The 57,671-nt window shown below is 53.1% G+C and carries 53 protein-coding genes, 1 pseudogene and 1 CRISPR repeat array; of the genes and pseudogenes, 24 read left to right on the top strand and 30 right to left on the bottom strand.

The window, feature by feature from the left end; genetic code table 11:
- The first annotated feature begins 46 nt into the window (after positions 1 to 46).
- The 21 genes and pseudogenes from BQ5361_RS00765 to BQ5361_RS00670 all read left to right on the top strand — a co-directional run bounded on the left by BQ5361_RS00765 (position 47) and on the right by BQ5361_RS00670 (position 19,109).
- Positions 47 to 448: a DUF3408 domain-containing protein gene (locus BQ5361_RS00765; RefSeq protein ID WP_052131138.1), complete on the top strand. Its 402-nt coding sequence runs from the start codon at positions 47 to 49 to the stop codon at positions 446 to 448.
- A gap of 5 nt (positions 449 to 453) precedes the next feature.
- The gene (locus BQ5361_RS00760; RefSeq protein WP_035474296.1) at positions 454 to 1,014 is read left to right on the top strand and encodes a hypothetical protein; all 561 of its coding nucleotides are present in this window, start codon (positions 454 to 456) and stop codon (positions 1,012 to 1,014) included.
- Between the two features lie 213 nt (positions 1,015 to 1,227).
- Positions 1,228 to 1,467, top strand: a pseudogene (locus tag BQ5361_RS10465) (DUF4134 domain-containing protein); the annotation flags it as partial.
- A 5-nt stretch (positions 1,468 to 1,472) separates the two neighbouring features.
- Positions 1,473 to 1,817 carry a DUF4133 domain-containing protein gene (locus BQ5361_RS00750; protein ID WP_035474295.1) on the top strand — a complete coding sequence of 115 codons (345 nt, stop codon included), beginning with the start codon at positions 1,473 to 1,475 and terminating at the stop codon, positions 1,815 to 1,817.
- Complete coding sequence (locus BQ5361_RS00745) at positions 1,801 to 4,332, top strand: TraG family conjugative transposon ATPase (RefSeq protein WP_052131136.1); 2,532 nt, start codon at positions 1,801 to 1,803, stop codon at positions 4,330 to 4,332. The genes BQ5361_RS00750 and BQ5361_RS00745 overlap by 17 nt, the downstream gene beginning before the upstream one ends.
- 12 nt (positions 4,333 to 4,344) lie before the next feature.
- A complete protein-coding gene (locus BQ5361_RS00740; RefSeq protein ID WP_035474293.1) occupies positions 4,345 to 4,785 on the top strand; it encodes a hypothetical protein in 441 nt (146 codons plus the stop codon).
- A 145-nt stretch (positions 4,786 to 4,930) separates the two neighbouring features.
- Entirely contained in the window at positions 4,931 to 5,560 is a 630-nt protein-coding gene (locus BQ5361_RS00735) for a DUF4141 domain-containing protein (RefSeq protein ID WP_035474309.1), read from the top strand.
- 20 nt (positions 5,561 to 5,580) lie between these two features.
- Positions 5,581 to 6,639, top strand: coding sequence for a conjugative transposon protein TraJ (gene traJ / locus BQ5361_RS00730; protein ID WP_052131139.1), 1,059 nt, complete (start codon positions 5,581 to 5,583; stop codon positions 6,637 to 6,639).
- Positions 6,640 to 6,644: 5 nt separating this feature from the next.
- The gene (traK, locus tag BQ5361_RS00725; protein WP_071424855.1) at positions 6,645 to 7,268 is read left to right on the top strand and encodes a conjugative transposon protein TraK; all 624 of its coding nucleotides are present in this window, start codon (positions 6,645 to 6,647) and stop codon (positions 7,266 to 7,268) included.
- 209 nt (positions 7,269 to 7,477) lie between these two features.
- Complete coding sequence (gene traM / locus BQ5361_RS00720) at positions 7,478 to 8,710, top strand: conjugative transposon protein TraM (protein ID WP_071424854.1); 1,233 nt, start codon at positions 7,478 to 7,480, stop codon at positions 8,708 to 8,710.
- A gap of 4 nt (positions 8,711 to 8,714) precedes the next feature.
- The gene (gene traN / locus BQ5361_RS00715; RefSeq protein ID WP_071424853.1) at positions 8,715 to 9,599 is read left to right on the top strand and encodes a conjugative transposon protein TraN; all 885 of its coding nucleotides are present in this window, start codon (positions 8,715 to 8,717) and stop codon (positions 9,597 to 9,599) included.
- Positions 9,596 to 10,189, top strand: a complete 594-nt coding sequence (locus BQ5361_RS00710) for a conjugal transfer protein TraO (protein WP_083389206.1) — start codon at positions 9,596 to 9,598, stop codon at positions 10,187 to 10,189. Before traN ends, BQ5361_RS00710 begins: the two co-directional genes overlap by 4 nt.
- A 19-nt stretch (positions 10,190 to 10,208) precedes the next feature.
- Complete coding sequence (locus BQ5361_RS00705; RefSeq protein ID WP_035474289.1) at positions 10,209 to 10,676, top strand: TraQ conjugal transfer family protein; 468 nt, start codon at positions 10,209 to 10,211, stop codon at positions 10,674 to 10,676.
- A gap of 34 nt (positions 10,677 to 10,710) precedes the next feature.
- Positions 10,711 to 12,243 (top strand): DUF4906 domain-containing protein, encoded by a 1,533-nt coding sequence (locus BQ5361_RS00700; RefSeq protein WP_083389205.1) that lies wholly within the window; start codon positions 10,711 to 10,713, stop codon positions 12,241 to 12,243.
- A 290-nt stretch (positions 12,244 to 12,533) separates the two neighbouring features.
- Complete coding sequence (locus BQ5361_RS10455; protein WP_143047443.1) at positions 12,534 to 12,983, top strand: hypothetical protein; 450 nt, start codon at positions 12,534 to 12,536, stop codon at positions 12,981 to 12,983.
- A 237-nt stretch (positions 12,984 to 13,220) separates the two neighbouring features.
- The gene (locus tag BQ5361_RS00695; RefSeq protein ID WP_035474545.1) at positions 13,221 to 15,866 is read left to right on the top strand and encodes a hypothetical protein; all 2,646 of its coding nucleotides are present in this window, start codon (positions 13,221 to 13,223) and stop codon (positions 15,864 to 15,866) included.
- A gap of 407 nt (positions 15,867 to 16,273) precedes the next feature.
- Entirely contained in the window at positions 16,274 to 16,480 is a 207-nt protein-coding gene (locus BQ5361_RS00690; RefSeq protein WP_035474678.1) for a helix-turn-helix domain-containing protein, read from the top strand.
- Positions 16,477 to 16,797, top strand: coding sequence for a HipA N-terminal domain-containing protein (locus tag BQ5361_RS00685; protein ID WP_035474680.1), 321 nt, complete (start codon positions 16,477 to 16,479; stop codon positions 16,795 to 16,797). The genes BQ5361_RS00690 and BQ5361_RS00685 overlap by 4 nt, the downstream gene beginning before the upstream one ends.
- Positions 16,798 to 16,802: 5 nt before the next feature.
- Complete coding sequence (locus BQ5361_RS00680; protein WP_071424861.1) at positions 16,803 to 17,813, top strand: type II toxin-antitoxin system HipA family toxin; 1,011 nt, start codon at positions 16,803 to 16,805, stop codon at positions 17,811 to 17,813.
- Between the two features lie 276 nt (positions 17,814 to 18,089).
- Positions 18,090 to 18,359, top strand: a complete 270-nt coding sequence (locus tag BQ5361_RS00675) for a hypothetical protein (protein ID WP_154822325.1) — start codon at positions 18,090 to 18,092, stop codon at positions 18,357 to 18,359.
- 156 nt (positions 18,360 to 18,515) lie between these two features.
- Positions 18,516 to 19,109, top strand: coding sequence for an ATPase (locus BQ5361_RS00670; protein WP_154822328.1), 594 nt, complete (start codon positions 18,516 to 18,518; stop codon positions 19,107 to 19,109).
- Positions 19,110 to 19,187: 78 nt separating this feature from the next.
- On the opposite strand, the gene BQ5361_RS00665 is transcribed toward BQ5361_RS00670, so the two are convergent.
- From BQ5361_RS00665 to ftsY, 20 genes are all read right to left on the bottom strand, one after another.
- The gene (locus tag BQ5361_RS00665; RefSeq protein WP_035474019.1) at positions 19,188 to 19,856 is read right to left on the bottom strand and encodes a hypothetical protein; all 669 of its coding nucleotides are present in this window, start codon (positions 19,854 to 19,856) and stop codon (positions 19,188 to 19,190) included.
- A 32-nt stretch (positions 19,857 to 19,888) separates the two neighbouring features.
- The gene (locus BQ5361_RS00660; RefSeq protein WP_035474021.1) at positions 19,889 to 21,445 is read right to left on the bottom strand and encodes a hypothetical protein; all 1,557 of its coding nucleotides are present in this window, start codon (positions 21,443 to 21,445) and stop codon (positions 19,889 to 19,891) included.
- Positions 21,446 to 21,847: 402 nt separating this feature from the next.
- Positions 21,848 to 22,171, bottom strand: a complete 324-nt coding sequence (locus tag BQ5361_RS00655; protein WP_143047441.1) for a hypothetical protein — start codon at positions 22,169 to 22,171, stop codon at positions 21,848 to 21,850.
- A 220-nt stretch (positions 22,172 to 22,391) separates the two neighbouring features.
- A complete protein-coding gene (locus BQ5361_RS00650; RefSeq protein ID WP_035474025.1) occupies positions 22,392 to 24,584 on the bottom strand; it encodes a ParB/RepB/Spo0J family partition protein in 2,193 nt (730 codons plus the stop codon).
- A 609-nt stretch (positions 24,585 to 25,193) separates the two neighbouring features.
- Positions 25,194 to 25,670: a hypothetical protein gene (locus tag BQ5361_RS00640; protein ID WP_035474030.1), complete on the bottom strand. Its 477-nt coding sequence runs from the start codon at positions 25,668 to 25,670 to the stop codon at positions 25,194 to 25,196.
- A complete protein-coding gene (locus BQ5361_RS00635) occupies positions 25,654 to 26,880 on the bottom strand; it encodes an AAA family ATPase (protein WP_035474032.1) in 1,227 nt (408 codons plus the stop codon). Before BQ5361_RS00635 ends, BQ5361_RS00640 begins: the two co-directional genes overlap by 17 nt.
- Before the next feature lie 95 nt (positions 26,881 to 26,975).
- Positions 26,976 to 27,449 carry a hypothetical protein gene (locus BQ5361_RS10725; protein ID WP_161940409.1) on the bottom strand — a complete coding sequence of 158 codons (474 nt, stop codon included), beginning with the start codon at positions 27,447 to 27,449 and terminating at the stop codon, positions 26,976 to 26,978.
- 114 nt (positions 27,450 to 27,563) lie between these two features.
- A complete protein-coding gene (locus BQ5361_RS00625; protein ID WP_052131108.1) occupies positions 27,564 to 28,214 on the bottom strand; it encodes a hypothetical protein in 651 nt (216 codons plus the stop codon).
- 9 nt (positions 28,215 to 28,223) lie between these two features.
- The gene (locus BQ5361_RS00620; protein WP_035474036.1) at positions 28,224 to 28,475 is read right to left on the bottom strand and encodes a hypothetical protein; all 252 of its coding nucleotides are present in this window, start codon (positions 28,473 to 28,475) and stop codon (positions 28,224 to 28,226) included.
- A gap of 17 nt (positions 28,476 to 28,492) precedes the next feature.
- Positions 28,493 to 28,978, bottom strand: a complete 486-nt coding sequence (locus BQ5361_RS00615) for a hypothetical protein (protein ID WP_035474038.1) — start codon at positions 28,976 to 28,978, stop codon at positions 28,493 to 28,495.
- Positions 28,979 to 29,271: 293 nt separating this feature from the next.
- Positions 29,272 to 29,682, bottom strand: coding sequence for a hypothetical protein (locus BQ5361_RS00610; RefSeq protein ID WP_035474039.1), 411 nt, complete (start codon positions 29,680 to 29,682; stop codon positions 29,272 to 29,274).
- A 4-nt stretch (positions 29,683 to 29,686) separates the two neighbouring features.
- The gene (locus tag BQ5361_RS00605) at positions 29,687 to 29,995 is read right to left on the bottom strand and encodes a helix-turn-helix domain-containing protein (protein WP_035474042.1); all 309 of its coding nucleotides are present in this window, start codon (positions 29,993 to 29,995) and stop codon (positions 29,687 to 29,689) included.
- Positions 29,996 to 30,165: 170 nt separating this feature from the next.
- A complete protein-coding gene (locus tag BQ5361_RS00600) occupies positions 30,166 to 30,423 on the bottom strand; it encodes a helix-turn-helix domain-containing protein (protein WP_083389204.1) in 258 nt (85 codons plus the stop codon).
- 138 nt (positions 30,424 to 30,561) lie between these two features.
- Positions 30,562 to 31,692: a site-specific integrase gene (locus BQ5361_RS00595; protein WP_052131110.1), complete on the bottom strand. Its 1,131-nt coding sequence runs from the start codon at positions 31,690 to 31,692 to the stop codon at positions 30,562 to 30,564.
- Positions 31,693 to 31,770: 78 nt separating this feature from the next.
- Positions 31,771 to 32,652, bottom strand: a complete 882-nt coding sequence (locus BQ5361_RS00590) for a helix-turn-helix domain-containing protein (RefSeq protein ID WP_143047440.1) — start codon at positions 32,650 to 32,652, stop codon at positions 31,771 to 31,773.
- A gap of 450 nt (positions 32,653 to 33,102) precedes the next feature.
- Positions 33,103 to 33,661: a CRISPR direct-repeat array (repeat unit 36 nt; unit sequence GTTGTATTGCATCCTCTTTCTACATCAAACCACAAC).
- 564 nt (positions 33,662 to 34,225) lie between these two features.
- Entirely contained in the window at positions 34,226 to 35,773 is a 1,548-nt protein-coding gene (rny, locus tag BQ5361_RS00580) for a ribonuclease Y (protein ID WP_022063201.1), read from the bottom strand.
- A gap of 390 nt (positions 35,774 to 36,163) precedes the next feature.
- A complete protein-coding gene (locus BQ5361_RS00575) occupies positions 36,164 to 36,451 on the bottom strand; it encodes a cell division protein ZapA (RefSeq protein ID WP_022063200.1) in 288 nt (95 codons plus the stop codon).
- 18 nt (positions 36,452 to 36,469) lie between these two features.
- Positions 36,470 to 36,754: a hypothetical protein gene (locus BQ5361_RS00570; protein WP_022063199.1), complete on the bottom strand. Its 285-nt coding sequence runs from the start codon at positions 36,752 to 36,754 to the stop codon at positions 36,470 to 36,472.
- Between the two features lie 99 nt (positions 36,755 to 36,853).
- Positions 36,854 to 38,161, bottom strand: a complete 1,308-nt coding sequence (gene rimO / locus BQ5361_RS00565) for a 30S ribosomal protein S12 methylthiotransferase RimO (RefSeq protein WP_257527119.1) — start codon at positions 38,159 to 38,161, stop codon at positions 36,854 to 36,856.
- A gap of 106 nt (positions 38,162 to 38,267) precedes the next feature.
- Positions 38,268 to 39,254 carry a signal recognition particle-docking protein FtsY gene (gene ftsY, locus BQ5361_RS00560; RefSeq protein ID WP_022063197.1) on the bottom strand — a complete coding sequence of 329 codons (987 nt, stop codon included), beginning with the start codon at positions 39,252 to 39,254 and terminating at the stop codon, positions 38,268 to 38,270.
- A gap of 215 nt (positions 39,255 to 39,469) precedes the next feature.
- Here ftsY and BQ5361_RS00555 point away from each other — a divergent pair, with 215 nt between their 5' ends.
- The gene (locus BQ5361_RS00555; protein ID WP_035474051.1) at positions 39,470 to 40,162 is read left to right on the top strand and encodes a DUF2461 domain-containing protein; all 693 of its coding nucleotides are present in this window, start codon (positions 39,470 to 39,472) and stop codon (positions 40,160 to 40,162) included.
- Positions 40,163 to 40,627: 465 nt separating this feature from the next.
- On the opposite strand, the gene BQ5361_RS00550 is transcribed toward BQ5361_RS00555, so the two are convergent.
- The 10 genes from BQ5361_RS00550 to BQ5361_RS00505 form a co-directional block, all read right to left on the bottom strand.
- Positions 40,628 to 41,074: a GatB/YqeY domain-containing protein gene (locus BQ5361_RS00550; RefSeq protein ID WP_022063194.1), complete on the bottom strand. Its 447-nt coding sequence runs from the start codon at positions 41,072 to 41,074 to the stop codon at positions 40,628 to 40,630.
- A 108-nt stretch (positions 41,075 to 41,182) separates the two neighbouring features.
- Positions 41,183 to 43,243 carry a SurA N-terminal domain-containing protein gene (locus tag BQ5361_RS00545; protein WP_035474053.1) on the bottom strand — a complete coding sequence of 687 codons (2,061 nt, stop codon included), beginning with the start codon at positions 43,241 to 43,243 and terminating at the stop codon, positions 41,183 to 41,185.
- Positions 43,244 to 43,475: 232 nt separating this feature from the next.
- Positions 43,476 to 44,732, bottom strand: a complete 1,257-nt coding sequence (locus BQ5361_RS00540; protein ID WP_022063192.1) for a hemolysin family protein — start codon at positions 44,730 to 44,732, stop codon at positions 43,476 to 43,478.
- Positions 44,733 to 45,542 carry an LPS export ABC transporter periplasmic protein LptC gene (gene lptC / locus BQ5361_RS00535; RefSeq protein WP_074021952.1) on the bottom strand — a complete coding sequence of 270 codons (810 nt, stop codon included), beginning with the start codon at positions 45,540 to 45,542 and terminating at the stop codon, positions 44,733 to 44,735.
- Between the two features lie 55 nt (positions 45,543 to 45,597).
- Positions 45,598 to 46,944, bottom strand: coding sequence for a hypothetical protein (locus BQ5361_RS00530; protein WP_022063190.1), 1,347 nt, complete (start codon positions 46,942 to 46,944; stop codon positions 45,598 to 45,600).
- A 30-nt stretch (positions 46,945 to 46,974) separates the two neighbouring features.
- Positions 46,975 to 48,288: a BamG family beta-barrel-assembly machinery protein gene (locus tag BQ5361_RS00525; protein WP_071424851.1), complete on the bottom strand. Its 1,314-nt coding sequence runs from the start codon at positions 48,286 to 48,288 to the stop codon at positions 46,975 to 46,977.
- A complete protein-coding gene (locus tag BQ5361_RS00520; RefSeq protein ID WP_257527135.1) occupies positions 48,263 to 49,030 on the bottom strand; it encodes a type III pantothenate kinase in 768 nt (255 codons plus the stop codon). Before BQ5361_RS00520 ends, BQ5361_RS00525 begins: the two co-directional genes overlap by 26 nt.
- A 58-nt stretch (positions 49,031 to 49,088) precedes the next feature.
- Entirely contained in the window at positions 49,089 to 52,469 is a 3,381-nt protein-coding gene (gene mfd, locus BQ5361_RS00515) for a transcription-repair coupling factor (RefSeq protein WP_052131114.1), read from the bottom strand.
- A gap of 249 nt (positions 52,470 to 52,718) precedes the next feature.
- Entirely contained in the window at positions 52,719 to 54,266 is a 1,548-nt protein-coding gene (locus tag BQ5361_RS00510) for an Rne/Rng family ribonuclease (protein ID WP_035474057.1), read from the bottom strand.
- 294 nt (positions 54,267 to 54,560) lie between these two features.
- A complete protein-coding gene (locus BQ5361_RS00505; RefSeq protein WP_022063184.1) occupies positions 54,561 to 54,890 on the bottom strand; it encodes an HU family DNA-binding protein in 330 nt (109 codons plus the stop codon).
- A gap of 459 nt (positions 54,891 to 55,349) precedes the next feature.
- Between BQ5361_RS00505 and porX the strand changes: the two genes are divergently transcribed.
- Complete coding sequence (porX, locus tag BQ5361_RS00495; RefSeq protein ID WP_022063183.1) at positions 55,350 to 56,906, top strand: T9SS response regulator signal transducer PorX; 1,557 nt, start codon at positions 55,350 to 55,352, stop codon at positions 56,904 to 56,906.
- Positions 56,907 to 57,197: 291 nt separating this feature from the next.
- A complete protein-coding gene (tsaE, locus tag BQ5361_RS00490) occupies positions 57,198 to 57,614 on the top strand; it encodes a tRNA (adenosine(37)-N6)-threonylcarbamoyltransferase complex ATPase subunit type 1 TsaE (protein ID WP_022063182.1) in 417 nt (138 codons plus the stop codon).
- Positions 57,615 to 57,671 lie beyond the last annotated feature (57 nt).

The raw sequence follows: 57,671 nt of genomic DNA, 5'->3' as shown, positions 1-57,671 counted from the left end.
TTTTTAACGGGACAGTAATGATGTGCTATTGCAAAATTAGAGTAGTATGGCACGACGACAGAACGAACCTTTCGACGAAGAGGTCTTGCGTATGATCGCCAGCCGCATGAACAGCGTTCCGGCTCTGGAGGATTCCGCCATGGGCGTTGCGGCGGATTCCGAGGCTTCCGATGCCGAGCGACCTGCCCCGGAAAAGCCTCGCCGCCGGCCCGGGAAATCCTCCTATGCCGAAATCTTCCTCTCACCGATGGTCGTACAGCGCCGCACGGCCGTCTATGTCAGCGAACAGGTGCGGGACGCTATTTCGACCATTGTCCGGCATTTGGGACCTTCGGGAGAACTGTCCGTCAGCGGATATGTGGAAAACGTACTGCGACATCATCTGGAGAAGTACCGGGAGGAGATCAATACGTGCTATAAAGCCTCGGCACGGGATAAGCTGTTATAAGAGCCATGAGAGATATTCTTTTCACGTTTCTGGGCCTCGGTACGGCCTATCTCTATTTGGATAAGTTCCTGTTCCGGGGACACCTCGGAAGTCTTTTCGTGGAGGGTTGGCGGCATCTTCTGCACCTGCCCCGACGTCGCAAAGGCTCTTCGTCTGAGGCGTCGCCGCCAGTTACGCTGCCGGCAGCGGACTCTTCCGACGGGCAGCTTATCGAAAGAAAGGTGTACACTTCATGCCAGCGGGTGCCGGAAAGTGACATGGCCGCAAAAACGGTATCAAACGCTTCTGCGGACGATAACTTTGAAGACGGAAACAGCCCCCGGGGAGGTTCGGTCGTCGAAACGTGGAGTGCAGAATCGTTCCGTGGCATCTCACAATGGAACGACGAAGGTTTCGCACTGAATGAGAATCAGGAGAGCCTGTCCGATACCGAGCGGATTCGTCAGGAGGTACAGCAGGCACTAAGTCGGATTCCGAATGAGGAAGATTCGTTTGCCGACGAGTTGGAGCCTACGGACGAGGAGAAATACGGTCCTTCGCCGGACCATGCCGGGAGTTTTTTCTAATGGATTGTTTCACTTAAATCATCAAGATTATGAAGATGTGCTATTACGACTCGGGGTGAATTGAGTGCCCATGACCCCAGTTTACCGGCGGCAGGCCGGTAGTGGTCTGCCGCCCGAATTATTTCACTTTTAAACTATTTCGAAATGAGCACGAAACGAAAAAAAATGACTGTACTTCTGTCCTCCCTTCTGTTTGCCGTGGGGCAGACATGAGCGCAAGGCAACGGTCTTCGGGGTATCTCGGAAGCGACCACCATGGTGACGAGTTATTTTGACCCGCTCACGCTGTTGATTTACGCTGTCGGAGCCGTCATTGGGCTGATTGGAGGCATAAAGGTCTACCAAAAATTCAGCAGCGGAGACCCGGATACCTCGAAAACCGCCGCTTCATGGTTCGGCGCCTGTATTTTTCTGATTGTCAGTGCTACGGTATTGCGCTCATTCTTCCTGTAACGGCTATGGCAGCGTATAATATCAACAAGGGCGTCAATGCCCGTGTGGAGTTTCACGGCCTGCGGGCGCAATACCTTTACCTTTTTGCCGGCGGACTGCTGGGTCTCTTCCTGCTGTTCGTTGCGATGTACCTTGCCGGCCTTTCCGCCGGAGTCTGCATCTTCGTCTGCGGCGCTGCGGGCGCTGCACTCGTCTGGGGTGTCTTCCGTCTTAACTCTCGCTACGGGCAATACGGGATGATGAAACTGCTTGCGGGGCTTCGTCTGCCGCGCCGCATCATTCGCCGCCGCAGAATAGGACGTCTTATACGAATCACTAATCACTTCGACGACCATGCAGGGAACGCTTAAAACCGTATCGCTGGAGAGCTGTTTTCCGCTTCTGGCTGTCGAGCAGGGCTGTATCGTCAGCAAGAACGGCGACCTTACCATCGCTTTCCGGGTGAAACTCCCGGAGGTATTCACGCAGACCGCCGCCGAGTACGAGAGCCTGCACAGCGTATGGTGCAAAGCGCTGGCTATTCTGCCCGACTACACGGTCGTGCACAAGCAGGACTATTTCATCGAGGAGCGATACCGCTCCCGAATCGAGGCGGAAGAGTCGTTTCTGTCCCGTTCGTTCGAACGTCACTTCAACGAACGTCCCTACCTGCACCACAGTTGCTACCTGTTCGTCACGCGCACGACCAAAGAACGCATGAGGCAGCGGAGCGACTTCTCGTCCCTATGCCGAGGTGCGTTAATTCCGCGTGAGGCGCTGGACAGCGATGCCGTGACACGATTTCTGGAGTCAGTGGCGCAGGCCGAGAGCATCCTGAACGAAAGCGGCAGCCTGCACCTTCGCCGACTCTCGGCGGAGGAGATCGTAGGCACGGCCTCGGAGCCGGGGCTGCTGGAGCGTTACTTCTCGTTGGGCGGCACAGCGGGTACGGTGGAGGATCTGCGACTCGATGCCGGCAGCGTGCGTATCGGCGAGCGGACGCTCTCGCTGCATACGCTCTCCGACCTGGACGACATCGCCCAAATGGTCGCTACCGATACGCGCTACGAGCGTCTTTCTACCGACCGGTCGGACTGCCGCCTGTCGTTCGCCTCACCCGTGGGATTGCTGCTGGGATGCAGCCACATATTGAATCAGTATGTCTTCCTGGACGATAATGAAGAGATCCTGCGGACGCTTGAGCGCACTTCGCGCAATATGAACTCTCTGTCGCGTTACTCGCGCTCGAATGCCGTAAACCGGGAGTGGATCGAAGAGTATCTGAACGAAGCACACGCGAACGGTTGGCGGTCGGTGCGCTGCCATGTGAATGTGGTCGCGTGGGCCGAGAGCGAGGCGGAGCTGAAGAGGGTCCGCAACGAAGTCGGCGCCCAGATCGCCCTGATGGGGTGCACGCCGCATCACAATACGGTGGACGTGCCGGTATTGTTTTGGGCCGGGATTCCGGGCAACGAGGGCGACTTTCCGGCCGAAGAGTCCTTCACCACCTTTCTGGAGCCTGCGGTGTGCTTCTTTGCACTGGAGACCTGTGGCCGGGACAGCGCCTCCCCGTTCGGAATACGGCTTGTGGACCGACTGACGGGAGTTCCGGTTTTGGTGGACATCTCGGACGAGCCGATGAAGCGCGGCGTCACTACCAACAGAAATAAATTTGTCCTGGGGCCTTCGGGCAGCGGCAAGAGCTTCTTCACCAATCATATGGTGCGTCAATATTACGAACAGGGAACTCACATCCTGCTGGTGGATACGGGTAATTCGTATCAGGGGCTGTGCGAGCTTATCCGCCGCCGCACGCACGGCGAGGACGGCATCTACCTGACCTATACGGACCAGGAGCCGATATGCTTCAACCCCTTTTACAGCGAGGACGGGGTGTTCGACATCGAGAAGCGGGAATCGATCAAGACACTTATCCTCACGCTGTGGAAACGCGAGGACGAAGCCCCGACGCGGGCCGAGGAGGTGGCGCTCTCGAATGCCGTCAATCTTTTCCTTGCGGAGATGAAACGCAATCCGAACATTGTCCCGTCGTTCAATTCCTTTTACGAGTTCGTCGGACAGGAGTACCGCCGGTGGCTGCGGCAGAAGAACGTCCGGGAGAAAGATTTCGATTTGGAGGGCTTCCTGAACGTGCTGGAGCCATACTACCGGGGCGGCGAATACGATTACCTGCTGAACTCCGACCGGGAGATGGACTTGTTGCATAAACGATTCATTGTCTTTGAATTAGACAATATCCGCGACAACAAAACCTTACTGCCTATCGTGACGCTCATCATCATGGAGACGTTCATTTCCAAGATGCGCCGGCTCAAAGGCGTGCGCAAGATGATCCTTATCGAAGAGTGCTGGAAAGCCCTTGCTTCGGCCAATATGAGCGAATACATCAGGTACTTGTACAAAACCGTCCGCAAGTATTTCGGCGAGGCGGTGGTCGTGACGCAGGAGGTCGATGACATCATCTCCTCGCCGATTGTCAAGGAGACGATCATCAACAACGCCGACTGCAAGATTCTCCTGGACCAACGTAAGTACATGACCAAATTCGACGGCATACAGGCCATGCTGGGACTTTCGGAAAAGGAGAAGGCGCAGATTCTCTCGCTCAACCTTGCCCGGCATCCGGGTCGCAACTACAAGGAGGTATGGATCGGACTGGGCGGCGTGCAGTCGGCCGTCTATGCCGTCGAGGTTTCTAAAAGCGAATATTACGCCTACACGACCGAGGAGCGCGAGAAGACCGAAGTATTCGCCCTGGCCGAACGTATGGGCGGGGACCTGGAAGGTGCCATCCGCCGTATGGCTTCCGAACGCGGAACGGAAACGCCGGAAGTGACTATCCGCACGATTATCGATAACGCATAAACAGAAAAACAGATGAACGCAAAACAGAAATTGGCGGCTGAATTTGTCGAGCTGCTTAAACAACAGAGAAAGGAACATAACGAACGGGGGCGTTTCCTGGGATATGCGGAGCGCCTGGCAGCCCGCATACGCTTATGCGGCATTTGCGGCAGTTGGGTCGGCAACGGCACTACATACTCAATGCTGGTCAGCCCGCAAGAGGATGGCTTGTCTGTTCTGATATGTGATAATTCCCATTGTTACAAAACCGTGTTGCGGGATTTGTCGGCCGTGCTGCGTGACCGACAGATTGTTCTGGTTGGAGAGCTGGGACAGAGCTGCGGAAGAATCATACTGGATGAGAACGATGTGTTGCATTGTGCCGACTATGGGACGTTCCTTCGGGAGGCCACGCTTTTACGCAACGAACTGCACGATATGCAAAACGACGGTCTTTCCGAAAGCGAGGCATAAAGGAATGGAGCGAGAGGTGATTTTGAAGCTGTGCGATTCGGCGATGGAGATACTTGCGGCCCTGCGCCGGGAGTGTGTACGGCCGATGTCTGCCGACTGAAAGCACACAGGAAAACCGAGGTATTCAAACGTAAAAAGAATCGGAATGAAAAGTAAAATATTGTTGACGGGCTTATTGTTGCTTTGCGTATCGGTAACGGCCCGGGCGCAGTGGGTAGTTTCCGACCCTTCGAATTTGGCACAGGGTATTGTCAATTCGTCGAACGAAATTTTCGAAGCCGCGAAAACCACACAGCAGATGTACCGGAACTTTCAGGAGACACAAAAGATATACCTCCAGGGTAAGGAATATTACGACAAACTGCGCGGGGTAACGAATCTGGTGCGGAATGCCCGCCGAGTACAACAGTGTATCCTGCTGGTAGGCGAGATATCGGACATTTACGTGAACAATTATGATAAGATGCTTCGGGACGAGTATCTCACGGTCTCGGAGCTGACGGCTATCGCCCGTGGATACACGTCGCTGTTACAGGAGGGCACGAACTTGCTGCGCGACTTGCAGACGATCATCAACCCGTCGCAAATGTCGATGACGGACAAGGAGAGGCTGGATATCATAGACAAGTGCTATACGTCGCTCTCGCATCTACGCAACAGGGCCTGGCTGTTTACACGCTGCAATATCGCCACCGCCGTACTTCGGGCCCGCGAAAGCAACGATCTGAAACGCAGTCTCGCGCTTTACGGTACGGATGAAGAGAAATATTGGTAATCCTCTGGAGATAAATGTCTATGTTCCTACCGCTCGCATTTGAAAATCTGCACGTCGTACTGCGGACTCTGTTCGATAAGATGCTGCCGCTCTGCTCGGAGATGACTGCCATCGCCTCGGGTATCGCCGGATTAGGGGCGCTGTTGTATATCAGTTACCGGGTATGGCAATCTCTGGCACGTGCGGAACCTATCGACGTTTTCCCGCTGCTGAGGCCGTTCGCGCTGGGGTTGTGCATCCTCTTTTTCGAGCCGCTGGTGCTGGGTACCATCAACGGGATTCTCTCTCCGGTAGTTCAGGGTACGCACAAACTGCTCGTCGGTCAAACATTCGATATGGGGAAATATCAGAAAGACAAACAGGAGCTGATGAAAGCGACGGCCGAGGCGAATTTCGACCAGCTTGCAACGGCTCAGACCGGCGAAGAGACGACCGCGATGCTCGAAGAGATGAATCTGGAACCGGCGGACCTGATGGCCTTGCAGCAGATGTATGAGGAAAGTTCGTCATGGAGTTTGAAGGGCATGATCACCAAAGCGTTTCACTGGCTGCTGGAGCTGCTTTTCGACTGCGCTTCCCTAATCATCGACACCATCCGCACGTTTTTCCTTATCGTACTGGCTATTCTCGGCCCATTGGCTTTTGCGGTCGCCGTGTATGACGGGTTCCACGCTTCGCTTACACAGTGGCTGTCGAAATACATCAGCGTATACTTATGGCTGCCTATTTCCGATTTGTTCGGCGCTATTCTGGCCCGTTTACAGGTACTTTCGATACAGAAAGACATGGAGATGCTGGCCATAGACCCCTCCTATACGTTCAGCGCCGAAAACGGCGCATCGCTGGTCTTCCTGCTCATCGGAATCTGCGGTTATTTCACCATTCCGAGCATTGCCGGATGGATCGTCCATGCGTCGGGTATCGGTAGCTATAACCGTATCGTCACCCATCTGGGAGCTTGGACGCTGACACATGCAGCGGGTATTGCGGGTTCCACCATAGGCAATGTTGCGGGCAGGGCCCGTGAAGGAGTACGCAGGCATATCGACGTGCGGTCAACCAAAATCAATAAAAAGTAGAAATTATGGAGTTCAAATCATTGAAGAACTTTGAAAGCAGCTTCCGGCATATCAGGCTTTTCAGCATGTTATTTTTGGGACTGTGCGCTCTGGTAGCAGTCATCGCCGTATTGGGGTCGTTCAGGTACGCTGAGAAACAACGCGAAAAAATTTATGTACTGGAGCAGGGCAAATCGCTCATGCTCGCGCTTTCACAGGATCTTCAACAGAATCGTCCGGTAGAAGCCCGGGAGCATGTAAGGCGTTTTCATGAGTTGTTTTTCTCGCTTTCTCCGGATAAGGATGCGATAGAAGGCAACATCAACCGGGCTTTGCTGTTGGCCGACAAAAGCGCCTTAAGTTGTTACCGAGACTTGCAGGAGGCAGGATATTACAACCGCCTGATTGCCGGAAATGTCATTCAACGCATTGCCATTGACAGCATGCAGTGCGATTTCGGAAGCTATCCGTATCGCATCAAGACCTTCGCCCGGCAGCAGATAGTTCGTGAAAGTGTCGTAACCGAACGCAGCCTGATTACCAGTTGCTGCCTGGTGGACGTGTCCCGTTCGGACAATAATCCGCAAGGATTCCTTATCGAACGCTTCACAATCGTGGAAAATAAAAACTTGGGAACGTATGACCGTTAAACGCACCTGTCTGAAATTGCAGGAATCTTTCCGAACGATACGAACGAAATTACGCAGCTCTCTTGAAAGGCTTTCCGAACGGCAAAAACGAATCCTTATTCTGACAATGCTTTGTCTGTTGGCCATGCTGGATGTCTGGCTGCTCGTGCGGGGATTTTCAGGCACTGTTCCCGAACGAATCGAATACGTTGAACCTTTGAACATACGGGATGAAAGAGAATAAGCAACAAAAAACTGGAAAGGAAGGCAACGGCGCCTCCGGCAGAAAACAACGACAGAAAATGTTGATTGCCGTATTGATCCTGCTCGTTCCTTTTTCGGCGGGTATGTATTTCATTTTTCGAAGTGCCCGTAGTACGATGCCGCAGGATGCCGCAGGACTCGATGTTTCTATTCCTGACGGACGCGGCGTGAGAATCGAGGCGAGCAAGACCAAAGCGCTGGCACATGTGGAAAGTGAAGAGGAAGAACGCCGCAGAATACAGCGTTTCGACAGCGACTCTTTCTCGTTGCTGGATACAACGGAAGAAGAACCGACACATCGGGCGGATGCTTTAGTTGGGGTGCGGGAAGCCCATGCCGAAGCTACGCGGACGATAAGCGGCTTTTATAGGTTAGAACACAAGGCTTCGGAGAGCGATGCTCAGCTCGAGGCGTTGCAGCGTCAGGTCGAGGAGCTGACCCGCCGCCTCGAAGAACAGCGAACCCTGCCCCCGGAGCCGCCCTCCGCAGAAGCGCTGATGGAGCGCAGCTATGCATTGGCGGCCCGCTACTTCCCTAACGGTACTGCCGACGGCAGAGAACCGGTTGCGACATCAGTACCTGCGACCGTGCGGCCGGCGGAACAGATAACCGTCGTGCGGCCCGTAACGTCGGTAGTTTCCACGCTCGCCGTGCCCGACACGTTGCCGAACGTACCCCGTAACCGGGCATTCCATACCGCAGTGGGACCGGATACGACGACCCCGACCGGTATGATTCGCGCTTGCATCGCCGGGGAACAGCGCATCGCGGCCGGGGAGCGCGTGCGTCTGCGGCTCATAGATGCCGTGCGGGTAGGTGCCGCGACCCTTCCGGCGGGAAGTTTCATATACGGTACGGCCTCGATAAACGGCCAGCGGCTCGCACTGACGGTATCTTCGGTAGAGTGCGGCGGCAGCATCCTGCCCGTAGCGCTGACGGCCTATGATACGGATGGTATAGAGGGAATATTCGTACCGGATGCCGCAGAACGTAAGGCCCTCAAAGATGCGGCGGCGAGCATGTCGGCCGGCATAGGCTCAGGAATCTCGATAACCAGCAATGCCGGGCAGCAGGTGGCGATGGATCTTACGCGCAGCGCCTTGAGCGGAGCCAGTCAGTACCTCTCCTCCAAACTGCGCGAAGTGCGTATAACGCTCAAGGCCGGGCACCGGCTGTTACTCATCAGTTCTAAATCGTAATCGTATGCCGAACAAGAAAATCATATTATTGCTTTGGGGGCTGCTGTGCGGAGGGGCGGTACAGGCGCAGCCCAAGTTCCTGCCTGGTACGGTCATCGCACCCCGCAAGATCGAGGTGTCCTATTCCAAGACCACGCATATTCTGTTCCCGGCGGAGGTGAAGTACGTCGATCTGGGGTCGTCGAACATCATCGCGGGCAAAGCCGCCGGAGCTGAGAATGTCGTGCGCGTGAAAGCCGCCGTCCCGGACTTCGCTGACGAGACGAATTTCTCGGTCATCACGGCCGACGGGTCGTTTTACAGCTTCGATGTCGAATATAAAGACAATCCTGCCACATTGTCGCTGGAGGTCGGCGGTGAGGCTGTGCCCGAAAGCAGGACCGACGACCGGGTGCCAGCCTCCCGGATACGGCTGCGCGAGCTGTCCGGAAACAGCGCCCGCACCGTTATGGAGGATATGAGGACGATCTATCGTCGCAACGAGCGCGACCTGCGGCATATCGGCTGCAAGCGGTATGGCGTGCAGACTCTCGTGAAGGGCATCTATATCGAAGACGACCTGCTGTATCTGCACCTGGAGATGACCAACCGCTCGAACATATCCTACGATGTGGAGTACGTGCGTCTGGCGGTCCGGGACAAGAAGGTTGCCCGGCGGACGGCCATGCAGGAAACGGAGATAGTGCCCGTGAGCCGCTATAACGATTTGAGAACGGTAGCCAGCGGCGTAAGCATAAGGGACGTGCTGGTGATTCCCAAGTTTACCATAGCGCCGGGGAAGGTGCTGGAGGTGGAGATCGCGGAGAAAAACGGCGGCCGCAACCAGCGTTTCCGCATCGAAAACCGTGATATCCTCTCGGCCCGAAGAATCGACAAAAAAAGTGAATGATGATGAAACGATCGCTGTTCATACTCTTGCTGCTGTGCAGTTGTCTGCTGCCTGCGACGCGGGCGGCGGCACAGCGCGGCCTGCCCGGGCAGGTAGGCATACAGGTCGGTGCGGGTGTCGCCGACGGATTTCTGGTGCGGCGCTCCGGAGGCGAATACACCTTCGGTGCGGAGGTGGCCGTGACGCGCAACAATGCCAACCGCACGTTTTGGAAGTTCGCAGCCGGCTATCTGCGCCGCGACTACCGTTATCTGCGGCAGCTCGTGCCGCAGGAACAATATACGGCGCAGGCCGGCTATTTCCTGCCGCTGCTGCATGATCGCCGCTACAACCTCTCTTTGGCGGTGGGCGCCGAGGCGCTCATCGGATACGAAACCGTGAATCGGGGACGCCGAACGCTCGAAGACGGGGCGACGCTCCGCAACCGCAATGCATTCCTCTATGGTGGAGCTATTGCGGCCGAAGTGTCCGTCTATTTCTCCGACCGCACGATCTTCCTGCTGTCGGTGCAGCAGCGGGCGCTCGCGGGATCGACGCTCGCCACGTTCCACACGTTCCTGTCGCTCGGTGTCCGGTTTATCATCAACTAACCGAATTACAAATAATATTATGAAAGGAATAAATGCCATAATGATAGGCTGTATAGCCTGCCTCGCGTTTTTCTGCCTGTCCAAGTGCAGCAATGAACTGGAGGTGCAACGCGAATATGCATACGAAGTATCCACCTGGCCGCTGCCCGCAGAAGTCGCACCGGGCGAAGAGGTGGAGATACGCTTCACCCTGGAGCGCGAGGGCGACTACGCAGGCGCGGAGTACGGATTCAGTTGGGTACAGACCGACGGAAAAGGCACGCTGCGCGATTCGCGCGGGATGTACTACACGGACCGCGAAGAATACGAACTGCGCGTGGTTCCCGACCTGGACGTTTCCGACCCGCTGGCGTGGCGCTTTACGCTCTGGTACCGGCCAACGGGCAGCGACGACCCCTCCCTGCGCTTTATCGTAACCGACAACTTCGGGCAGCAACAGGAAGTGGAGTGCTCTTTCCGACTCGTGGAGTCGGACGATGCCGTATAAAACAAAATCGATAACCCTCAAAAATTGACTTCCGATGAAACTCAAATCAATGATTATTCTTTGCGGCCTCGTCGCTGCGGGATGTGCCGCCTGCTCGCGCGAGATACAGCCCGCCGGGGAGCGGAACATCCCCGAAGGGCAGGTACGGGTAGTTATGCCCGTACAGGCCGGGCAGATGGAGTGCGTAACACGCGCGGCGGATGAAGACACGGTAAACGACCTGAACGTCTATCTTTTCGATGCCTACTCCCGAGAGCTGGTTCTGCACAGCTATCTTACGTCTATGGAGCTGGAATTTAATTGCGTTCCGGGAAACTACGAACTCTATGTCATCGCCAATGCCTATGCCGACCTGGGGGAATTGCAGTATGCGCAAGTTACTGACAGGACGGTAAACTTTATGGTCGGGCTTCGGAGCCTGCCCATGTCGGCGATGCGGGAGCTTCAAATCGAGCAGCAGCCGGGCAATCGGGTGACGCTGCCGCCGCTGGAACTCGAAAGGGATATGGCTCAAGTGACATACAGCATTTCCGCAGCTCCTGCCATGAAAGGTATGGAGATCGTGTCGCTGCAAGTCTGCAACATACCCCGGCGCGGAGCAATTTTCGGCGATACGGCTCCTTCGGCGCAGGAAGACGAATATGTTTCCAGCAACCGGAGTATCGTAATGGACGGACAAGGACGCTATACGGATGAACTGTACATGCCGCAGAACTGTCAGGGAACCGTCGCCTCCGTTACCGACCAGCGGCTGAAGGATGCCGACCATGCACCGCAGTATGCGACGTATTTGATGATTCGGGCCGTGCGGGAAAACAAGGTACTTGAATACCGGGTATATCTCGGGGAGAACAACACGACGGATTTCAACGTCCGCCGCAATACCCGCTATTCGCTCGACATCACCATCGAGGGCGAGAGCGAGGTGGACACCCGCGTGCAGTGCTACACGCTCGACGTGTACGACGATTTGGAGAACTCCGACGCAGCACTCTCCGGCTATTGCATCCCCTCGAAGGCGTGGAATCTGCATTTCGACATTGCCGGGAATACGGCCGGGCGCAAGATAAGCGGCACGGTGACGCTCCGGGAAGGCGTGGCATCCTGTTTCAAGTTCAACACCAATCCTCACGGACAGACCGGGACGATCGCCCTGTGGAATCAAAACGGCCCAAACTCCCTGCCGGTAATCTACGATCCGCCCGTCGTGACCGAGGCGAACGGATGGATAGAGTACGACGTACTGCTGGTCGATGACGGAGGATTCCGCAAGACCTACACCTTCCGGCACATGCTGGCCAACGAGATTCGGGCCGTGCCTTACGGCGACGAAGCGCTCACGGTGACCGGCGCTCCGTACTACCTGCGCCAGGAAGACGGAACCTTACGCATCGCCTGTTACGAAAACGGATGCACCCTGCGGGCCCCGCAGTACAGTGCAGGGATGCGGTTCGCCGGCTGGTATGCCGATGCCGCTTACCGAACGAGGCTCTCGACCGAAGTGCAGTACCTTTGCAAACCTTCGGCGACACTGACCGTCGTATATGCTAAATACGAAAAATTGTAGCCGGGAGAGAGACCCCCGTAGAAACGAACGAAGGCTGGGAAGCAAATTCCCGGCCTTCATTCTTCTGCTGCCGATGTTTCAGGGGGTCGGCTGTGCCGAGTGCCGCAAAATTGCATTAAAGACAGAATTTACGGCAATTTTTACCGGTGCAGGCAGGAAGGTGTCGGAGTTTTTCGTATCTTTATAATTGGAAGATATTTTGGAAGATTTCGCAGCGACGATGCAACGAAACGGCAACGCTTTGCGTCTAACAATAAAAGACGGAACCATTAACCTTAACACATAAACGCATGAAAAAAAGAATATTCTTTACGATTGTCGGATGTATATGTTTACTGAACTTTTCTTGTAGTTCAAGCGAACGAGTACATGATACCTACTATACATATATCAATAACACCTCTTCCGCCATTACGATTGAATGCTATTACGGCGACGCATGGGTTGATGAAGTTGTCAATCCCGACGAGTTGTATAAGACCATCACTATACCATCTGGTGAAAGCAATACGGTACATCTTACGAGTGATACTTTTTGTATGCCTTTCCTCTGGCTGAATAGCCCTGATGTTTATTTGTTGGTTCACAACGGTCAGATAAAAGTTTTCGATGACGGAAGTGCGGATGATAGTTTATTAATGCTGGAAACTTATACACTTACTTCCGAGAGTGAAACCGTCCGCCATTACGAATATGTCTTTACCGACGATTATTTCAAGGACGGAGAGCCGATAGAATAACATTCTTAGACTTTTATACGACAGGCGGAGCGATATTTTGTCGCTCCGCTTTGTTTTTATGATAATTTTCTGTATATTTAACTATCATCGTGTGGGTATGGAAGAGTTCCGGTTTGTGCCTGCCACTCAACACCGGTCGGACTGGGATGATGTAAAATGAAAACTTGCTCCCGGCAATCATCGTCTTCCTTCCTCCTGTAAACTAACCTTGTTTAATTACCCAAAATTCATATCACGATGAAAAGATACAGACTCTTTCTGCCGATATTTCTTTTTCTGTGCTTTGCCTGTACCCAATTCGATGAAGAGGCGATGCTGGACGAGGCACCGACGACGCGGGCTGCCGTAAATGCTGCCGCACTGCGCGAAAGCGCCGGAATCGCCAATACGGACAATCCCTATTCCGTCGATAATATGAAGGCTGCCATGATACAGTATTGCAAGGTCATGAACATCCAGCCCCGGCCAGTCTATGCCACACACGAATACGTCCGTTTCGAGGTTCGGGACAGCCTGGATTACTACATTCTCGAAGACAGTCTGGGGCTGGAGATGTTTACCTATCCGCTGGACCGTATGCTGAACAATGCGGAGCGGAGTTTTTATGCCACCGATATCGTAAACGGGAAAAAGTGGTATTATACGGTCGTTCCGAAGAATTTCCGTTATCCGACAGAGATGCCCAAACAGATCCTTCAGGAGATTTATATGCAGGGAGGAACCGTGCTCTCGGGAGCGAGTGCAGCATCCGGTCCTTCGACCCGGATAATCGGCGGCGGCAGTACGGGTTCCTCCCAAATAGACGACTCCCTTTACGATGCCGTGCTGAATCTGTCTATGAAGAATGCCGGGATAGATACCGATGACGGACCTTCACCCGCTGCCGGGTGGACTCCTTCGGCATGCATTCTTTACGAGGACGACCTGACCCATGAGAAACTGCCGCTCAAGAATGTGACGGTACGTGTCAATACGTTTGTCAATATCGGAACCGGCCAGACGGATGAGCGAGGCTATGTCGCAATACCCGAAGGCTGGGGAGGTAAATTTAGGAATCGGGTAGATTACGAGGTCAAGTTCAAAAACAACAGGTTCAAAATATTGGAACACCATACGGGAGCGGCTATCGCATACGGTCCGGAAAATTCCAAAAGTCAATGGCTATATACAATCACCAGCGATGATAAACGGGTATCGGCTTTCGCTGCGGTATATTGGGCCGCATACCATATATTTTATGTTCAGAACACTATTACGAGGCCGGTTGCAAACGGGAAATATCGAATAGCCGTGTTTTGGGACCAACATCGTGGAAAATATGGTATGCATTATACTTGGTATAGTTTTTTCGGAAGCCTTGCCAATCCTGTACGGATAAGCGGATTGGAAACTGCCGATTCATACCGTAATAGATATGCCATCATAGGAACAACCTTCCATGAGTTGGGACACGCCTCTCATTGGACACGAGGTTTTTTTACCATAGATATGGTAGATAAAGCAGTTACGGAAAGTTATGCTCGTGCAGTCCAATTTTATTTTCTGCGGGAAGTTTATCCGAACAGCGACCCCGTAAGGTATCGTCCAGACTATTCTGAAGAATATACCGGCATTGGGGAAGCTCTTCTTAGCAATGGTTTTACGATGCAAGACCTTGAACACCTTTTCGTCGATTGTCACAATAAAGACTTTGCAGATCTACGCACGAACGCTCTTTCAATGCGGAAAACGTATGATTGGGTCATCAATTACCTGTTTGACCATCCTTATAATGTATGGGATTTCAATCTTGCCACAGAATCTCTACGCACAACGGATGATGAATATACAGCTTATATCGGTATTCCGGTAGAGTTTGCATTACAACGTCTTATGAGGACAAATATTCGTGCACATGTTGTAAAGTGGACTATTACTCCATCTGAGTTTAGAACCCAATCAACAACTCAAACCAGTGCTGTTTTCGTGTTCAACAGGACAGCGACTTATACGGTCAGTGCCGAGATTCAATTACCGGATATGACAAATACCTACACTGTATCACGAAACATTACGGTCAGGCCGCTACCGGCAATATCCGGACCGAACACTCCACGTTTGGGAGTCATGTCCCAATACACGATGGATGATTTCCGGTTTTTCAAAAAGTGGGAGTTGGAATACCAGGACGATAGCGGTAATTGGGTAGATGGGTCGGATAAAGTGAATCTGCAAGGCGGCACAGACCTCAATGCGCCCAAATCGTTAAAACTGTTGTTCCACACTTTCGGAACATTCAGGCTGACTGCGATACTCGATTTCGATGGTATCGAAAAAACCGTTTACAAGAATATAACCGTCCCGGCCGAAGGCAACCCTACCAGTGAATACCAAGCACCGGGTATTTACTTGGTCCAAGCCTATGGAGGTAAGCTAAACGGCGATATCGTCCATCAAATGCATAACAGGACGTTCATCCGAGTGCTGCAGAACTATGTCGCATTGGCTGATTCCTACAATTTCCGGACATTCAGTCACGCCGTTACGCAAAGCCATCCGTATGCCGACATAATGAAACCTATTTACAGAATGACTTACGGAGAATACGACGCTTATAGTCCGCTTCCCGGCAGTCTGCTCGTCGATAACGCCATCGTACCGGGACGTCCGAACTATATAAGCGGACTTCCCAGCGTATTGGCGTTTTACGTATTGTCGGAGCAACAGCCGGGAACAGTACCGCTCTATTCGGTAGCTATGACCGTGAAAACCTCGCTGGGAGCGACGAAATCGAACTGCCGCTATTTGAGTCTGCAGCAACTGAACGGAACGCAGACGGTCGGGAATGAAGTCCGGACCTATAAGACGATGGAGTTATTGGGCTACGTCTATCCGGTACAATAATCCCGCAAAACGTACCAAGAGACTCTGGGAACGAATAAAGGCCGGGATTTGCTTCCCGGCCTTTATTTTATTCTGTTGCAAAGCAAGGCAGTACGGATTACGAATGTTCAGGTTGGGGGCACTGACATCAGTGGGGGCTAACCCGTACTGCCATCAATCATCTACACCCCGAAGTTATACACAAACTTATTAAAAAGCAATAAAATATAAAATAGCGGAAATTCTCGTTTTTCCAATAAAAATGACAAATAAGTTAAGCCGGCAGAGAATGCATGATGTGCATGCCGGTTCTATGGCGGATCTATCGTGCAGTATAGCACAAATCACCATTTATTGTGATTTATGATTATTATTCCAAAGAATTGCATTATATTTGCACTGAAATCACAATATAAAGGGATTTTGTAATGACTATCGGCAATGCAATCAAGGAGCGTCGCAAGATGCTGAAGATTACCCAGCGCACGCTGGCGGAGCTGGCGGGCGTAGGAATCAATACGCTTACGAAGATCGAACGCAACGAAGGAAATCCTTCGCTCGACGTGCTGGAACGGATTCTCGACACGCTGGGGCTGGAACTGCGGGTAGGCATCAAAAACAGCGATAAATTATGAGGCAAGGGATGGTTTATATGAACGGCATTCCGGCCGGAGTGATAACCGAAGTGTCAACAACAGAGTATCTGTTCCGGTATGAAGACGCTTATTATGCGGACGCAGCGATGCCTGCCGTCAGCCTGACGCTGCCCAAGACACAGCAGGAGTATTGGTCGCCTTATCTTTTCCCGTTTTTCAGCAATATGCTCTCTGAAGGACGCAATCGCGCCGTGCAGTCCCGGTTGCTGCATATCGACGAGAACGACCATTTCGGCATTCTGCTGGCAACGGCGCAGACCGATGTCGCCGGAGCCGTAACCGTTAAGCCTTTATGACGACAATGAATCCGATTACGATATGTCCCTCGACATTGAGCGAGGGTTACGACACCTATTCTCCCGTAGCGAGCCGACGTCTGTTCGACGGCCGGACGGTATCGCCCTATTTGGACTATGCGCCCATCGACGACGACAGCCAGCCTGCGACGCAGGAGGAGTTCATGCACAATCAGGAGCGGATTTCGCTCTCCGGCGTGCAGCCGAAATACTCGATGGTCGTCCGGGACGGCAGGCTGCGCCTGACCGAAGAGGGCGAACAGGGTCGTTATATCCTCAAACCGAAGTTGAGCGATTTCCGCAACCGTCTGTACGGTGCGGCGAACGAAAATCTGACGATGCAGATAGCCGCACAGGTGTTCGGTATCGAGACGGCCGAGAACGGATTGTGCTTCTTCCAAGGCGGCGAAGCGGCCTACATCGTAAAACGTTTCGACGTCAAGCCGGACGGTACGAAACGCCGCAAAGAGGATTTCGCGTCGCTGGCAGGACTGACCGCACAGAACGGAGGCCAGAACTACAAATACGATGTGCTGACCTACGAAGAGTGCGGCGACCTAATTCGCAGATACCTGCCTGCGTGGAGGGTCGAGATGCTGAAATTCTTCGATCTGGTCGTGTTCAACTTCCTTGTCTGCAACGGCGATGCACACCTGAAAAACTTTTCGGTATTGGAAACCGAATCGGGTGATTTCCGGCTGGCTCCGGCATACGACCTAATAAACACTAAGCTGCACGTCGATGACCGGATTTTCGCGCTCGACAGAGGATTATTGAGAGGCGATGCTGTCGCCCATACGCCTTTTGGGATGATTGGCGGCGCGACCTTTACGGAGTTCGGGAAACGACTGGGACTTCCCGAGAAGACGGTACGCCGGGAGCTGGACCGATTCTGCGCCTCGTATTCCTTGCTGGACAGGCTGATTCGGAACTCCTACCTGTCCGACGAACTGAAAGAAGTGTACCGCAATATGTACCTCGGACGCCGGGACTCCTATCTGAAGGTCGGATTGTGAGCCAGGGAAAAATAATAGAGCCGCAATAGCTATTGCGGCTCTATTTATTCAGAGCGTAATCGGTTACTTCTCTTCCTCGTCCCGGTCGGCCCGCCGTTCGAGCGTCTGACAAATGGACTTCTTCGCAGGCTTGAGGCCCTCGTATTACAGAATTTCGTTGCCAGTAATACCATAAACGGCTTTCCGTCGTTTTGATAATAAAGAGTTTCTACCCGAACAGGTATGGAAATTGCAGAAGTAAAAATAATTGCATACTTTTGTATATTAAAACATTCTATGGCCAAACAAAAACTTATAACCAAACTGTCTTCCTTTTTCGAGCAACAAACCAAAGATGATGCTCAGATTGAGGACGAATCGACGTTTGCGGCCCTGATTAACCGGACGCCGAATCCGGGAATCGCATTGGCAAAGGAGAACGGAGTAGCCATTACCGTCGTGCAAGACGGCATCATTTACAAAATTCAAGCGGATAATACACGTATCGAGATAGGCAAGGTCGCGCCCGAAGTGAAGGTCCGCAAACGGTGTTATACCGTACAGTAATTCCCGATACTCATGTCCAAGAAACGTCTTCGCATTTTTGCCGGGCCGAACGGTTCGGGGAAATCGACTATATTTTCTGCTGTCGATAAGAAAGTCGGGTGCAAATATTTCGTCAATGCAGACGAGATATATAAAAGTCTCTCCGAAACGGGATGTTTGTCTTTCGATTATTATACGATTCTTCCCCAGGAAGATAGCTTGAAGGAGGCATTCCGGACATCGGGGTTCTACGACAAATCGCGCAGTGGAAAAGATATTATCAGCCGGCTTACGGTCGAAAACAATGTACTGCATGTTCCTCGTGAATCGGTCGATTCTTACTTTGCTGCTTTTATTGCGGATTTTCTGCGTTTCAACATGCTGAATATCGTCCGGCAATTCACGATTGAAACGGTGATGTCGGATGTGCGTAAAATGGATTATATTCGTCTTGCCAAACAGTCCGGTTATCGTATTTACCTGTATTTCGTATCGACACAGGATGTCGAAATCAATATCGGTCGTGTAGCTCAGCGGGTACAGTTGGGAGGGCACGATGTGCCGCGTGAAAAAATCATACGCCGTTATACCAAATCGTTGGAAAACGTTTACGATTGCCTCAAGCTGTGCGACAGGGCCTATTTCTTCGATAATAGTGCTGCGCAGTGGCGGATGCTCGCGGAATACGATGCAGAAAGCGGTTCTTTGTCCGTATTGAAGGAAAGCGTTCCGGAGTGGTTCGATGAATATGTTTTGCGGAAACTTGCATAATCCGGTCGAGCCGAAAAACAATAACAAGGGCAGAAACACATGTTTCTGCCCTTGTTTCATACACAAAATTCAAGAGTTTCATTCCTTCTCTTCCTCGTCCCGGTCGGCCCATCGTTCGAGCGTCTGACGTACGGCTTCCTTATAGTCCTTGTCGGTAATCCGGTAGGTCCAACGGACGGCGTTCGGGCGGTCGGGGAACTCTTCGAGCACCCATGCCGACTGATCGCGCGGTGTGCCGCGTTGCGATTCGGTCATTGGCTCGAAGAAAGAGTATTGAGCGCACGTATCTAATTCCAGCCAACAGATTCCGCTTAATCTTCCTTCCAAGTCAGGATTGAAATACAATTCAACGAATCCCAACGCATCCAGATTTTTCGCCAACACATCGTTGTCGTCAATCCACGGCATTTTCTCCATCGTCTGCCCCCAAGTCCCTTGTTCTCCCGGTGCGATTACGATCTGCTGACCGCTCGCACTCATTTTTGTTGAAATGAAAAAAATCACATTCTCCTGACTGGCATTCTGCATTCGGAAATAAGTGTAATAACAGTCTGGATCTTCTGTTTTCATATATTCCTCCATCGACTTATTCGCATCCACGAACTCCGGCTTTTCTGGTTCCGGCTCCGGCGTGGGCTGTTCTTCCGGCGGAGCTTCCGGTGCCGGACTTTCCGCTTTGTCGGAACAGCCCAGTGGGGCCAAGAACAGGAGCAAGGCTCCTAACGATAAATAGACACGTGCTTTCATAATCAGGTAGGTTTAGGTTGAACTATATTCGTCTATAAAGTACTCTCCAACTCTTTGTAAAGAGTCATCAGCGTCCTTATATTGTTGCTTTGTTCCGGGACAGTGGAAATACTTAACGCTTCTACGGCCTCGACCTTCTTACACGATACAGACCAAGCGGCAAGATCGGAAATATCCGCATTAACCTTGAGATTCACCGCATCGACCGGATATTTCGCGGTAGCAGTGGTGATATTCTCGTCCAATTCACTTTGATTGCAGTTGTCCCACAGGTCTATGAACATCGGAGTCCTGCATTGGTCGTATGGTGATTTCGTCGGGTTGTAATACCACAACTGTATATTCAGGTCGTCAGGCTTGGGATACCACGGAGAGTAAAGGTCGTCGTAAACGTGCAACTTATAAAGAGCATCCAATTCCTTGTAATATTCATCGAGAAAATACCATTTGGTAAACTCGCCCCAACTTTCGGTTATGACACGCGAATAATGGATGTAATCATTATTCTTCGCATTGATTTTAAGCCACTGTACCGCTTTCCCCATTTCGCGAAGGACCGTTGCCATAATATCCAGTGGGGTTTTGTCCTGACAGTAGACCAAGACTTTCATAACAGTAGCATCATACGGATCCGGCAGGAATCTATCATCACTGCCTGAAGGTACCGCTTCATCCAGACAGCAGATTTGCACCGTACCGCCTGTCACGCTGTAACCGTTCTTGTTCATGTATTTCGCTGCCAAATGAGCCGTAGCATAATCGTAGCTCACGCTTTTAGTCGACGAGATAATGCAATTCCAGCGAGGCATAGTATTCGGGTCTATTACTTGTCCCGTACTGGCAAGGCTGGAACTGTTGCTGAGAATACTCCATTTGATGTCCTGCCATTGGATCGAGGCGGTACCGGGCAGAGCCGCGTATGTTTTCGTCGCCGTGAAGTTACCGTCCGTATCGGTCCGAACGGTTTCCTGTATCATTTGCATGGAGGAGGAGTAACCGAATATAACGACCCGTAAGCCCTCTATTGGATAATATTCTCCGGTCAATTCATCCCGGTATTCGACTCGTCCCGACGGTTTCCAGTTAGTCGCTACCCGTGTCGTCGTATTCATAGCCGCTTCTACCGTAAGAGCTTCGTCGGGGGTCAGTCCCGATTGCGGGTCGCCCGGTGCAAAGAACTCGGCCAGCACTTCGTATTCCACGTCGTCGGGAAGTTGCGCGTCACCTTCCAATACCGTGTACACAGGCTCCGGCCGTCCCTCCTGCACAGTCACGGGCGTAATCTCGATACCGGGAGCCGGTAAGGACGAATAAATCAGACCCTCCTTGCGGATTTCCTCTAACAGACGGTCCACATTAGGGAAGAACACCCGCACATAACGGCTCGTCGGCTCGATGCGCTCGGCCACATCGCTGCCCAGCACTTCGCCCACCAGGGCGCGGGTCTGCTCGAAAGTCATCGGCTTGAACGCATCCATAGTCGTTTCCGTGTTTTGAGGCAGCGCCTCGTTCTTCATTTCGGCCTCTTTCGTACAACTGCCGAGGAGTATGGCACACAACAGGACCATACCGATAGTAGTCTTTTTCATGTCAGTGTAATTTTAAGATTAATGATGTGGCGGAGCGCTCTCCGCCGTTGGCTTCCGATATTGATAATCTTGTGGTATTGCACGCTGCACATCCATCAGATTACCATGATACCGGGCCTGTCATAACCTCGAAATTCCACACATCGAAAGAATCCGTTCCGATAATCCGCCGTATCGTCACGATGCGGTTTATCCTATTTCAAATGTATGTAAATTATTTCACAAAACAAAGAACGAATCAAAGAATTATGCTCGTAAAAAGAAAAAATATCAGATAGTGGATAAAAATACGGCTTATTTGCTTTTTGATGCGATAATACGAAATCGCATTTGAAAGAATTATCGCTATTGTGTCGATGTTTTCTTATTTCATAACAGAGGCACGAATAATCGCTGAAGGTTTTACTGCACCTGCAATATCATGTTTTCGATCAACCGTTCGGCATTAACCGGCATTTGCGTATCTTCGTCCAGCAACGGGTCGTTACGGCAATCGATGTTGTAGCGAGCGATGGGTTTCTTCCTGTAATTCCATCGCCCTTCGAACAGGGTAATCTCGAAGATGCCCACATGGGCATAGTATTCGTAAAAAGCGGTGCATGTCCCTGTCTGATTGAGGGTCATGAGCGCCCGAATGATTTTCAGCAGCTCCTGCGTGGGTACGGCCAATGCCGCAGGGTCGTCGTGGCGGAGCGTGAAGTCGGGCCACAAGGGATGATAAGACATAATATTAGGCAGATAAATGAGCAACCGGCCGGACTTGGGATTTCCGCCCGGAACAGAGGAACGTATCACCCATGGCAAAGCATATCGGCCATAAACGGGAATTTCCGCTCCTCCGCTAAAAAATCGAGGTACAATGCGCTTGAGAGCCGATTTCCGCAAACCGTTTTTGAGAAAAGACCGCTCTCTGCTCTGGCAGAGAGCGGTCCGTCCAGCCTGCCGATTATGCGGCCTGCTTCGTATCGTCGGATTTCGACAGCAGGTCCGGCAGAGCATAAGGTGCCGAAGCCGGCTCCCCGGTTTCAGGTCCCTGTTCCGATTCCGGTTCGTCTTCCATCCATTGTGGACTCTGTTCTTCCGCAGGCTCCTCGATCTCCGGCTCCGGCGTCTGCGGATAATCTGCCGGCTGTTCTTCGCTTCGCCCGGCTTCGGTCGTTTGCTGCGCGGATTCCTCTGTGTCGCTTTCCGCTGTCGCAGCGGGCAGAGCCTTCAGTGTGCGGTCAGCCTCTGCAACCGTGTCGATGACTTCTACCGCCTGCACTTCTTCTACGCCATCTATGATTTCTCCGGTTGTTGGATCTACCGTAATGCCGTCCTGTGACACGGTTGTTGTGGGTAATGCGCGGGCGGCAGCCTGCTTGCGCAGTTGAAGCAATTCCGCTTCCTTTTGGATAGCCTCGATACGCTGTTGCAGACTTGCATGACGTTTGTCGTAGATGCTACGATGTTTCTCTTGAATCGCCTTGCTCTGTTCCGGCCAGTGCAGGTCGGTAAATTCGGAAAGCAGTTGTACATCGGGGGTTTCATCCGTTACGCCGTTTTCGCGGATCTTTTCAAAGTAGGACATGATAACCATACGTGTGAGGGCGGTCTGCTGCTCGGGAGTGATGCTTTCGGCATACTCCAACCGCTGCTGCTGCGAAGGATAGCGTCCCAGTTCGAGTGGCGATTCGGAAGTTCCGGAAATGTCGGCGAGCAACGCATAGGTAAAGAACAGTCGCTCCCGGTCGGTCAGAGGCGTCTGCGGAAAGTCCTCTTTTTTGCACCGCAGGAGCTGTTTCAAATCACTCGTAGTATGTTCGTAACAGATCTCCCTGTTGCGGTTGTCCTTTGCTTCCAGCTTGGCGGTCGGAGCTTGCAATTCAGTGCCGACTTCGGTTGCGGTATCGTTATTTTCCGCAGGTTTGTCGGCGATTATACGGTAGAAAATTTTGATCGACGAGTAGCCGATGACGGCATATTTCCAGATTCGACCTTCGGCCACTCTGCACTTTAAGTATTCGACTGTTTCGTTGTACTCCTGCAATTCCTGTTCATAGTTTTGGTTGTACCACTCCTGCTCGTTTACGAAATCATCGTCGTCTTCGTAGTCCTCTCTGTCGAGCACAAGTCGTTCGGGCATTTGAGGTTCCTGTTCCATTTTCCATTCGGGAATATCGAGTTCCGTCAATTCGTATCCTTTTACCGACAGTGCTTCGACGACTTTCGGGTTACTCTCACTGTTGATCGCCAGTTGCAGGTAAGGGTCTGCCTGTGCCGATTCGATACATCGGTCGAGCACATAGGCCGCATTTTTGGCCTCCAGACACTCCTTGTTCTGGCACGCTCCGCAATCCTCGGCGCAATCCCTGAAAAGGGTCTGGTTGAGCGTATTATACTGGCACGTTTCGCAGTCGGACTTGTCGAACGAATACCTTTCGAGTTTGCACGCATAGCGTTCGTAAAGTCTTTTTGCAAGGTCTTTGGCTTTGATTCCTATCCACGAACCCCACTCCTTGCCGGCAAAATGTTCCGTATAAACTTCCGTCTGTACCTGCTCGTCGTATTTCGCCAATTCGAAAGCCACCTCCAGCGAAATGTCGTTGCGACGCAACAGATCGGCGAACGGTTCTATGAGGCAGGTCAGGTTGAGCCGTTTGCGGATATAGGTTTCCGATTTGGAAAAAGTCTCCGCGATACGGGCGATGCTCCAGTCTTTTTCCTCGGCGTAACGACGGAAAATCGCCGCCTCTTCGAACGGGGAGAAGTCGGCACGCTGCATATTCTCCGTCACGGCACAAATCTCAGCTTCCTCGTCGGTCATGGACTGTATGTAGGCCGGAATACAGGGCTTGCCGGCAGCCAGCGACGCCCGGTACCGACGTTCCCCATATACGATTTCGTATCGGTCGTTGTCTATGGGACGCACTTTGATAGGTGTCTGAACACCATAACGGAGAATACTGTCTGTCAGCTCGGCCAGCGGCGCCTCGGCAATCTCCCCGCGGGGATTCAGCTTGCTGGGGACGATCTTTTCCAAGTCGAGATTCAGAAGCATAGCCTGGAACGGCACCAGAGAAGTCGAAGCGGCAACGGCTGCATCGGCGGTTTGTTTGTTCGAAGCGGTCTTAACCGTCTTCTTAACTTGTTTTTTCATGGTTTTAATTTGATTTAAGGTAAATTGAATGAATATTAATGCTTATGTAAAACAGTAGCGACGGCCGGATGGTCGTCGCTGCTGAACAGATATTTCGTATTACGGTTTCAAATCCGGGGAGTGCGGTGTCGGTCCGTATCTGTTGTTGTACGCTGCATCGCATAGCAGCAAGGTTTCGATGGTGTACGTGTTTTCCATAATAACTTGAGTTTAATAAATTCAATATTCCGGCCCTGAGGCCGAAGTCCCTTAATACACAGGCTGCAAAGTGTCGTGTTCCGACCGTACAAGGTTTTCGGAGAAAAGACCGCAGGCCCTCGGGCCGAGGATGGTTTTTTCCGAAAACCGGAGGGCTTGACCTTGTTCGGTCGAAAGAACACGGAATACCTTTGCCTGTGTGTTAAGGGACTTCGGCTGAAAGCGTACTCTTACGCTCTGTTCCGAAGCTTGGCATACATGGTCGAAAAATAAGCATGAATTGACTCGTCATTACCGAATCAACGTAAAGAGCACAATTATCATTCTATCGAACGTTACTGGTCGATAGATGATAATAGCCCCGACCAAAGTATTTTGGTCGGGGCAGCACAATCGTTTTTTCGCCGATAATTAAATGCTGTCCGGTTGATTCGGTTTAAGTCTTTTAAGGTTGCATCGGTATTTATCAGCAAATCTTTCACGCGCCCTCTCAAAGGGTGTATTACCGTTATTGGCAGGAAATCTGGTCGCAACGATCCTTGCATATTTTCTGGTCAGCGAGGGGTGCTTGAACACGGTATGTCGTATGGTAGCTTCGAGCTGGTCGATGGCGTGTTCCACATCGGAATGTTTCAGTTCGACAAAATGACCGATCCACATCTTCGTATCAGCTGGATTTTTGGATAAGACCAGTTTATCGCATTTATCGCCATCACAGATAATGCATCCATCTACTTGAAATACGACCGTTTCGCGTTCAGGATTCACAGTTGCCGTGTAACGTACGCCTTTTTCAGACGTAGATATGCTCTTACGTACTTTCAGTTCCTGTTCCGGTGCGTGGACGGCAAGCAACTCGGTACAAATATCATTATTCTGCTTGACCATAAATCACGTCGTTCAACAGGGATAATTTGTCTTCTACGATATCCGAGGCATGGTCGAGTTCCATTCCGCCGATCATTTGCACCTCTTCGTCCAGAATATTCGACAGCGTACCTTCGTCCGTTATGTAAAACGCACGAATGTCGCTGAAAGGGATGATCGCATTTTTAGGTACGACTTTGTATGTGGCATCAGCATCGATTTTCTCTGCCCGGGCCGCTTTCAGCAATACGTTGAAAGCCGTGATGATATAAGGGCTGTGTGTCGTGATGACAACGGAACTCGGCTTTCCGGTTTGGCGGGTAGCTGCATTTATTCTTTCCACAATGAAGTTTATCAGGGCCTGCTGCGATTCGGGAAAAAGGTTTTGTTCGGGTTCCTCGATGAACAAACGGGTATTCTGATAGGTGTAGATATTGGCAAGCTTATTCAGTAAAAAATCGGCGTCCTGTGATTCTTTTACAGGCATCTGAGAAAGTTTGCGGAACAAAGCCGCTACATCATTTTTACTTAAATCCACACCTCTGACAAATATCGGACCGGTAAAATAGTGCGTCATTGCAACGATAGGCAATACGGACTGCACACCGCTGGAAACATAGAATGGAGAAATCTTCCTCCGCTTGTCTTTTAAATGGATCACATCTCCCTGATTAGGGTCGTAATAATAATCCATATTTCCAATGATATTCAATTCAACTGGATGTTCCTCCGTGTAATTTTCCCGAGCTTCATCCCATTCGAACAGATGGTTGAATAAAACATCGAGTTCATAGGATTTGTAGACGCGATCCACATTCTTTAACGCCGTTGCTAAATTTCGCTCCGAAGGAATGAAACTCAATTTCGTGTTATGACGAATATTTTCGAGGTCAGGTTGACGACCGATTTTTACATTCTTGTTACCCTGCAATTCGATTGTAACAGCTTCTCCGGAATAAGAAATCAGGCTTTGGGGTGTAAAGTAATGGTTCGGAAAACGATGGAACTGTCTTAATTCTTTTAGGAATCGGTGATAATGCGTATAGTTATATATCAGTTGCTTATCATCACCTGTCATAATCTTCTTCTCCAGCCATTGACAGAAGCACAGTATTTTCATAAAGGTACTTTTGCCCGTGCTCTGTTTGCCGATGATGACATTGAAACGGCCTAAATCTATTTGTCCGGTATCGGCCAGGGGGCCGACATTTTTGATTTCAATAGATGCCATATTGCGTTTTGTTTGTGAACAAAAATACAAAATATATGATTGTCAACAAATTTATTGCCACATATCTTATCTTGTGGAGAATGTGTACCCTCCCATTACAGCGGGCATTTTATAAAGCGCATATGACACTTCTCGTAAGAAGGGATTTCTCCATCGTTGAACAGAGCGGCAAATTCATCGGGCGCATATTGGGCAATCAGCGATGTATCGTCGGCATGTTTTTCGAAGGCCGCGATTATGTCGTCATCGGACGCATTGCGCGGCAGTAAGGCTTCGCTCCATACGAATACGCTTCTTTCGGGAACCGTCTTCGCTGCCGCATATAAATCATATACTCTTTCGAGGTCTTCGATGCAAAATGCCTGCAGGTCCCGTTGTTCTGTTTCGCCCGACAACGAGGTCATGATTTTGCATTTATTTTGCATGATATCACAAAGGATAACCGGCGAACATACCGCAGAATGTTCCGGTAACAAGTGCACTACCTGCGGCAATACGATATTCCAATCCCGTATTGCAGCGAGTCTTCTTATCAGACTTGCCTTGTAGCTGTTTAGTGTCGTAAACATATTCGTCTTCGTAATTTAATGTGATTCGCTTTACCGAGTATCTTTAACTCCGGCATTTATTCATGTGTCGGGTATTGACAGAGCAGGCTCCCGGTTAAAGGGAGCCTGCTGGCTTTACGATTGTTCGGTAGCTTCTTTCAGGCTGTTCAATATGCCGTTGAGCCATGCGGGATGTTCGAACGCGAAATCGCTGTCCTCCCACAACGTAATAGATTCTCCGTCCTCGTCCGAGAGCTGCAACGACAGTTCACCGCCGTCGAAGCAGATCGCTTCGACCGGACTTTCATGAGTGTACCTGTGGTTGTCCCACCAAACCACTTGTACTTCTTCGGTCGCAGAAGTCAACTCGATTCGGGAGAGTCCGGATTGCAGAAAGATGTTTTTGATAGCGGTGAGTATGCTGTTTCGCAGACTCCGTATATCGGTTTCGAAATCGCAGCTTTCGGGGATGGCATGTTCCTTATCGTTTGGGCAGTTGTTTTCCGCCGGTTTCCTGTTATCGACAACAGGCATGCCGGTGTCCTCATTGAAAATCATGATGGTCGGACTGGCTCCCGGCAGGGGCTCGATCTTTTGCGAGGTTTCATATATGGATTCAAATATCCCGAACTCTATATATTCCTCGTCCTGATGATTATCGACATCGCTGTCCTTAAACGCCTTGACGATTGCGACAGCCTCTTCGTAAGAGTTTGCCGTCACATCGAAATGACTGCGTTCCCATGTTTCTACTTTGGTATCCTGATAAAATGAATAGCGTGGCATAAATGTCTATTATGATATTTCATGTCTTAGTTGTTCGTATTCCGGATCGAAATCCTGATATTCTATCAGGTAGTTGGTCGTCCGGCCCTGTGTCTGTTTGCAGCGGATCAAACGCTCCAGCTCTTTTTCGGACAGATTCTCGGCTTGGGCCAATTCCTTCAGAAACTTGCCGAGCGAAGCCGCTTGGGTAAATACCGCGACCAGTCGCAGCGAGGCTGTCGATAACCATGCATCGCCCTTATACAGAATAAAGCCTTTCATTGTTCTGTATTTGTCGGTTAAAAATGATAGTCGATAACACCGCCGATGTAAAGCAGCGTGCCGGGTTCATATTCACATACCTGCCGCAGGAACTCGTAGGATTGTTCGGCGTAGGCTTGCACTCCCTCTTCGTCCATGTAGAACCAGTAGGCGGTATCGAGCGGGTTTTTCAGGAACTTTTCGAGTCGATAGACCGGGCCGATCCACTCTTGTACGCTGTCGGGGGTAATGATTTCCGCCCTGCACCGGATGTCGTTGACGAAAGCCTCTCTCCATTGTTCAGCCCCGCCATTGTAGCGTATGGTATCTTCGGAAATAAGTTCGAACATACCTTCGGGCAGAACGCTGTTTACCAAGTTCTCGATATGGAATTTGCGTTGCTTGTCGTCAATCTCTGCACAATAGTCGAAGAAACTATCGCCGCCTTGCATGAGCGTGGTCTCGTTCAGGCAGCAATCTTCGGCTACCCGTGTTTTGGTAATTTGAAAAATCTTGCCGTGCATAATCTTGAATTTTAGAATGTAACTCGGTTGATGCAGCACTCCGTGAACGATACGGACATGTTATTGACATCGGCCTTGCGGAAATCGTCTGATTCCATCAGTGATAAGTGTTCTATTGTTTTGCGTGTTTATACTGTTCCCTCTACACACCGGTCATGGATGTGTTGCAGGGCTTAACCGACTAAGAACGAGGGCACGCCAGGCCCCCGGTGCAAAATATTACGGCACAAATCGCCCGACGCATGGAGGGTACGATTCGTGCCGTAATATTTTGAGAGGAAAAGGCCGCGTGCCTATCTTTGGTCGGTTAAGCCCTGCAACATATCCGGACCAGTGTTCATCGCTCCCGTCGTTTGTTTTTCCGGTTGCGGATTGCGGACGTATCGGGGAATGTCACGCAGAGGAGTCATGGCCCGCTTGCGGTGTAACCGAGCCGCCAGCATCGCTATATCATAGGCACTGTACAATCGTCCGCCGCCGATTCCGAGAAACCGGAGCTGACAGCGTTTGCGGGCATCGTCCACCTGACGGCCGGAGAGCTGCAGCACGCCGCTTATCTCCGCCATCGTAAGCGAAGTATCTAAATTGTGTTTCAGACAGATGTGTGAAAGCAGAACAAGCGCATAGGTTTGCTGGAAACGAGTCTGCAGCATTTCACGCAAAGTTTCTTCCTCAATAAGCATGTACTTCTTTTCTTTTGCCATAGCTTCAATGATTTTTGTAATTGGATTTGGTTTTCAGATAAGCTGAAATCTCAGATGACAGATAGTATCTGCGGCGACCGTTCTTGAATCCCTGCAGGTCGCCTGACTGCTGAAGCCGTCTGAGCTGTCTGATGCTGATGTGGAGTATCTGACATACATCTAAGTAGTCCAGAACAGTATCGTCGGCCTCTTTAACGTGCTTGTCCGGGGATTTTACTTCCGGATGCAACGCCTGAATTTCGGCAAGGAGCGCCGATAGTTGCTCCAGTATGCGGTCGCACTTTTGTTCGAGGGCCGCCAGTCGCTGTTCCATTTCCGTCATTTTCGATTGCAGTTTTGTTGCTGCGAAAATGCGTTGTTGCCGGCAAAGGATTTTTTAAGCTATCGATGGCTTAAAGAACTTTTTCCGTGACGAAAAAATACCGGACGGCAGAATCTGCCGTCCGGTACCCCTCGTCGGGTTTCCTTACGTTTACGGAGCCTTTAACGCCGTGTGCCTTTATATAAAGCGCGTTCGGCTTCTTTGCGAAGTTCTTCGTTGGTTTTGACTTTGCCCGAGGCAATCCATTCGAGCAGCTCGTCTTCGAAGAAATAGACGGTGCGACCCTGTTTATAGTTGGGAATTTCGCCGCGACACGCCAGGGCATATACCGTCTGTTTGGCCTTGCCGAGAAGCCGGCAGGCATCGTCGATCAGAATCGGCCGACGCCCCGGAGCAGGCGGCTGCACGGAAGCGAGCATTACACGGATTTCCTGCAATTCATCGATAATTCATGTGATGGCGGCAGGCAACGTGTCATAGGTAACTCTCAGGCTTTTCATCTCTTCATTGCTTTCCATAGATTTATACTTTTAATACATTAATATATAAGGTACGGATTATTCGTCGAACATCTCCGGGTCGATATAGATACTGATACGTCCGACGGTTTCGAGCTTCGTTTCCTCAAGCAGATCCAGATAAATTTCCGTCGAGCGAATACTCTTGTGCAGCATCATTTTGCTGAGGGTGTAAATATTCGTGCCGCTGGCTAATTGCAGAACGGCGTAGGTGTGGCGAAAACAGTGGAACGTGATGCGTTTGGTAATGCCCGCATCCTCAAGCCATCGTTTGAGCGGACGGTCGGTCATCGAGCGTGTAAAACCCTTGAATACCGTACCTGTACTGCGCGGTCCGCAGAGCTGTAACGCCGTATCGCTCAAAGGAAGCAATCCCTCTTCGTCGGTTTTGACTGTGCGTATGCGCATGTTATAACCGTTGCCTTCCAGGTTGGGTACGATATCCTCCCATTTCAAAGCCAACACGTCACTCAGTCGCAGGCCCGTTTCACAGGAGAAAAGGCTTGCCCGTTTCAAGACGTGGATCTCGCAGGGCGTTTGCGAGAGCGTTCGCAGTTCGGACGGCGTTAGAAATTCCCGACGTGTAGGTTTGCGTGCAATATATTCCATTTGTATTGCCAGATCTTCTTCAATCATATGATCCCGGTAGGCATTATGCAGCAGACTGAGGAATTTCAGATAGTAATTGACAATCGAGCTGTGTGCCAGCGGGCGTGTAGGGTCCCGGAATTGGTGCGCCGAGAGCAGGTAGCTTCTGAATTTCCGGCAGAGTTCGATATCGACCTCCGCACAGATACAGGAGTTTTTGACGAAAAACCGGAAATGGTTGTAGCAGCCTTTCCACAGGCTGCTGTTGTGTTCGCCTACTATCTGCCTGAAGTATTCCAGAAAATCCCGGTTGCCGCGTGTGGTATCGAGAAAGCCGTATTGTTTGTTTATGATGGCCGGCAAGCGTGTGGAAGCGATCAAACGCGCTTTGCGGTACATTTCGTCATTATGCGACTTTTCGTGTTGCGAACGCGGGCGGGCATAGACGTAGATACCCAGCGTTTCGGTACGGGTCTTCTTCATCGTATCGGGGATTCTGATCGCCGGGTAATAGTCGAGGTATAATGAACGTCGTCCGTGTGAAATCGGACGGCTGCGAAGGGTGACTTTAGGACATTTCATAATGATGCGATTTGAGGATGCAAGTTATAAATGCACAGTGAGATAAACAAAAATTAGTGTTTTTCAAATAATTGTAAATCAATGCTTTTTACCCTGCGTAGCTTGTCGGAAAGCCGCTTCGGAAAAAATAACCTTGCGACGGCCGTCGATAACCGTCTTTTGCGTGTCGATACCGTAATGTGCAAGGCGATACGTCACCGTACTGGGAGGGACACTGTATTTCTTGGCCGCATCATCTATGGTGATATAACCTGCCGGAACGATTTGAGTCTGTTTTTCCTGAATGACAGCCTCTATCTGAGGAATGGAGTACAACGAGTAACGGCCGTCTTTGATGCGCGAAATCCGATGGCACTGTACGAATCGGTACAAATAGGCCGTATCCCAGTTATAACGTGCGCATAGCTCTTGGGCCGCAGCCCATTTAGCGGCTGTGGGTGGAGCAGGAACGGCGGCTTTGGAAGAGGTTTCGGCAGGTTGTTCGGGATGTTTCTTCCGCGTTGAACGACGCGGTTTCTGCTGTATGGCCGGAGCCGTGCGCGTGGAGATAGTGGCACAGGCCTCGCTCCAACTGACATACGAAAGACGTCCGGTAACGTGGTAGATGGTGATAATGCCTTTAGCCGCGAGATTGTAGATCGTTTGACGGCATATACCCAGCCGCCGGGCTGTTTCCCGCACGGAAATCATATCCGAATCTACAGGAGGAATCGCAGGCTCTTCCGCTCGTTCCCGTTTGTTGCGTTTGTCGAGGATTTGGGGTTTGTTGCGCTGATAGTAGTCGTGCTGGTAGCATTTACGACTGCAATATTCGCTGGTGGAAGTGGCGGCAGAGAATTTCTGACCGCAGGAACGGCAAACGCGGGTAGTGTGTAATTGCCGACTGTTGGGGTGAGGGCCCGGAAAATTTTTCCTTGCTGCTTTTCCGGTACCGGGAGCGATGGATTTAGTCCGCTTCATAGACCTGATGATAAATTAATGTTTCGTTCTGCTGAAAACTATTGTTCAGCAGGCCGATTGGTCTATGGTGGACTGATATGTACTTATATGGACTGACGTTTACTGAAATTTACCTGTTGATGGGAATTATCCGACGAGGCGTTGTTGATTTTTCAAGTGTCGAGAACAGTCGATTTAAGTCCATATCAATCTACCTTAGTCCAATCTACATTATCGTCAACAGGACTTTATTCTGGCTGGACATTTTTCAAGGTTTTCTTCGCAAATGTGTAGCAAATTTTGCCATTTCGGGTTTTCAGGAAAACGGTAGGCAAGATTTGTTATTTTGCTAAATCCCTGTTACAGAGGAATCTGTTTCTCTCTCAAGCAAAGACCATATTTTAATTTTTGACTGCGATTTTTATAATTACAAAACACAACCACCAGAGCATCCGCATTGAAAACCGAGACGTTGTATTGCATCCTCTTTCTACATCAAACCACAACAGACGTCTCGCCGTAACCTTATTATAAAAGTTGTATTGCATCCTCTTTCTACATCAAACCACAACCAACTCCTATGTCTTTTATACCTGACATGGTTGTATTGCATCCTCTTTCTACATCAAACCACAACATTGGGACAAGTTTGTCTCCGGTGGTCCGGGTTGTATTGCATCCTCTTTCTACATCAAACCACAACATCGGTCAAGCTATCAATTATCGTCAGCAGGTTGTATTGCATCCTCTTTCTACATCAAACCACAACTACACCGGCGTAGAAACATCTCCATTACCGTTGTATTGCATCCTCTTTCTACATCAAACCACAACCTCGCCGATTATCTCGGTGTTTCGTCTCCGTTGTATTGCATCCTCTTTCTACATCAAACCACAACGACTCTATTCGCTCCACCTGCAGCTCGGTGTTGTATTGCATCCTCTTTCTACATCAAACCACAACCGGATATTTCCATACTCTCATCACGGGTCGGTTGTATTGCATCCTCTTTCTACATCAAACCACAACCTCGGACGCCAGACACTTTGATTTTCGGGCACTTAACAGCCAGTAGACATGACACGAAACGAGGCGGCGTACACCGGGGAAGTCGGTTCGATGCAGTTTTCACATTTTCTACAAATATACGGAAAATTATATTCACTGAAATACGACGGTGCATGTCGGTCCAAAGGGCCGGTGCACGGTTACGAAGCGATTCGTCTGAAGCAAATATATAAAAATAGATTCATTGAACGTCGAGAGCATGCAAAGCATCCCTCGGGCGGCAGCTCAACTCGGCAATCGTACTGCGACTCGCCGGAAGCAAATATCCAGAATATCCGACAACTCCCGCAAGTAGCCGTCACGCACGTCCCGATTCTCTAAAAGCACAAGAAAAACGCCGCCCGAACGATACCCGGTCGGCGCTCCCTGCATTCACCCAAAATGCGGACAGTATCACGGAATACCCTCTCCACGAATCACATCGCAACAGCGACCTGCCCCGATGCACCCCGCATACGAAAAGGGCACGGAAAAAACTTTCCGCACCCCATTTTCGATGACAGCCCACCGGGCTTGCCGCAATGACTATTTCGCGTAACTTACCGAACGCGTTTCGCGTATCACGGTTATCTTCACCTGACCCGGATAGGTCATCTCGTCCTGTATCTTCTTGGCTATATCATGCGACAGCGCATCGGCCTCCTGGTCGGAAATCTTCTCACTCCCCACGATGACACGCAATTCGCGGCCGGCCTGTATCGCATAGGTCTTCATCACACCCGGATAGGCCATGGCGATATCCTCCATCTCCTTCAGTCGCTTGATATAGGACTCCACCACCTCCCGGCGAGCACCGGGACGTGCACCCGAAATGGCATCGCATACCTGCACAATCGGAGCTATCAGCGAAGTCATCTCCATCTCGTCATGGTGCGAACCGATGGCGTTGCATACTTCGGGTTTCTCCTTGTATTTCTCCGCCAGCTTCATACCGATGATAGCGTGCGGCAGTTCCGGTTCGTCATCGGGCACCTTGCCAATGTCGTGCAGCAGACCGGCCCGCCGGGCGAGCTTCGGATTGAGACCGAGTTCGGCGGCCATGATACCGCAAAGGTTGGCCGTTTCGCGGGAGTGCTGCAAAAGGTTCTGTCCGTATGACGAGCGGTATTTCATCTTGCCTATCAAGCGAATGAGTTCCGGATGCAAGCCATGGATGCCGAGGTCGATGGTGGTCCGTTTGCCCACCTCGACTATCTCTTCCTCTATCTGTTTCTGAACTTTGGCCACGACCTCTTCGATGCGGGCCGGATGAATACGACCGTCGGTAACGAGCTGGTGCAGCGCGAGCCGCGCTATCTCCCTGCGTACCGGGTCGAAACCGGAAAGAATAATCGCTTCCGGGGTATCGTCCACGATGATTTCGATTCCGGTTGCCGCTTCGAGAGCCCGGATATTGCGTCCCTCGCGCCCGATGATACGCCCTTTCACCTCGTCGCTCTCGATGTTGAACACCGTCACCGAATTCTCAATCGCCGTCTCGGTCGCCACCCGCTGGATGGTCTGCACGACAATCCGTTTCGCCTCCTTGTTGGCGCTCATCTTCGCCTCCTCGACGGTCTCGTTGATATAGGCCATGGCAGCTGTCTTCGCTTCGGAGCGCATATTCTCCATCAGGATATTCTTAGCCTCCTCACTGCTCATGCCGCTTATCTGCTCCAACCGGACATTCTGTTCCTTTATCATCCGGTCGGCCTCCTCCTTCCGCCGTTCCAGCACGGCAATGTGGCTCTCCATCTGCTCTTTGAGCTTGTCGTTCTCGCGCATCCGGCGTTCGAGTTCCTGCTGCTGCTGCCCCAGACTGCTCTCCTGCTGCTTGATACCCTGTTCGCGCTGATTGAGCTTCTGGTTGCGCTCATTCACCGCACGGTCGTGGTCGCTCTTGAGCTGAATGAACTTCTCCTTGGCCTGAAGTATCTTCTCCTTCTTGATGACCTCTCCTTCGGCCTCCGCCTCTTTGAGAATAGCCTCCCGTTTCTTTTTCAGGCTCTTCTTGAATATGACGTTCGTTACCAGAATGTAGACGCCTATGGCAGCCACCGCACTGATAACGCAGGCAAGTATTGTTGCTAACATGATTATATATATTTAAATAGGTTGAGTAATAAATAATTATTATGTCAAATCAACTTTCCGTCCGCATATGGACACAAAAAAAACCCGCACAGAATCCAAGTTTCGTTTGACGAAGCTCCTGTATCGTCATGTATGGGGCCTCCGATAAAAATCGCAAACGTCCAACGGCACCGTACCGCCCGCGAGCGGCAGAGGATGCACCTCCGAAGAGGTTAAGGCCTGTTTTTGAAAACTCGAGTTAAACCCCAAATAGTTTAAATGTTAAGTTTCGCAAAGCTAAATGGAATCCATGCGGGATAATTCCTTCTATGTAAAGAACCTGTCTGTATCGTGTAAGGCCCGCGTACCCCGCGTACCTGCATTATTACATGCAAATACGGTACCACACGGCTACCTGAGCCTGTTGAGATGTTCGTCCAGTCTGCGGTTCAACGCATCGAGCTCATCTATGTCCCGTCCGAGGCTGCGGCTCGCTTCGAGCTCCACGACCTTGACGGCAAGCTGTAACGCCACTACTGCGAGGTAATCCTCCCGGTCGGCCATATACTGCGACTCGACCGCGGCTGTCAGGCGATTGACCTCTTTCTCCGCCCGCCTGAATATCTCTTCCTTTTCGCGTTCTATGCCGAGTGCGTAGCTCTTGCCGGCTACATTCAACCTGATATTGAATTTCTGCATAAAACGTGCTCCTTGTCCCTACCTGTTCATCAGCGCAATGCAACGGTCAATCTCCCGCATAAGCCGATTGATACGCGCCTGCGCACGCTTGCTGTCCGTTCCGCCCGTCAGGCCCTCCTTCAGTTCGAGGACACCGATGCGCCTTTCAAGCTCCGCCACGGTCTGTTTCAGTTCCCTGTTCTCCGCCGCCAGACGTTCCCTGCGAAGTGCGAGCTCCCTGTTTTCGGCAAAGAGCCTGTCATTCTCCTCCATCAGGCGCCCCACCTTACCGGCAAGGGACTCTACAACGGCATTTCTGGCCATTTCTACAACATTTGGCGATAATCCGGCAACAACCGTTACGGTTTACAGCACTTCAAAGTTAAACAAATCTTCGCAATCTCCAAAATCATTTTGCAGCCCTCACGCGAGTCTGCCGTAAAGGTCGTACTCCTCGCATGCCGTGACGACCACCACCCGGAACTCTCCGGGGAGGAGCCGGCCTTCGGCAACCGGTATCAGTATCTCCTGGTCTACCTCCGGCGAATCGTATTCCGAACGGGCCACATAGTAATCGCCTTCCCGGCGGTCCACCACCACCCGGAGCTTCCTGCCTATCCTTGCAACGTTCGCCTCGTGCGAAATGTTGCGCTGCAGCTCCATGATACGCTCCACCCGGGCCTGCTTAACCTCTTCAGGCACATCGTCGGCCATCTCCGCCGAAGGCGTTCCCTCCTCGGCCGAATAGGGAAACACGCCGAGACGTTCGAACCGCTGGCGCTCCACGAAATCCGTGAGCTCCGCAAAATCTTCCTCGCTCTCACCCGGAAATCCCACGAGCAGCGTCGTCCGGATAGCAATACCGGGCACCTCCCGCCGCAGCCGGGCGATGAGCTCCTCTGTACCCCGTTTCGTGATGCCGCGCCGCATGGCCGAAAGCTGCCGGTCTGCGATATGCTGGAGCGGTATATCAATGTAACGGCATATCTTCGGCTCCTCCCGCATGGCGGCAAGCACATCGTCGGGGAAACCGGTCGGATAGGTATAGTGAAGTCTTACCCACTCTACGCCGGGTATGGCGGCCAAACGACGCAATAAACGGCCCAGACGGCGTTCTCCGTAAAGGTCCACACCGTAGTAGGTGGTATCCTGCGCCACCACTATCAGCTCCTTTACCCCGCGGCGCACCAATCTCCCGGCCTCTTCAAGCACCTGCTCCTCCGGAACGGATACATGGGGTCCGCGGATAAGAGGAATGGCACAATAGGCACACCGCCAATTGCACCCTTCCGAAATTTTCAGGTAGGCGTAGTGTCCTGGCGTCGTCAGCATCCGTTCCGTCGCAGGCGCGCCCCCTTCGCTGCCGGTCAAGGCCCGCACTACGCCGGAAAAGTCGCGTGCTCCGAAATAGGCGTCCACTTCGGGAATCTCGCGCCGCAGCTCCTCGGCATACCGCTCGCTCAGGCAGCCTATCACGAAGAGCCGGTCAATCGCTCCCTCCTCCTTGGCCCTCACGAAACCGAGAATGGTATTGATGGACTCCTCCTTGGCATCGCCTATGAACCCGCATGTATTGACCACCACCGTCCGTGCCTCCGTCCCGTTGGAATCGAACACCACGTCATATCCCGCTGCAGCCAACTGCGCCATAACATGCTCGGAGTCCACCACGTTTTTGGAACAGCCGAGCGTAACGACATTTATCTTTTTTCCCTTTACTTTTCCCATCATCCAATCCTGATTCCGGATATCCGAAACGTTCCTCCGCGGCTACCGTCGGCCAACCACGGCCCGCCCTTTCGGCCGACAGGCGGAACGACAAATCTCCTTCTCTCCTCTATTCGCCGAACAGGGCGTTCACGAACTCCTGCCGGTCGAAAATCTTCAACTGGTCGATACCCTCCCCGATACCGATGTAGCGCACCGGAATCCTGAACTGGTCGCTGATGCCGATGATGACACCCCCCTTGGCCGTACCGTCGAGCTTCGTGACGGCGAGGGAGGTGACCTGCGTAGCATCGGTGAACTGCCGCGCCTGCTCGAAGGCATTCTGCCCCGTACTGCCGTCCAGCACGAGCATCACCTCGTGCGGAGCATCGGGGATAACCTTGGCCATCACGTTGCGTATCTTCGTCAGTTCATTCATCAGACCGACCTTGTTGTGCAGCCGGCCGGCCGTATCTATCAATACGACATCCGCCCCGTTGGCAACGGCCGACTTGAGCGTATCGAAAGCCACGGAAGCGGGGTCCGCCCCCATCTCCTGTTTTATCATCGTCGCCCCCGCCCGGTCGGCCCATACCTGAAGCTGGTCGATGGCGGCCGCCCGGAACGTATCCGCCGCACCGATATAGACCTTCTTGCCCGCACGCACGAGCTGGGCTGCCAGCTTGCCTATCGTAGTGGTCTTGCCGACACCGTTCACCCCTACCACCATCACGACATAGGGAGCACCCTCCTTCACGTCCAGTCCGAAGCTGTCGCGGCGGCTGTCACTCTGCTGCAGCAGAGCACTTATCTCCTCGCGAAGAATGGACTTGAGCTCTCCGGAATTCATATATTTGTCGCGCGCCACGCGGGCCTCGATGTTGCGGATTATCTTCACGGTGGTATCTACCCCCACATCGGAGGTGATGAGCACCTCCTCCAAGTCGTCGAGCATCGCCTCGTCCACCTGAGACCTGCCGGCCACGGCACGGGCGAGCTTGCCGAAAATTCCCTCTTTGGTCTTTTTCAGTCCCTCGTTTAGCTCCTGCTGCCGGGAAACCTGCTCCTCGGGCCCGGCCTCCTCCTTTTTCTTCTTGAATATGTTGAACAGTGCCATACTACCGGTTATTTATGTTATCCATCCGCAAAGGTACGAAGAAAGCAACGAAGTTTCAATTTTTTTGACGTACCGTACTCTTCCTGCGGCAAGAAGCCGAGAACGCCCCCGACCGTTTCCCTGAACGGGAATTTTTTGGCATCTTTGTGTCGGGCAGTTTCGGCTCTGCAGGGAATCGTTTTTCTCCGGAGAAAAAACGGGACGGCCTACGACATATGAAAAGAATTCTGGATTTCCTGCGCGAACTGCAGGAACACAACGACCGGGAGTGGTTCGAAACACACAGGACGGAATACCTCCGGGTAAAAGCCGCGACGGAAGAGTTCGCCGCACGGCTGATAGCGGGTATCGCCTCGTTCGACAGCACGGTCGGCGACCTCACTCCGAAAGAGTGTACTTACAGAATCTACCGCGACATCCGGTTCAGTTCCGACAAACGGCCCTACAAATCGCACATCGGCATCTTCATATCCCCGGGCGGCAAGAAATCGGGACATTCCGGCTACTATCTTCACATCGAACCGGAACATCCGGAGCGCTCCGACGGCACGCCGTCGGGCGGTCCCATGCTCGTCACGGGACTCTACATGCCCGAACCGGCCGTCCTCAAAAGCGTCCGGGAAGAGATTCTGTTCAACGGCGAAGAGTTCGTCCGCAATATCGGACAGGCACAGGACTTCTCGCTCAACCGGGAGAATGCACTCAAACGGGTACCGGCCGGTTTTCCGACAGACTCCCCCTATGCCGAGTACCTCCGGCTGAAAGATTTCTGTCTGGAGAGGCCAGTCAGCGAAGCCTTCCTGCTCTCCCCCGCCCTGCTCGCAAGGGTGACAGCGAGTTTCGCCACCACCGCGCCCTTCAACCGACAGCTCAACCGGGCGGTGGATTTCGCACTCGACGAAATGTAACCACCCGACCGGAAAACGGTTCCGCCGGAAAGGAATGCGACCGCACGGATGCGGCCAATGTATATCAGGCATCCAAAAATGACAGTCCGGGCCCAAAATACTTTCCCACCCACAACCTCCATATAACGAAAAGGCCGTGTCGGCTCGAACAAAGGATACAGTTCAATCCGATACGGCCTCTTCCAGTCTATGGAAACACGAAGCTGCAAAACATCAAGACACGGAATGAAAGGCGCTTGCTGCCGTAAATAACCGAATGCGCCTCCGCAAATAATAACGCAGCCATTCGCAATGATATCACATCCGCCCTTTCCGGCATCCGCAGCACCCGGTACCGTTCGCCCCGTTTTACAGCCGTTCTTTCTCTCTCCACACAAGGTCGTCCCCGACGACCGCCCTACGGCTGCCGCCACCCGGAACATCTCCGCCGAAAAGACGGTAACCGATACCGCCCGCAGCCAGGCCTCAGTTCAGCAGCCTCCTGACAGCCTCGGATATCGCCCTGCCATCCGCCAGGCCGGCCAGCTTCTTGGTCGCCACTCCCATCACTTTCCCCATGTCGGCAGGCGATACGGCTCCCGTCTGGGCAATGATATCGCGGAGCGCCGCCTCCAACTCCGCGGCGGATAACTGTTTCGGAAGATACTCCTCGATAATGCCCGCTTCGGCAAGCTCGTTTGCTGCAAGCTCGGCACGTCCGGCTGAGGTATAGAGCTCCGCAGACTCCCGCCGCTGCTTCACGAGTTTCTGCATGAGCTTCACCACATCGGCATCCGTCAGTTCGTGGGCCGTCCCCGAGGTCTTCTCCAGCAGGATAGCCGCCTTCACGGCCCGAAGTGCAGCGAGCCGCTCCGGCTGTTTCGCAAGCATCGCCTGCTTGATATCGTCATTAACGCGCTGTTCCAATGTCATATCTAAACTCCTTTCCCTATTAAACCGAAGGCCGCCCCGTTAGCGGGCGGCCTTGCAATGATTAACCTGTCTCGTTATCGTGTCATGCTATCCTGTAAAGCCTGTCCCTCAGAAGAAGCGCACCCGCATATCGGTCACATCGCTCTCTTCCGTCAACGCCTGCATCGTACGTTCGCCGACATAATTCAGCGCATTGGTATTGAGACGTACCCGTTCGCTCTCGTCGGTTGCCTCGCCGGAGGTCTGCACATCGGTCACGACGAACCGATATACGCCGCTTACCCCCTCTACCGGCAGCGAAAGTTCTCCGGCCGGAACCGCCGAAACCGCTCCGATAAGCTGCGGCTCAACCCCCACCTCGGGAATATAGAATGCGCTCCATTTGACACCGCTCACGGACTCGACCTCCACATCCGCCGCCCGTGCAGCCTCTTCGAGCGTACCGCCTGCCATCTCTTTCTCTATGATACGGGCCTTCTCCCTGTTGAGAAGCGTCTTGGTTATCTGAGCGGACACCTGTGCGAGCGGAGCATATCCCTCTTCCTTCACATCCACGAGAGCCGCTACATAATAGTCGCCGTCTATGTCCATAATCTGCGAGATATCGCCCGCCTTTCCGTTGAAAGCCCAGCGTACTATCTCCTTCGAGTTCTCCAGCCCGCTGATGGTACGGTCCGTATTGCGGATGCGCACCGTTCTTTTCGAGAGTGCGGCATCGTTCACGGCCTGGTTGAAGCCCTCCATCGTACCGCCCGCCGCGGTAACGAAACCGCTGGCTTTCTGGTATGCGGTCTGGATAGTCGCGGCACTCGGGTCCACCTTATATGTCACGGTAGCTATCTGGGCCTTCCGCACCGGACGGCTCTTGTAGGTGAGCTGTACCACCTGCAGTCCGGCAGGGCTCTCCACGACGTACACGTCCCCTACGTTGGCCGCAAGGGCGGCATCGGTAAACTCGGCGGGTACCTGTGCGGGCGTGAACCTGCCGAGGTCGCCCGAATTCTGGAACACCGACCTGTCGAACGAATTGTCAAGGGCCAGAGCAGCGAAATCGGCCCCGGAACGGATGGCGGCAACGAGGCTGTCGGCCAGTTTCTCCTGCCCTTTCTGAAGCAGGATATGTTTGGCTCCGAGGGTGTCGGGCATCATGCGTACATCGGCTACCCGCGAAACCGTATATTCGTCGCCGTTCAGGGTGGGACCGCTCATCGTCTCGCCGCCGTTTCCGAAAGCGAGCGCAGCCAACTCGGCAGAGAGTTCGTCCTCTCCGTAATAATTGGCATCGGGCTTGGTCTGGGAATTGAGCGTAGCGTACTGCATCGGGGCGTCGCTGCCCGCGAACTCCGCGGCAATGTCGTCCACCATGCGTTTCGCCTCCGCATAATCCTCATCGGAAGGCATCACGTCGAACACCACATACTCTATATTGCGCGAAGCACCCTGTTTGAAAGCCTCCTTGTGGTCGTCATAATACTTTTTGATATCGGTCTGGGTAACGTTCACCAACGAATCGGGTACGGTATAGTAATCCTTGCCGATGACGTCGGCCGCATAGGTATGGTTGGAAACCCTCACTCCGTGAGCCACCTCCAGCGCGTTGGCATAGAAACCGCCCTCGACCAGAGCAAGGTACTTGCTCATTACCCGTTCCTGCTGCATCTGATTGCGCAGAAAAGCCCAGATGGCATACGAACCATCGCTTCCGGTCACGCTGCTCATGAAGGATTTCATGAACTGCGGGTCGAACAGCCCCGTCGAAGGATTGACAAAGGTAGAGGTTACGACCGGCGACAGATAAACACCGTCGAGCATGTCCAACTGTTCCGCCTCCGAAACCGTCATCCCCATCCTGTCGAATCCAGGTTTGAGCGAATTATCCATGATAAGCTGCTCCCATGCGAGGTTATAGACCATCTCCTGCTCCTGAGCGGAGAAAGCGTCGCGGCCCCACATCATCTTGTATATGGAACCCATGTAATCGGCCTCGTTCAGGAAATCGACATAACCGATGTTCTTGCCGTTGATTTCGCCCACACGCATCTTGCGGGAATTCATCAGGCTGCTGCCGGAGGTGAATACGTCGCCGATAAGGAATGCGAGAAGCGCCACGAAAATCACGATGGTCACTATCACGCCTCCTTTGGTTCTTAAAGTGTTAAGACTTGCCATACTCTATGTTGTTTATTCAATTATCCTTCGCTGCGTCCGGAAACGTACCGGAGCCGTTTCGCCCCGTCGTCCCGCGCCCTCCTCCGTTCCGGAAGTCCCGTACCGGACCCGCGGCACACATATCCAGACTAAAACGGCTTCAAAGATAATAATTTTCCCCGTACAACACCCTGTCCGAAAACGAAATTTTCCGGACAGCGGCCCAAAAGGGCGCCGCAGGCAGGGCACCGCCCTACAAAAGCCTGACCTTCACGAGTTCGATACGGGAAGAGGAAGATTTGAGTATCCGAATCAATTTGTTGCCGATGCTGACCTCCGCTCCGGTCGGAGGAATCCCGTTCTCATTGGAAATGATATACCCCGCAAGCGTTTCGTACTCGTCGGACTCCTCTATTCCGAGGCCGTATTTCTCATTGAGATATTTTACCTCCAGACGACTGGAAAAGACATATTCGTTCTCGGCCACCTGTCTCTCCACCATGTCGGACGTATCGTGTTCGTCGTCTATTTCGCCGAATATCTCCTCAAGCACATCCTCCAAAGAGATGATGCCCGCCGTTCCTCCGAACTCGTCGATAACGACCGCCACCGATATCTTGTTCTTGGTGAACTCTTCGAGCAGCCGCTCCGCAGGCATGGTCTCCGGCACGTAACGAACGCCTATCATAATATCCCGGATACTGGCGGGATTCCGGAAAAGACTCTTGATATTCACATAACCGACTATGTTGTCTATCGAACCGTCCCATACGAAGATACGGGAATATTGACTCTCGATGAACCGGCCGTATATCTCGCCGATGGAACTCTCCACATCGACCGCTTCCACATCCACGCGCGGCACCATGCAGTCCCGGACAAGGATATCCGAAAAATCGAGGGCATTTTGAAAGATTCTGATTTCGTTCTCCTGTTCCGACTGCGTCTCGGTATTCTCCTCCAGCAGATTCTCCAGGTCCACCTTTTCGAAACTTTTGATGCCGTCGCTGTCCTTGACTCGGATACCGAACAGGCGCAGCAGACCGAACGACAGCCAGGTAGCGAACTTCGCAATCGGATAGAGCACGATATAAAAGAAATAGAGCGGCACGGAGAAAGCCCTGAGGTAGGCATTGGGCCGCAACTTGACGATAGCCTTCGGAGTGAACTCCCCGACGAAGATGATGATGACGGTGGATATCAGCGATTCGAGCAGTACCGACCAGGTTCCCGTACCGAGCCGCAGCCCCCACATATCGGCCAGTGCATGAATGATAACCGTCATGTTGAGCGAATAGAGCACCAACACGATGTTGTTCCCCACCAGCATGGTGGTGATATACTGACCGGGGTTGTTGATGAACACGTCGGCTATCCTGCCGAACAGACCGTCCTGTTTGCGGTCTATCTCGAGTTTGAGCTTGTTGGAACTGGTGAACGCTATCTCCATGCCGGAGAAGAACGCCGACAACAGCAACGAGACCACCGCTATGACAATTACCGAGCCCATTTACTCCGCACGTTCGTCCTCCTCCCCGGATTCGGGCCGGAAGACATTCTCCGTACCGGGGTCGCCCTCTTCGAGAGCGGGTACCGGACGCAGTGTTCCTCCTCCCTGGGTCGGATTCCACCCCGGAGACAACACCTGCCGCCGGCTCGGAACATAACCGTTCCCGCCGCTCCTGCCGCCGGAGGGAACCGTCTGTTCTCCGGCAGAGGCGTCCGACGGGCCGCCTGCCGCACCGTCATACTCTTCATTGGGGGCAGTCTCCACGGCTATCGTCCCCTCATAATCACGGAACATCCATGATTTCAAGTCCTTGTCCGACTCGAAACCCTCCCCGTAATGCTCTCCGTCCTTATCGACGACCTTCACCCGTACATTCGAATAGACCCTGTCGGTCTTGGCATCCCAGAACAACTGCTCCGTATAGAGCGTATTGCCGGAACCCGAAGCGACCACATGCCCGCTCGCCATCCACAGGTCGCGCTTCTCGTAATTGATGGCCTCGTCGGCACGGAGCGTAGACTCGACCACCTCCGTGGAATCCTGAAAGGTCTGCACGAAAACCCCATCGGGATATTTCGTATAGGGTTCGGCCGCCAGGCCGTACTGCTGCATCAGCGGCGTGGTAAAATGGTAGGACTTCAGACCGTTTTTGCTCACGGTCATGCTGAGGTCCTCACTCTGCATGGTAATCAGGGTTTCCGGATTGACATTTCCGCGCGCCTTCTCCTTTTTGCACGACAATGACAAGAGAGCACTTCCCGCAATGAGAAATACCGTCCCACACCTTGCAAACGTACTCCAAAAGCCCATAATCAATTATGCGGCGTCCCGTAATACGGGACGCCGCAATTCGTTTTCACCCTTTTTACTCAACCATCTTGACCGTGGTACGTCCCGTAATCCAACCGCACTTCACGTCGTATGCCGCCCCCGCAGTCGTCAGGCCGCGGAAGAAGAGCTCGTCGTTCGACGGGAACGAACGGCGGAACATACTCATGGTCTGGTCTATCTGCTGCTGCTCCGGCGAACCGTTCTCGAACAGCGAACGGGCGGAAGCGAGTATGTCGTAAGCCAGCCAATAAACGGTCTGACGGTCGAATCCCTCACAGGCGGTCGCACCTTCAGCATACGCCTGTGCGAGCATGATGGCAGCATAACCGTTCGACGGGTCGAGCTGACGGGCCTGACTGGCATAATTGGCAGCCACGGAAGCATTCTTGAGCACCAATTCGGTCGCCGCTATCTCCACCGCGAGCGTCGCTTTGTTCAGCGGGTCGGTCTCCTTGTCGAAAGCGGCTTTCAGGAAGCTCACCGCCTTTGCGTTGTCCCCCACCTTCACGAAGGCCGAAGCAACGAGTTTGGCAGTCGCAGCCGTCGGGTCGGCATTATAGTACATTTCGCCCACTTCGGTCAGGAATGCCGTATGGCACTCGCTGCGCATAAGCAGCGTAAAGGCTTTGCCCAACGTGGTAACGTCTGTCGGATTGGCCTCTACACGGGCCTTGAAAATCTGTTCGATGTTGTCGCAGCCGGCGGCATCGCTCGATACGAAGAGCGTATCGAACGTCTCCTTGGCGCTGTCGGCCTCCGGAGCGGTCACCTTGTCCAGCAGGGAAGCGAGCCACTCGTACTGCTCCAGATAATAATCCGTCTCGACCAGGTCGTTCTTGTAGTCCGTGGTCAGTTCATTGAAATAGATATTGATGAAGTCCACGTCCGGGTCGTCGGCATTGGCCTCTATCGCCTCCACGAAGACCTCGCGCACGCCGTCGCGGTCCATCGGCATGAAACTGAGATAATCCTTTGCCTTCTGAACGAGTATGTAGGGACGGCCGTACTTGGCGTTGTCGCCGAAATACTGGATGCGCATGTCGTACAGCGTCAGCAGCGAATCGACATACACCTGACGCTGCTTCACATCCATGCTGCGCTGTATCTTATTCTTATAGATATTGATGGCATACACATAGATATTCTGTGCGCCGCGGGGAGAATTCTCAAGCAGTTCGGGCAGATAGGAGAGTGCCTTGTCGTAATTCTGGACATTGTAGGCATCCCGGTAATAGTTGAAGGTCTTGGCGTTTTCGAAGCGCTGCTCCTGCGTCGCATCCTCGCCCCATTCCGGTCCAAGCTGCACGTTCTGGGCAAAAGCCTGACTGCCGCCCAGCACTGCGGCGGCAACGATAAATAGCTTTAATTTCAACGAATTCATAATGTTCCCGTTTTTTTATTTAAATCCGATTTAGTCGTATTTGTACTTCACGAACCAATAGTCGTCGCCGAACAGGCTGAGCCCTACCGAGACCTTGAAATAGTTCTCCCGCACCAGGCCTGCCACCGCGCGTCCGCGCGTACCGAACTCGAACCCTACATTGACATTGTTCACGCCGCGGGTACCCAACGGAATTCCGACGCCGAACGTCACCGCCGCCTCGTCTATGTTGTGCCCCCCGATAACCATATAATATTGGTCATACCGTGCCCCCAGCCGGTACGACCACCTGTTCATCACCTTGCGCACGTCGCCGGGATTGGGGATGAACTGTATTCCGGCCGCCACGGTGTGGGTATTGCGATAACGCACCCCGAACTTGTCGTCGGCGCCGTTCACGCTCCAACTGCCGTAACTGTAATCGAGGCCTGCGCTGAATTTCGGCGCCTGATAATAGAGACCTCCCTGGAAGATATCCGGAAGACGGAAATCGGAACGGTACTGCCTGTCCACCACCTTGTCGTAACCGACCGCCGAAAAATAGGGACCGTGCATCACGACCTCCGAAACCCGGCTGTTGAGTCTCCCGCCCATGCTGTACGAAATACCCAGGTTGAGCGTCCGGTTGTTCTTTTTCCACAACCGGGCCTGCAGGCCGAAATCGGCAAAGACCCGGCTCACGTGTTCCTGATTGTCGGAACTCATGCCCAGATAATATCCGCTGCCCGTAACGGGCACGACGGTCTGCTGGAAATTCCGGGTGATATTACCCTGATAATATATCATTTCCGCTCCGAGGGAGAGCCAGTCGGTAACGGCATAGCCCAAACCCGCCCGGTAACTGTTGATACCGCCGGAACCCGAATAAAGGTAGTGGACGTACCCTATCTCCTCCCAGACATCGGAACCCTCTTCCGACTGGGTGATACGGTACCCCACACTGCTGAACGGCGAGATGCCCACCGTGAAACCGAGGCCCTCGGCAATGGGAAGCTGCAAAGCTATTTCGCTTACATTAAATGTATTGTAACTGCTCTTCGTATCCTGCGACCGCAGATAATAGTTCTGTCCGTAAAGACCGACCTGAAAGAGCGCCGTCTGCCTGTTGATAGCGCTGTACGAAGCGGGGTTGAGGGAGTTTATCGCTATCGGCGACCTGAATCCGAGTCCTACGCCGCCCATGGCACGCGAAAACGAAGGGCCCTGCGCCATGATGTCGCCTATGCCGTAATAGGAATACGGTGAGAAAGTATTGATGCTGCTGCTCTGCGCGGATACCGCCAACGGCAGGCACGACAACAGGAACGACAATACAGCTTTATAGACTCTGTTTTCTATCCGCATTATAATCCAAGATGGTATTCAGACCGGCAAGAACCAGTTCGTGGTTCGCAAATATCGTATTTTTAAATCTTTTTTCAAAGAGAGGGGCATCTCCCCCCGTAAAAATAGTAGTCAATCCGGCAAATTCCCCGGCATAACGCTCCATTCTTCCCCTTATCTCCAGTTCGATACCTCCCGCCACGCCCGACACCATGGCCCCGACCGTGGAAGAGGGTACTTCCCGCTCCTCATAACCGACACATGCTTCGGCCTCCAGCAGCGGCAGCCGGTCCGTATAGTCGGCGAGCGACCTGAACCGCATACCCAGCCCCGGCGATATGCTGCCGCCGAGGTAACGCCCTTCCGCCGTTACGATGTCGCAGGTAATGGCCGACCCGAAATCCACTATCATCAGGTTGCGCCCCGGCAACATCCCCACTCCGCCGACAGCCGCAGCAAGTCTGTCGCAGCCCAGCGTATGCGGCGTACCGTATCCGTTTTCCAAAGGGACGGGAACGGTATTGGCGAACTTCAGAAAATAACCGCTCCGGCAGCGCAGCATCTCTTCCGGCTCCGGATTTTCGTCGCGGGTGGAAGAGAGGATGGCGCGGTCGAATCCGGCGTACCTGCTGAAGATTTCGTCAAACCTCCCGATTTCACGGCACCCGAAAGTCCACCGTTCCACTATCTCTCCCCCGCTGAAAACAGCCACCTTCATGCGACTGTTGCCTATATCAACAATCAGGTTCATACTCTCACGCATGCGAACGTTTTTGTGCCTCCCGCCCCTGCAGGAGTTCTTTCCGCACGAAGCGCGCCCTTCAGCCGACGTTTTTCCCGGAGGTATCCCCTTCGGCCAACGCCCCGGCGTGCATCCGGTCGAGTATCTCCCAGGCCTGGCCCATGCCTTTTACCTCTCTAACTGTCAACATCAGCCTATTATTGTTCTGTTTCAGCACAAATTTCGCATTATTTTTCGACACGTATTTCAGTATTCCCATGAACAGCGCACTCTTATAATACGGAGATGCGCTGTCGGAGATGAAGCGCAGCAGCATGAGCCCGTTCTTCACCTTCACCCACTCGAAGCCGAGAGCGACGGCTCGCCAACGCAACCGGACCACATCCATCAGGCTGCGGGCGGCATCGGGCAACGCACCGAAACGGTCGGTGAGCCGCTCCTCGAAACGGCGCATCTGCTGCTCGTCGTTCATACTGTCCAGTTCGCGGTACAGGCGCAGCTTTTCGGCACTCTGGCCGATGTAGTCGTCCGGGAGCAAAGCCTCTATGTCGGTCTCTATCTGCGCATCGGTGAGGTACTGTACCGTTCTTTCTCGCTCCCGACCGCCCTCCAGCAATCCGCCGGCTTCCGCAACGCCTTCGGCCCGAAGCTCGGCGACCGCTTCGGCCAATATCTTCTGATAGGTTTCGAACCCCATATCGGCGATAAAACCGCTCTGTTCGGCTCCGAGCAGATTGCCTGCTCCGCGTATATCGAGGTCCTGCATGGCGATGTTGAATCCGGCCCCGAGGTCCGAAAACTCCTCCACGGCCCGTATCCTGCGCCGGGCATCGGAAGTAAGCAGCTCGTCGGGAGGAGTCAGGAGATAGCAGTACCCCTTCTTGTCGGAACGCCCCACGCGGCCGCGCAGTTGGTGCAAATCGCTGAGGCCGAAATTCTGGGCGTCGTTGATGATGATGGTATTGGCGTTGGGAATATCGACGCCGTTCTCTATGATGGTCGTGGCCACCAGCACGTCGAACTCGCCGTAAATGAAGTCCATGACGAGTTTTTCGAGCTGCTGCGCGGGCATCTGTCCGTGGCCGGTCACCACCCTCGCTTTGGGACAAAGACGGCGGATGAGGTCGGCAATCTGCTCGATATTGTCCACCCGGTTGTGGACGAAGAAGACCTGTCCGTGGCGTGCCAGCTCCGCCTCGACCGCTTCGCGGATAATCTCCTCGTCGAAAAGGTGCGACTCCGTGACGATAGGCCGGCGGTTGGGCGGTGGGGTGGCGATTACGGAGAGGTCGCGTGCACCCATCAGCGAAAACTGCAGCGTCCGCGGAATGGGCGTCGCCGTGAGCGTCAGCGTATCCACATGTACGCTCATCTGGCGCAACTTCTCCTTGCTCGACACGCCGAACTTCTGCTCCTCGTCGATGATGAGCAGTCCGAGGTCGTGGAACCGGATATCCTTGCCGAGTATCTTGTGCGTCCCGATAAGGATGTCTATCTTGCCTGCCGCCAGCTCCTCGCGTATCTGTTTCACTTCCCTGGCGCTCTTCACGCGGCTCAGGTTCTCCACCCGCACAGGCAGACCCCGCAGCCGCTCCGAAAAGGTACGGTAGTGCTGCAGGGACAGAATGGTCGTGGGTACCAGAACGGCCACCTGCTTGGAATCGGCCACCGCCTTGAAGGCAGCCCGGACGGCCACCTCCGTCTTGCCGAACCCCACGTCGCCGCACACGAGCCTGTCCATCGGCTGTGCCTGCTCCATGTCGTGCTTCACGAGCTCGACGGCCTGCTGCTGGTCGGGAGTCTCCTCGTAAGGGAACGACGCCTCCAGCTCATGCTGCAGATAACCGTCGGGCGAAAAGGCAAAACCGCCGCTCTCCTTGCGCTCGGCATACAGCTTGATGAGTTCGCGGGCAATATCCTTGACGGCGCTCTTCGTGGCGTTCTTCATGCGCTGCCACGCTCCCGAACCGAGCTTATAGACGCGCGGCGGCGTATCGCTGTCCTTATCCTTGTAGCGCGAAATGCGGTGCAGCGCATGGACATTGACCAGCAGCACATCGCCGTCCCGGTATTCGAGCTTCACGGCCTCGTGCACCTTGCCGTTCTCCACCGTCCGCACCAGACCGCCGAAACGCCCCACGCCGTGGTCGATATGCACCACGTAGTCGCCCGGCTTCAACTCGTTCAGCTCCGCCACGGTGAGCGCCTGACTGCGGTCTATCTCACCCCGAAGCGAATAACGCTGATAGCGTTCGAACAACTGGTGGTCGGTATAGAGACAAAGCCGGAGCCCGTTGTCCACGAAACCTTCGTGCAGGGTGACGGGAAGTGCCGCGAACTTCACCCTCGGGAATCCTTCCGATGCGAAGATGTTCCCCAAGCGCTCTATCTGCGCCTTGTTATCGGAAAGGATGCAGACTTTGTAACCCGCTTCGCTTCGGTCATGTATATCTTTGGCAAGCAGCTCATAACGTTTATTGAAAGCGGGCTGCGGCAGGGTATCGAAAACGACCGTACGGGAGGCGGACAGCTCCTTCGGGCCGTCCCCCCGCAGCAGCAGCGTCCTGTCCTCCAGCGCCGACGACAACTGCCGGGCACTCGTCACACGTGCATCCACCCGTTCGGGCGCATCGGCCTCGGCCAGCATCTTTTTACGGATGTCGTCCACCCGGCGCAGCGTATGGCTCAGGTCGTCGGCCCACCACACGGCTTCGCCGGCAAACTCCGGAAGCGACACGCTGTGGCCGGCGCTTACGCTCCCCTTCATGTCCGGCACTATCTCCACCTGTTCGAGCTTCTCCGTGGAGAGCTGCGAAGCGATGTCGAAACGGCGGATAGACTCCACCTCGTCGCCGAAAAAGTCGATACGGCAGGGCCTGTTCTCGGCAAACGAAAAGATATCGATGATACCGCCGCGCAGGGAGTACTGCCCCGGTTCATAGACGAAATCCACCTTCGTGAAGCCATACTCCTCCAGCACATCGGCCAGGAAACTCATCTCCATCCGCTCGCCGCAACCGACCGTCACCGTCCGCCGGCCGAGCTCTCCCGCATCGGCCACCTTCTCGGCCAAAGCCTCCGGATAGGTACAGACAACCAGATGCCTTTTCCCTTCGAAACCGCGGAGGGCATTCAGCGCCGCCGTGCGCTGGACGACACCCGACGCATCCTCCTGCCCGAACTGTACGGAACGCTTGTAACCGGTCGGAAAGAACATCACCCCCTCTTCGCCCAGCAGGGAGTAGAAGTCGTTCATCAGGTAGGCTGCCGCATCCCTATCCCCGCAGACGAAGATGTGCACGCCACCCCGCCGCTCCACGACCGCAGCGGCATACAGCGCATAGGCAGAACCCGACACGCCTTTCAGTACCGCCACCTCTCCGGACGCCGCCGCAGCGGCCAGTTCCTTTCCGGCCGGAGAGGCCGCCGCGCGCTCCAATATCTCCTTCATCGTTTCCATACACGCAATCTCAATACCGATTCTCCACCGGAAGCGGGTTGCCCGGGACAGACACGCCCGCCAACCCCTGCCGTCCGCAAATACATCAGCCTGTCGGTCCGAAACGGTTCCGCCTCTCTGCCAGGCCCCTATCCGACACGGGCCGGTACCCCAACGGTACCGGCTGCTGCAACCGGGAACGGAAACCCGGCCACACTCCCCGTTCATAACGGTTCCGGCAGCCGGGTTTCATCCGATAGTGCTCCGATGCTATAACAATACCCTGTCCTTCCGGTCCAGGAATTTATATTCCACGATGCCCAGCGACTGGTCGATGCCTATCTTCAGCCGGAAACCGTATTTGCTCATCCAACGGCGCCTGACGCTCGGAAAACCGCTCTTCAGGTAAGCCGCCACATAAGGGCTCACGAGCAGCCGGAGCTGTTTTATCTTTTTCTCTCCCGCATAATACGAAATCATATTCTCCAGCTCGCGCTCGATGCTGACCGTCGAGGTCACCTTGCCCGTACCGCCGCACATGGGGCAGACCTCTTCCAGATGCTCGATGGCCTCGGGCCGTACCCGCTGGCGGGTTATCTGCATCAATCCGAACTTGGAGAGCGGCAGCACCGTATGTTTCGCCTTGTCGCCGGCCATGAACTCCTGCATGGTCTTATAGAGTTTCTGACGGTTCTCCGCCTTGTGCAGGTCGATGAAATCGATGATGATGAGACCTCCCATGTCGCGCAGCCGGAGCTGGCGGGCTATCTCTTCGGCCGCCATGAGATTCACGTCCATTGCGGTGCTCTCCTGGTCGTCGGCCACCTTGGCACGGTTGCCGCTGTTCACGTCTATGACGTTCATCGCCTCCGTATGCTCGATGATGAGATACGCCCCACGCTTGAGCGAAACGTATTTGGAAAAGAGCGACTTTATCTGGCGCGAAATATCGTAATGGTCGAAAACGGGAATCTTGCCCTTGTACAGCTTCACTATCTTCTCCTGTTCCGGCGCGATGACCTTGATATACTCCCTCACTTCGTCGTACATCTCCTTGTCATCCACTACGATGGCACTGAACGAACCGTTCAGCGAATCGCGCAGGATGGTATTGGCCCGATTCATCTCGCCGAGCAGCAGCGACGGAGGTTCGAGCGTCTTGATATTCCGAAGCACCTCCTCCCATTTATCGATAAGGGAAGTTATATCCTGACCTATATCCGTTTCGTTCTTGCCCTGCGCGGCGGTACGTATTATCACACCGTAATTCTTGGGCAGTATCGACAGGGCTATCTTCTTGAGCCGCTTGCGCTCTTCCGCCGAGCGAATCTTCTGGGAGATGGAAATCTTGTTCGAGAAAGGAATGAGCACCACGTTCCTCCCTGCAAGGGAGATGTCCGACGTAAGCCGGGGTCCTTTCGTGGAGATGGCTTCTTTGGCTATCTGCACCACGATGGACTGTCCCGTGGCGAGCAGGTTGGCTATCTTGCCGGTCTTGCCGATGGGTTGTTCGAGTTTGAACGTGTCGAACTGCACGTTTTTCTTCTTCGCTCCGGTGAGCTGTCCCACGAGCTTTTGCAGGGAGGCGAACTGCGGACCGAGGTCGAGATAGTGTATGAAAGCGTCCTTTTCGTGACCTATGTTCACGAATGCCGCATTCAGACCAGGCATTATTTTGCGAACCCGACCCAGATAGATATCGCCTACCGCGAATCCGGTCTTTACACTCTCCTTACCAAGCTCGACCAGCCGTTTGTCCTCCGCGAGGGCTATGGTTATCTCACTTTTGGATACATTGATAATCAGTTCCCTGTTCATCTGTTACTTCATTATGGGAAACCGCAAACCGGAAAGCCGCATGCGCCGGACCCGCAGGTCTCCTGCGCATGCCTTTCCGCCAAGAATCAATAAATAAAGCCAAAGAACCTTGCGTCTTCAGCTTTATCTATTCTTACGAAAACATAAATTCAGCTACCTATTTTTTCTTTTTATGCCTGTTTTTTCTCAGACGTTTTTTCCTCTTGTGGGTAGCCATTTTATGCCCCTTGCGTTTTTTACCACTTGGCATAGTTTCTCAATTTTAATATTTGTGGTTAGATAGAAATTAATTGCCTATTTTTTCTTTTTCGGCTGCTCCTTCATCGTGTCGTTCTTAATCTGCGCCACGAAACTCTTGGAAGGCTTGAATGCAGGAATGCAGTGAGCGGGAATATCGATGGAGGTACCCTCGGTAATATTCCTCGCCACCTTCGGAGCACGGTCTTTGATGATGAAGCTGCCGAACCCCCTCAGGAATACGCCCCTGTCCTTGCCTTTCTTGTCCTTGTTTTCTATGAGCGCGTTCTTCACGCTCTCCATAAACGCTTCAACAATCTGCTGAACCTGCGCCTTCTCTACTCCGGTCTGTTTCGAGATTTCATTAACTATATCGGCCTTCGTCATGTTTGTAAGTATTTAAATATTCGTTATCCTGCAGTACCATTGAGGACTGCAAATATACTTATTTATTAATTAATAATATCAACCGTATACCAATTTTTTTCTTCGCCGTATCCTGCAAAGCGCTTCTGACAATCAACATTATCGCTCCGCGCAATGGATTCCGGAGGGATTGGACGATAACAAATCCGGTCAGTTTTCCTGCCGCAGCGCGAATAGAGAACGCGGCCGGAAGCCATTTTATTATCCGACAACCACTCACGCGCAGGGACCGCAACATCTTTGTTCCATCCAACAATTTATATGCCATTTTCATTTCAGCGTACTCCGAACCTGCAAAAAATCAAAAAAATATCCCTTACGACACAATAATAAAGCGCCGGAAGCCTTTCATATTAACAGGGAATTGAAGTAACTTTGCGGAGAGTGCCGGCGAGCCGAGCCGCGTGAAAACAAAACGCCATGAACGAAGTAAGGATACTATGGGTAGACGACGAGGTCGATTTGCTCAAATCGCACGTCCTTTTCCTGCGGGGAAAAGGGTACGATGTAGACACATGCAACAACGGAGCCGACGCGATAGAGATGGTGCGAACCACCCCCTACGACCTTATCATTCTGGACGAAATGATGCCCGGCATGACCGGACTCGAAACCCTGCCGCTCATCAAGGAACAGCGCCCCACCACCCCGGTGATAATGGTTACCAAGAGCGAAGAGGAGAGCATCATGGACAAGGCGATAGGCTCCAAGATAGCCGATTACATCATCAAGCCCGTCAATCCCAACCAGGTACTCCTCTCGATAAAGAAAAACGTACATTCCCAACAGCTCGTCACCGAGCGGAACACCGCCGACTACCGTGCCGAATTCGGGCGCATCTCCTCCTCGCTGGCCGACGCCCGCGACTTCGGAGAATGGTGTGCCATCTACAAAAAACTGGTAAACTGGGAGATTGAACTGACAGATTCCACGGACGACAGCATCCGCGAAATCCTTTCGTATCAGGAGAACGAGGCGGACAACGAATTCGGCAAATTCGTGAAGCGCAACTATCTGGACTGGATAAACCGCCGCGACTCCTCCACGCCCGTCATGTCGCATACGCTGCTGCGCACGCGCGTGTTTCCCATCGTCGAGGAACACGAAAAGACGACGCTGCTGGTCATAGACAACTTCCGCTACGACCAGTGGCGGAGCATCAACTCGCTCCTGCACGGCTACTACGACGTCGAATCCGAGGACTTCTATTGCAGCATACTTCCCACCGCCACGCAATATGCCCGGAATGCGCTGTTCGCAGGACTCATGCCTCTCGCCATAGACAAGATTATGCCGGACCGGTGGCTGAACGACAACGAGGAAGGCGGCAAGAACAAATACGAAGAGGAGTTCCTGATGCGCCAGCTGCAATCCTCCGGCAAACGCTGGCGGACGACGTTCGACAAACTGATACGGCCCGAAGCGGGACGAAGGCTCATCGAGAATATCCAGCACGTCTACGACGCCGACTTCTCGGTCATCGTCTACAATTTCCTCGATATCCTTTCACACGCCCGCACCGAAACGGAAATCATCCGCGAACTGACCGAGGACGAAGCGGCATTCCGCTCCCTGACGCGCTCCTGGTTCGAACATTCCGACCTCTATACCATCCTCAAGATGCTCTCCGAGCGCCGCCATACCGTCATCATCACCTCCGACCACGGCACCATCCGCGTGGATAATCCCATCAAGATAATCGGCGACCGCGAAACGTCGCCTAACCTGCGCTACAAGACAGGGCGCAACCTCAACTACAACCCGAAGGAGGTTTTCGAAATCACACGCCCCGAGGAGGCACAGCTTCCCCAAAGCAACCTGACATCCACCTATGTCTTCGCCACCGGGCACGATTTCTTCTCCTACCCGAACAATGCGAACAAATACATCCGCTACTACAAGAACACGTTCCAGCACGGCGGCATCTCGATGGAGGAGATGATGGTGCCATTCATCGTCCTCCGCCCCAAAGGCTGACCTCCGCTACCGGACGGACCCGTATCCGCCAGCCCGTACCGTGGCCGGTACGGACCGACGTCTTTTCCCCCTCCGACTCTTGATTTCCTGCCGGACACAACCGGCAGGAAACGAACAGGCCCTGTCCGCTCAGAACTTTTCCTCTCCGGCGACAGTTGCATACCATTCCGACAGGTACGCAGCCGCTTCCGACCGGCCGTCTGCCGTAATCCGCCGACATCCCGCGGCAAACCGGGGACGGATGCACGTACGAACGGATTATCTCCTATCTTTGCAGACAAAGACACGAATATGGAACAACTTGCAATCGATTCGCTCGGCGAACTGCCGAAGGCCGCCGAAGCGGTCATAACCGCCAGCGGCGGCCGCGGCGTAGTCGCCTTCTTCGGCGCGATGGGTGCAGGGAAAACCACCCTGATACGCGAAATATGCACGCAGCTCGGCGTTGCCGACAACGTCACCAGCCCGACGTTCGCCCTCGTGAATCACTACCGTTCCGGCAGGGGGGACAACATCTTTCACTTCGATTTCTATCGTATCGAAAAGTTGGACGAGGCCTACGACCTGGGCTACGACGAATATTTCGACAGCGGAGCACTCTGCCTGGTCGAGTGGCCGGAAAAAATCGAACCGCTCCTGCCGTCCGACACACTGCGTGTGTACATCGAAACAACCGGTCCCGACAGCCGCAAGATAACAATCGGCTGACGGCCGGGCAGACAGACCCGCTCTCCCGCCGTCGGCCGATACCGATACCGAGGACAT

The sequence above is a fragment of the Tidjanibacter massiliensis genome (genome assembly GCF_900104605.1).
Lineage (GTDB): Bacteria > Bacteroidota > Bacteroidia > Bacteroidales > Rikenellaceae > Tidjanibacter > Tidjanibacter inops.
Note: the sequence above shows the minus strand (reverse complement) of the source record. Positions and strands in the feature narration are given on the sequence as shown.

Excerpts from the sequence above, each read along its gene's own strand:
- BQ5361_RS00765 (WP_052131138.1), top strand. The coding sequence starts at position 47 with ATGGCACGACGACAGAACGAACCTTTCGACGAAGAGGTCTTGCGTATG.
- BQ5361_RS00760 (WP_035474296.1), top strand. The coding sequence starts at position 454 with ATGAGAGATATTCTTTTCACGTTTCTGGGCCTCGGTACGGCCTATCTC.
- BQ5361_RS00750 (WP_035474295.1), top strand. The coding sequence starts at position 1,473 with ATGGCAGCGTATAATATCAACAAGGGCGTCAATGCCCGTGTGGAGTTT.
- BQ5361_RS00745 (WP_052131136.1), top strand. The coding sequence starts at position 1,801 with ATGCAGGGAACGCTTAAAACCGTATCGCTGGAGAGCTGTTTTCCGCTT.
- BQ5361_RS00740 (WP_035474293.1), top strand. The coding sequence starts at position 4,345 with ATGAACGCAAAACAGAAATTGGCGGCTGAATTTGTCGAGCTGCTTAAA.
- BQ5361_RS00735 (WP_035474309.1), top strand. The coding sequence starts at position 4,931 with ATGAAAAGTAAAATATTGTTGACGGGCTTATTGTTGCTTTGCGTATCG.
- traJ (WP_052131139.1), top strand. The coding sequence starts at position 5,581 with ATGTTCCTACCGCTCGCATTTGAAAATCTGCACGTCGTACTGCGGACT.
- traK (WP_071424855.1), top strand. The coding sequence starts at position 6,645 with ATGGAGTTCAAATCATTGAAGAACTTTGAAAGCAGCTTCCGGCATATC.
- traM (WP_071424854.1), top strand. The coding sequence starts at position 7,478 with ATGAAAGAGAATAAGCAACAAAAAACTGGAAAGGAAGGCAACGGCGCC.
- traN (WP_071424853.1), top strand. The coding sequence starts at position 8,715 with ATGCCGAACAAGAAAATCATATTATTGCTTTGGGGGCTGCTGTGCGGA.
- BQ5361_RS00710 (WP_083389206.1), top strand. The coding sequence starts at position 9,596 with ATGATGATGAAACGATCGCTGTTCATACTCTTGCTGCTGTGCAGTTGT.
- BQ5361_RS00705 (WP_035474289.1), top strand. The coding sequence starts at position 10,209 with ATGAAAGGAATAAATGCCATAATGATAGGCTGTATAGCCTGCCTCGCG.
- BQ5361_RS00700 (WP_083389205.1), top strand. The coding sequence starts at position 10,711 with ATGAAACTCAAATCAATGATTATTCTTTGCGGCCTCGTCGCTGCGGGA.
- BQ5361_RS10455 (WP_143047443.1), top strand. The coding sequence starts at position 12,534 with ATGAAAAAAAGAATATTCTTTACGATTGTCGGATGTATATGTTTACTG.
- BQ5361_RS00695 (WP_035474545.1), top strand. The coding sequence starts at position 13,221 with ATGAAAAGATACAGACTCTTTCTGCCGATATTTCTTTTTCTGTGCTTT.
- BQ5361_RS00690 (WP_035474678.1), top strand. The coding sequence starts at position 16,274 with ATGACTATCGGCAATGCAATCAAGGAGCGTCGCAAGATGCTGAAGATT.
- BQ5361_RS00685 (WP_035474680.1), top strand. The coding sequence starts at position 16,477 with ATGAGGCAAGGGATGGTTTATATGAACGGCATTCCGGCCGGAGTGATA.
- BQ5361_RS00680 (WP_071424861.1), top strand. The coding sequence starts at position 16,803 with ATGAATCCGATTACGATATGTCCCTCGACATTGAGCGAGGGTTACGAC.
- BQ5361_RS00675 (WP_154822325.1), top strand. The coding sequence starts at position 18,090 with ATGGCCAAACAAAAACTTATAACCAAACTGTCTTCCTTTTTCGAGCAA.
- BQ5361_RS00665 (WP_035474019.1), bottom strand. The coding sequence starts at position 19,856 with ATGAAAGCACGTGTCTATTTATCGTTAGGAGCCTTGCTCCTGTTCTTG.
- BQ5361_RS00660 (WP_035474021.1), bottom strand. The coding sequence starts at position 21,445 with ATGAAAAAGACTACTATCGGTATGGTCCTGTTGTGTGCCATACTCCTC.
- BQ5361_RS00655 (WP_143047441.1), bottom strand. The coding sequence starts at position 22,171 with ATGTCTTATCATCCCTTGTGGCCCGACTTCACGCTCCGCCACGACGAC.
- BQ5361_RS00650 (WP_035474025.1), bottom strand. The coding sequence starts at position 24,584 with ATGAAAAAACAAGTTAAGAAGACGGTTAAGACCGCTTCGAACAAACAA.
- BQ5361_RS00640 (WP_035474030.1), bottom strand. The coding sequence starts at position 25,670 with ATGGTCAAGCAGAATAATGATATTTGTACCGAGTTGCTTGCCGTCCAC.
- BQ5361_RS00635 (WP_035474032.1), bottom strand. The coding sequence starts at position 26,880 with ATGGCATCTATTGAAATCAAAAATGTCGGCCCCCTGGCCGATACCGGA.
- BQ5361_RS10725 (WP_161940409.1), bottom strand. The coding sequence starts at position 27,449 with ATGTTTACGACACTAAACAGCTACAAGGCAAGTCTGATAAGAAGACTC.
- BQ5361_RS00625 (WP_052131108.1), bottom strand. The coding sequence starts at position 28,214 with ATGCCACGCTATTCATTTTATCAGGATACCAAAGTAGAAACATGGGAA.
- BQ5361_RS00620 (WP_035474036.1), bottom strand. The coding sequence starts at position 28,475 with ATGAAAGGCTTTATTCTGTATAAGGGCGATGCATGGTTATCGACAGCC.
- BQ5361_RS00615 (WP_035474038.1), bottom strand. The coding sequence starts at position 28,978 with ATGCACGGCAAGATTTTTCAAATTACCAAAACACGGGTAGCCGAAGAT.
- BQ5361_RS00610 (WP_035474039.1), bottom strand. The coding sequence starts at position 29,682 with ATGGCAAAAGAAAAGAAGTACATGCTTATTGAGGAAGAAACTTTGCGT.
- BQ5361_RS00605 (WP_035474042.1), bottom strand. The coding sequence starts at position 29,995 with ATGGAACAGCGACTGGCGGCCCTCGAACAAAAGTGCGACCGCATACTG.
- BQ5361_RS00600 (WP_083389204.1), bottom strand. The coding sequence starts at position 30,423 with ATGCTCGCTTCCGTGCAGCCGCCTGCTCCGGGGCGTCGGCCGATTCTG.
- BQ5361_RS00595 (WP_052131110.1), bottom strand. The coding sequence starts at position 31,692 with ATGAAATGTCCTAAAGTCACCCTTCGCAGCCGTCCGATTTCACACGGA.
- BQ5361_RS00590 (WP_143047440.1), bottom strand. The coding sequence starts at position 32,652 with ATGAAGCGGACTAAATCCATCGCTCCCGGTACCGGAAAAGCAGCAAGG.
- rny (WP_022063201.1), bottom strand. The coding sequence starts at position 35,773 with ATGTTAGCAACAATACTTGCCTGCGTTATCAGTGCGGTGGCTGCCATA.
- BQ5361_RS00575 (WP_022063200.1), bottom strand. The coding sequence starts at position 36,451 with ATGCAGAAATTCAATATCAGGTTGAATGTAGCCGGCAAGAGCTACGCA.
- BQ5361_RS00570 (WP_022063199.1), bottom strand. The coding sequence starts at position 36,754 with ATGGCCAGAAATGCCGTTGTAGAGTCCCTTGCCGGTAAGGTGGGGCGC.
- rimO (WP_257527119.1), bottom strand. The coding sequence starts at position 38,161 with ATGATGGGAAAAGTAAAGGGAAAAAAGATAAATGTCGTTACGCTCGGC.
- ftsY (WP_022063197.1), bottom strand. The coding sequence starts at position 39,254 with ATGGCACTGTTCAACATATTCAAGAAGAAAAAGGAGGAGGCCGGGCCC.
- BQ5361_RS00555 (WP_035474051.1), top strand. The coding sequence starts at position 39,470 with ATGAAAAGAATTCTGGATTTCCTGCGCGAACTGCAGGAACACAACGAC.
- BQ5361_RS00550 (WP_022063194.1), bottom strand. The coding sequence starts at position 41,074 with ATGACATTGGAACAGCGCGTTAATGACGATATCAAGCAGGCGATGCTT.
- BQ5361_RS00545 (WP_035474053.1), bottom strand. The coding sequence starts at position 43,243 with ATGGCAAGTCTTAACACTTTAAGAACCAAAGGAGGCGTGATAGTGACC.
- BQ5361_RS00540 (WP_022063192.1), bottom strand. The coding sequence starts at position 44,732 with ATGGGCTCGGTAATTGTCATAGCGGTGGTCTCGTTGCTGTTGTCGGCG.
- lptC (WP_074021952.1), bottom strand. The coding sequence starts at position 45,542 with ATGGGCTTTTGGAGTACGTTTGCAAGGTGTGGGACGGTATTTCTCATT.
- BQ5361_RS00530 (WP_022063190.1), bottom strand. The coding sequence starts at position 46,944 with ATGAATTCGTTGAAATTAAAGCTATTTATCGTTGCCGCCGCAGTGCTG.
- BQ5361_RS00525 (WP_071424851.1), bottom strand. The coding sequence starts at position 48,288 with ATGCGGATAGAAAACAGAGTCTATAAAGCTGTATTGTCGTTCCTGTTG.
- BQ5361_RS00520 (WP_257527135.1), bottom strand. The coding sequence starts at position 49,030 with ATGCGTGAGAGTATGAACCTGATTGTTGATATAGGCAACAGTCGCATG.
- mfd (WP_052131114.1), bottom strand. The coding sequence starts at position 52,469 with ATGGAAACGATGAAGGAGATATTGGAGCGCGCGGCGGCCTCTCCGGCC.
- BQ5361_RS00510 (WP_035474057.1), bottom strand. The coding sequence starts at position 54,266 with ATGAACAGGGAACTGATTATCAATGTATCCAAAAGTGAGATAACCATA.
- BQ5361_RS00505 (WP_022063184.1), bottom strand. The coding sequence starts at position 54,890 with ATGACGAAGGCCGATATAGTTAATGAAATCTCGAAACAGACCGGAGTA.
- porX (WP_022063183.1), top strand. The coding sequence starts at position 55,350 with ATGAACGAAGTAAGGATACTATGGGTAGACGACGAGGTCGATTTGCTC.
- tsaE (WP_022063182.1), top strand. The coding sequence starts at position 57,198 with ATGGAACAACTTGCAATCGATTCGCTCGGCGAACTGCCGAAGGCCGCC.